49 protein-coding genes and 3 tRNA genes (2 of these 52 only partly in view) are annotated in these 57,325 nt (G+C 62.8%); 30 read left to right on the top strand and 22 right to left on the bottom strand.

Annotation, left to right across the window (positions count from 1 at the left end; translation table 11 throughout):
- The 4 genes from PVE35_RS12515 to PVE35_RS12500 all read right to left on the bottom strand — a co-directional run.
- On the bottom strand, positions 1-304 hold the 5' portion of the coding sequence (locus tag PVE35_RS12515; protein WP_268183741.1) for an organic hydroperoxide resistance protein. 122 nt of this gene lie to the left of the window's left edge; the window shows 304 of its 426 coding nt (coding positions 1-304); the start codon lies at positions 302-304; the stop codon falls past the left edge of the window.
- Between the two features lie 267 nt (positions 305-571).
- On the bottom strand, positions 572-1,024 hold the full coding sequence (locus PVE35_RS12510) for a MarR family transcriptional regulator (protein ID WP_277374824.1): 453 nt from the start codon (positions 1,022-1,024) through the stop codon (positions 572-574).
- Positions 1,025-1,118: 94 nt separating this feature from the next.
- Positions 1,119-1,409: an I78 family peptidase inhibitor gene (locus PVE35_RS12505; protein ID WP_268184283.1), complete on the bottom strand. Its 291-nt coding sequence runs from the start codon at positions 1,407-1,409 to the stop codon at positions 1,119-1,121.
- A 43-nt stretch (positions 1,410-1,452) separates the two neighbouring features.
- Complete coding sequence (locus PVE35_RS12500) at positions 1,453-2,103, bottom strand: DUF480 domain-containing protein (protein WP_277374823.1); 651 nt, start codon at positions 2,101-2,103, stop codon at positions 1,453-1,455.
- A 171-nt stretch (positions 2,104-2,274) separates the two neighbouring features.
- Here PVE35_RS12500 and PVE35_RS12495 point away from each other — a divergent pair, with 171 nt between their 5' ends.
- Both PVE35_RS12495 and PVE35_RS12490 read left to right on the top strand, forming a co-directional pair.
- Complete coding sequence (locus PVE35_RS12495) at positions 2,275-2,868, top strand: 2-hydroxychromene-2-carboxylate isomerase (RefSeq protein WP_277374822.1); 594 nt, start codon at positions 2,275-2,277, stop codon at positions 2,866-2,868.
- 46 nt (positions 2,869-2,914) lie between these two features.
- Entirely contained in the window at positions 2,915-3,130 is a 216-nt protein-coding gene (locus PVE35_RS12490) for a DUF3820 family protein (protein WP_268183748.1), read from the top strand.
- A gap of 143 nt (positions 3,131-3,273) precedes the next feature.
- Here PVE35_RS12490 and PVE35_RS12485 read toward each other — a convergent pair whose 3' ends face one another.
- Both PVE35_RS12485 and acnB read right to left on the bottom strand, forming a co-directional pair.
- Positions 3,274-3,522, bottom strand: coding sequence for a hypothetical protein (locus PVE35_RS12485; protein ID WP_268183750.1), 249 nt, complete (start codon positions 3,520-3,522; stop codon positions 3,274-3,276).
- A 478-nt stretch (positions 3,523-4,000) separates the two neighbouring features.
- A complete protein-coding gene (acnB, locus tag PVE35_RS12480) occupies positions 4,001-6,601 on the bottom strand; it encodes a bifunctional aconitate hydratase 2/2-methylisocitrate dehydratase (RefSeq protein ID WP_277374882.1) in 2,601 nt (866 codons plus the stop codon).
- Positions 6,602-7,006: 405 nt separating this feature from the next.
- On the opposite strand from acnB, the gene PVE35_RS12475 reads away from it, so the two are divergent.
- Positions 7,007-7,483 carry a DUF1289 domain-containing protein gene (locus tag PVE35_RS12475; RefSeq protein WP_268183755.1) on the top strand — a complete coding sequence of 159 codons (477 nt, stop codon included), beginning with the start codon at positions 7,007-7,009 and terminating at the stop codon, positions 7,481-7,483.
- Positions 7,484-7,593: 110 nt separating this feature from the next.
- Here the strand turns inward: PVE35_RS12475 and PVE35_RS12470 are convergent, their stop codons facing one another.
- Positions 7,594-8,457, bottom strand: a complete 864-nt coding sequence (locus tag PVE35_RS12470; protein WP_268183756.1) for a universal stress protein — start codon at positions 8,455-8,457, stop codon at positions 7,594-7,596.
- A gap of 157 nt (positions 8,458-8,614) precedes the next feature.
- On the opposite strand from PVE35_RS12470, the gene PVE35_RS12465 reads away from it, so the two are divergent.
- Positions 8,615-9,268 (top strand): tRNA-(ms[2]io[6]A)-hydroxylase, encoded by a 654-nt coding sequence (locus tag PVE35_RS12465; RefSeq protein WP_277374821.1) that lies wholly within the window; start codon positions 8,615-8,617, stop codon positions 9,266-9,268.
- Positions 9,269-9,276: 8 nt separating this feature from the next.
- Here PVE35_RS12465 and PVE35_RS12460 read toward each other — a convergent pair whose 3' ends face one another.
- On the bottom strand, positions 9,277-10,473 hold the full coding sequence (locus PVE35_RS12460; protein WP_277374820.1) for an MFS transporter: 1,197 nt from the start codon (positions 10,471-10,473) through the stop codon (positions 9,277-9,279).
- Positions 10,474-10,606: 133 nt separating this feature from the next.
- Between PVE35_RS12460 and PVE35_RS12455 the strand changes: the two genes are divergently transcribed.
- Entirely contained in the window at positions 10,607-11,464 is an 858-nt protein-coding gene (locus PVE35_RS12455; protein ID WP_277374819.1) for a LysR substrate-binding domain-containing protein, read from the top strand.
- Here PVE35_RS12455 and lpxH read toward each other — a convergent pair whose 3' ends face one another.
- Complete coding sequence (gene lpxH, locus PVE35_RS12450; RefSeq protein ID WP_277374818.1) at positions 11,465-12,187, bottom strand: UDP-2,3-diacylglucosamine diphosphatase; 723 nt, start codon at positions 12,185-12,187, stop codon at positions 11,465-11,467.
- 149 nt (positions 12,188-12,336) lie between these two features.
- Positions 12,337-12,828, bottom strand: coding sequence for a peptidylprolyl isomerase (locus PVE35_RS12445; RefSeq protein WP_161865408.1), 492 nt, complete (start codon positions 12,826-12,828; stop codon positions 12,337-12,339).
- Positions 12,829-12,986: 158 nt separating this feature from the next.
- On the opposite strand from PVE35_RS12445, the gene PVE35_RS12440 reads away from it, so the two are divergent.
- A complete protein-coding gene (locus PVE35_RS12440; protein WP_277374817.1) occupies positions 12,987-14,651 on the top strand; it encodes a glutamine--tRNA ligase/YqeY domain fusion protein in 1,665 nt (554 codons plus the stop codon).
- Positions 14,651-16,036 carry a cysteine--tRNA ligase gene (gene cysS / locus PVE35_RS12435; protein WP_277374816.1) on the top strand — a complete coding sequence of 462 codons (1,386 nt, stop codon included), beginning with the start codon at positions 14,651-14,653 and terminating at the stop codon, positions 16,034-16,036. The genes PVE35_RS12440 and cysS overlap by 1 nt, the downstream gene beginning before the upstream one ends.
- Positions 16,037-16,527: 491 nt before the next feature.
- Here the strand turns inward: cysS and blaPRC are convergent, their stop codons facing one another.
- Both blaPRC and PVE35_RS12425 read right to left on the bottom strand, forming a co-directional pair.
- The gene (blaPRC, locus tag PVE35_RS12430) at positions 16,528-17,667 is read right to left on the bottom strand and encodes a PRC family class C beta-lactamase (protein ID WP_277374815.1); all 1,140 of its coding nucleotides are present in this window, start codon (positions 17,665-17,667) and stop codon (positions 16,528-16,530) included.
- 93 nt (positions 17,668-17,760) lie between these two features.
- Positions 17,761-19,596, bottom strand: coding sequence for a sigma-54-dependent Fis family transcriptional regulator (locus PVE35_RS12425; protein WP_277374814.1), 1,836 nt, complete (start codon positions 19,594-19,596; stop codon positions 17,761-17,763).
- A gap of 260 nt (positions 19,597-19,856) precedes the next feature.
- Between PVE35_RS12425 and PVE35_RS12420 the strand changes: the two genes are divergently transcribed.
- The 6 genes from PVE35_RS12420 to PVE35_RS12395 are packed head-to-tail and all read left to right on the top strand — an operon-like array spanning position 19,857 to position 25,796.
- Positions 19,857-20,951 carry an ABC transporter ATP-binding protein gene (locus PVE35_RS12420; protein WP_277374813.1) on the top strand — a complete coding sequence of 365 codons (1,095 nt, stop codon included), beginning with the start codon at positions 19,857-19,859 and terminating at the stop codon, positions 20,949-20,951.
- Entirely contained in the window at positions 20,951-22,048 is a 1,098-nt protein-coding gene (locus PVE35_RS12415; RefSeq protein ID WP_277374812.1) for an ABC transporter ATP-binding protein, read from the top strand. The genes PVE35_RS12420 and PVE35_RS12415 overlap by 1 nt, the downstream gene beginning before the upstream one ends.
- On the top strand, positions 22,045-22,908 hold the full coding sequence (locus PVE35_RS12410; RefSeq protein ID WP_268183774.1) for a sugar ABC transporter permease: 864 nt from the start codon (positions 22,045-22,047) through the stop codon (positions 22,906-22,908). The genes PVE35_RS12415 and PVE35_RS12410 overlap by 4 nt, the downstream gene beginning before the upstream one ends.
- Positions 22,909-22,916: 8 nt before the next feature.
- Positions 22,917-23,717, top strand: coding sequence for a carbohydrate ABC transporter permease (locus tag PVE35_RS12405; protein WP_268183775.1), 801 nt, complete (start codon positions 22,917-22,919; stop codon positions 23,715-23,717).
- 12 nt (positions 23,718-23,729) lie between these two features.
- Entirely contained in the window at positions 23,730-24,002 is a 273-nt protein-coding gene (locus PVE35_RS12400; protein WP_268183777.1) for a DUF2160 domain-containing protein, read from the top strand.
- A gap of 51 nt (positions 24,003-24,053) precedes the next feature.
- Positions 24,054-25,796 (top strand): ABC transporter substrate-binding protein, encoded by a 1,743-nt coding sequence (locus PVE35_RS12395; protein WP_268183779.1) that lies wholly within the window; start codon positions 24,054-24,056, stop codon positions 25,794-25,796.
- Between the two features lie 60 nt (positions 25,797-25,856).
- Here the strand turns inward: PVE35_RS12395 and folD are convergent, their stop codons facing one another.
- The gene (gene folD / locus PVE35_RS12390) at positions 25,857-26,711 is read right to left on the bottom strand and encodes a bifunctional methylenetetrahydrofolate dehydrogenase/methenyltetrahydrofolate cyclohydrolase FolD (RefSeq protein ID WP_268183781.1); all 855 of its coding nucleotides are present in this window, start codon (positions 26,709-26,711) and stop codon (positions 25,857-25,859) included.
- Between the two features lie 270 nt (positions 26,712-26,981).
- Between folD and PVE35_RS12385 the strand changes: the two genes are divergently transcribed.
- From PVE35_RS12385 to PVE35_RS12345, 9 genes are all read left to right on the top strand, one after another.
- Positions 26,982-27,058 (top strand) — tRNA-Arg (locus tag PVE35_RS12385).
- Positions 27,059-27,095: 37 nt separating this feature from the next.
- A tRNA-His gene (locus PVE35_RS12380) sits at positions 27,096-27,171 on the top strand.
- A gap of 55 nt (positions 27,172-27,226) precedes the next feature.
- Positions 27,227-27,311 (top strand) — tRNA-Leu (locus PVE35_RS12375).
- A gap of 125 nt (positions 27,312-27,436) precedes the next feature.
- Entirely contained in the window at positions 27,437-28,747 is a 1,311-nt protein-coding gene (tig, locus tag PVE35_RS12370) for a trigger factor (RefSeq protein ID WP_277374811.1), read from the top strand.
- Positions 28,748-28,841: 94 nt separating this feature from the next.
- Positions 28,842-29,483, top strand: coding sequence for an ATP-dependent Clp endopeptidase proteolytic subunit ClpP (gene clpP, locus PVE35_RS12365; protein ID WP_268183785.1), 642 nt, complete (start codon positions 28,842-28,844; stop codon positions 29,481-29,483).
- A 107-nt stretch (positions 29,484-29,590) separates the two neighbouring features.
- Positions 29,591-30,871: an ATP-dependent Clp protease ATP-binding subunit ClpX gene (clpX, locus tag PVE35_RS12360; RefSeq protein ID WP_268183787.1), complete on the top strand. Its 1,281-nt coding sequence runs from the start codon at positions 29,591-29,593 to the stop codon at positions 30,869-30,871.
- Between the two features lie 150 nt (positions 30,872-31,021).
- On the top strand, positions 31,022-33,418 hold the full coding sequence (lon, locus tag PVE35_RS12355; protein ID WP_268183789.1) for an endopeptidase La: 2,397 nt from the start codon (positions 31,022-31,024) through the stop codon (positions 33,416-33,418).
- A 135-nt stretch (positions 33,419-33,553) separates the two neighbouring features.
- Positions 33,554-33,826: a nucleoid-associated protein HU-beta gene (gene hupB, locus PVE35_RS12350; protein ID WP_003282502.1), complete on the top strand. Its 273-nt coding sequence runs from the start codon at positions 33,554-33,556 to the stop codon at positions 33,824-33,826.
- Between the two features lie 188 nt (positions 33,827-34,014).
- On the top strand, positions 34,015-35,862 hold the full coding sequence (locus tag PVE35_RS12345) for a SurA N-terminal domain-containing protein (protein WP_268183791.1): 1,848 nt from the start codon (positions 34,015-34,017) through the stop codon (positions 35,860-35,862).
- Between the two features lie 97 nt (positions 35,863-35,959).
- Here PVE35_RS12345 and fabI read toward each other — a convergent pair whose 3' ends face one another.
- The 6 genes from fabI to PVE35_RS12315 are packed head-to-tail and all read right to left on the bottom strand — an operon-like array spanning position 35,960 to position 44,471.
- The gene (gene fabI, locus PVE35_RS12340; RefSeq protein ID WP_277374810.1) at positions 35,960-36,754 is read right to left on the bottom strand and encodes an enoyl-ACP reductase FabI; all 795 of its coding nucleotides are present in this window, start codon (positions 36,752-36,754) and stop codon (positions 35,960-35,962) included.
- Positions 36,755-36,782: 28 nt separating this feature from the next.
- A complete protein-coding gene (locus PVE35_RS12335; RefSeq protein WP_268183794.1) occupies positions 36,783-38,396 on the bottom strand; it encodes an ABC transporter ATP-binding protein in 1,614 nt (537 codons plus the stop codon).
- A 1-nt stretch (position 38,397) separates the two neighbouring features.
- Positions 38,398-39,417: an ABC transporter permease gene (locus PVE35_RS12330; protein ID WP_268183796.1), complete on the bottom strand. Its 1,020-nt coding sequence runs from the start codon at positions 39,415-39,417 to the stop codon at positions 38,398-38,400.
- 2 nt (positions 39,418-39,419) lie between these two features.
- Positions 39,420-40,505, bottom strand: a complete 1,086-nt coding sequence (locus PVE35_RS12325) for a microcin C ABC transporter permease YejB (protein WP_277374809.1) — start codon at positions 40,503-40,505, stop codon at positions 39,420-39,422.
- A gap of 1 nt (position 40,506) precedes the next feature.
- Entirely contained in the window at positions 40,507-42,645 is a 2,139-nt protein-coding gene (locus PVE35_RS12320) for an ABC transporter substrate-binding protein (RefSeq protein WP_268183798.1), read from the bottom strand.
- Positions 42,642-44,471: an extracellular solute-binding protein gene (locus PVE35_RS12315; RefSeq protein WP_277374808.1), complete on the bottom strand. Its 1,830-nt coding sequence runs from the start codon at positions 44,469-44,471 to the stop codon at positions 42,642-42,644. The genes PVE35_RS12320 and PVE35_RS12315 overlap by 4 nt, the downstream gene beginning before the upstream one ends.
- A gap of 174 nt (positions 44,472-44,645) precedes the next feature.
- Between PVE35_RS12315 and PVE35_RS12310 the strand changes: the two genes are divergently transcribed.
- Positions 44,646-46,088: an HDOD domain-containing protein gene (locus PVE35_RS12310; protein ID WP_268183801.1), complete on the top strand. Its 1,443-nt coding sequence runs from the start codon at positions 44,646-44,648 to the stop codon at positions 46,086-46,088.
- A gap of 3 nt (positions 46,089-46,091) precedes the next feature.
- On the opposite strand, the gene PVE35_RS12305 is transcribed toward PVE35_RS12310, so the two are convergent.
- Positions 46,092-47,684, bottom strand: a complete 1,593-nt coding sequence (locus PVE35_RS12305) for a lytic transglycosylase domain-containing protein (RefSeq protein ID WP_277374807.1) — start codon at positions 47,682-47,684, stop codon at positions 46,092-46,094.
- 369 nt (positions 47,685-48,053) lie between these two features.
- Positions 48,054-48,827, bottom strand: coding sequence for a hydroxyacylglutathione hydrolase (gene gloB, locus PVE35_RS12300; RefSeq protein ID WP_277374881.1), 774 nt, complete (start codon positions 48,825-48,827; stop codon positions 48,054-48,056).
- 106 nt (positions 48,828-48,933) lie between these two features.
- On the opposite strand from gloB, the gene PVE35_RS12295 reads away from it, so the two are divergent.
- The 7 genes from PVE35_RS12295 to nudC all read left to right on the top strand — a co-directional run bounded on the left by PVE35_RS12295 (position 48,934) and on the right by nudC (position 57,016).
- Positions 48,934-49,692 (top strand): methyltransferase domain-containing protein, encoded by a 759-nt coding sequence (locus PVE35_RS12295; protein WP_268183805.1) that lies wholly within the window; start codon positions 48,934-48,936, stop codon positions 49,690-49,692.
- Positions 49,693-49,734: 42 nt separating this feature from the next.
- Positions 49,735-50,184, top strand: a complete 450-nt coding sequence (gene rnhA, locus PVE35_RS12290) for a ribonuclease HI (RefSeq protein ID WP_268183808.1) — start codon at positions 49,735-49,737, stop codon at positions 50,182-50,184.
- Between the two features lie 100 nt (positions 50,185-50,284).
- On the top strand, positions 50,285-51,016 hold the full coding sequence (gene dnaQ / locus PVE35_RS12285; protein WP_268184287.1) for a DNA polymerase III subunit epsilon: 732 nt from the start codon (positions 50,285-50,287) through the stop codon (positions 51,014-51,016).
- Positions 51,017-51,205: 189 nt separating this feature from the next.
- Entirely contained in the window at positions 51,206-53,449 is a 2,244-nt protein-coding gene (locus tag PVE35_RS12280; RefSeq protein ID WP_268183810.1) for an Orn/Lys/Arg decarboxylase N-terminal domain-containing protein, read from the top strand.
- A 202-nt stretch (positions 53,450-53,651) separates the two neighbouring features.
- A complete protein-coding gene (locus PVE35_RS12275) occupies positions 53,652-54,464 on the top strand; it encodes a crotonase/enoyl-CoA hydratase family protein (RefSeq protein ID WP_268183812.1) in 813 nt (270 codons plus the stop codon).
- A 46-nt stretch (positions 54,465-54,510) separates the two neighbouring features.
- Positions 54,511-56,190: a ferrous iron transporter B gene (locus tag PVE35_RS12270; protein ID WP_277374806.1), complete on the top strand. Its 1,680-nt coding sequence runs from the start codon at positions 54,511-54,513 to the stop codon at positions 56,188-56,190.
- Between the two features lies 1 nt (position 56,191).
- Entirely contained in the window at positions 56,192-57,016 is an 825-nt protein-coding gene (nudC, locus tag PVE35_RS12265; RefSeq protein ID WP_277374805.1) for an NAD(+) diphosphatase, read from the top strand.
- Between the two features lie 30 nt (positions 57,017-57,046).
- On the opposite strand, the gene PVE35_RS12260 is transcribed toward nudC, so the two are convergent.
- Positions 57,047-57,325: the final stretch of a TSUP family transporter gene (locus PVE35_RS12260; RefSeq protein WP_268183817.1), read on the bottom strand. 501 nt of this gene lie beyond the right edge of the window; the window shows 279 of its 780 coding nt (coding positions 502-780); its start codon lies off the right edge, out of view; its stop codon occupies positions 57,047-57,049.

Below are 57,325 nucleotides of genomic sequence, written 5' to 3'. Positions count from 1 at the left end.
GCAGTTCCACTTCGATGCCGAAACCGGTGGGGATGGCGCCGATGCCCACGGTGCCTTCGATGAAGGTGTCCGCCGGAATGCTCAGCTTGTCGCGAGCGGCGACGAATTTCAGTGCGCCAAGGAAGCAGGCGGAGTAGCCGGCAGCGAACAGTTGTTCCGGGTTGGTGCCGTTGCCGCCTGCGCCGCCGAGTTCTTTCGGGGTGGTCAGGGCGATGTCGAGGACACCGTCGGAGGAGACGGCGCGGCCTTCACGGCCACCAAAGGCTTCAGCGGTGGCACGGTAGAGAACGTTTTCGATGGTCATGGCGATATTCCTCATCAGGGTTGGTAGTTGATGGATTGGTTCGCTAATTGTTTGCGCGCTAACCGTATCCATGGGGTGAACTCTAATGCGCAAATATTTAGCGCGCAATATAAATCCATGGAGCATTTAGCTATATGTGGTCGGTGTGAATGGAATAAGCAGATGGGGCGCGGCTTGCAGCGCAGTTCTAGGCGGGAATGGTGTGTAGCAGAGCGTAGGGGGCGCTAGGCGCACCCGGAAAGATTCGTCTCACGTTCATCTCTGCAATCAGAGGGCGTCTTGCAGGTTGCTGCGCAGTGCGACCAGGTCATCACGCAGCTCGCCGAGCTGTTGCAGGTTCAGGCCGGTGGCCCTGAGAATGCAGGCCGGCACAGCCTTGGCCTGCTCATGCAGGGCGCGGCCTTGGTCGGTTAGGTATAGCTGCACCACGCGTTCGTCTTCGCTGCTGCGTCGGCGTTGCAGCAGGCCCTCGCTCTCCAGGCGTTTGAGCAATGGGGTGAGCGAGCCCGGGTCGGTGAGCATGCGCGCGCTGATCTCGCTGACGGTGATGCCGTCGTTTTCCCACAGCACCAGCATGGCCAGGTATTGCGGGTAGGTGAGACCGAGCGCCTGCAACAAGGGCTTGTAGGTCTTGGTCATCATCAGCGAGGTGGAATAGAGGGCGAAGCAGAGCTGGTTGTCCAGCATCAACTCGGTGCAGGGTTCCACGGGCGATTTCATGGCAGAGGTCTGTGAGATGAAGGAATGCTTACGTTAGCGCGCTAATCATCGTTGCGCCAGAGGTTGGTGCGGGCAAGCCCGCACCGGGTAAGGCTCAGCCGCAGGACACTCGGGTGATGACGCCCTGTTCATCGACATTCAGATTCAGGCGCTGGCCGTTGTATTCCAGGGTCACCACGCTGCGTGGTGTGAGGATACGTGCGCTGCTGGCACCGGCCTCCTGGCGGGCCTGTTCGAGCAGCTCCGGGCTGGCGCTCTGGCCCTTGAAGTGTTCGGCGGCGGATGAGGTGCAACTGTCATGTGTGGAGCCGCTCGGGGCAGCGGCAGAAGCCGGTTTTTCAGCGGTGCTGCTGCAACCAGAGGCGAGCAGGGTGGCGGTGAGCATGAGGCAGAGGCGGGTGGTGAGGTTCAATGCGAGGCTCCTTGGTTTACTGCGCGCCCTCCAGGCGCGCCAGACGTTCTTCGAGTGCGGCGATACGCGCTTCCAGTTCGACCAGCCGATCCTCATTAGGTGCCGAGGCTTCGCTGCGAGTACTGGCGCGGCTGGCCAGCAGGCTTTCCAGATCGGTGGGCTCGCCCAGCAGGTGCATGTAGCGATCCTCGCGCTGCCCGCTCTGGCGTGGCAGCAGCACGGCCAGGCCACGGCCGACCAATCGTTCCAACTGGTGCTGGATCTCTTCCACGTCATCGAAGTCGTGCATGCGGTTGCTGCGGGTCAGCAGCTCGTTGAGGGTCTGCGGGCCGCGTAACAGCAGCAGGCCGAGCAGCGCGGTCTGCGGCTTGACCAGCTCCAGTTGCCTGTCGCAGCGCTGTTCCCAGCGGTCGGCGCGGCTGCCCATCACCAGATGCACCAGCTTGCGGCCTTCCAGGCTGCGCAGGTAGCGCCCGACTTCGCCGGTCTCCAGGGTCATCAGCGGTTCGCGGCTGGTCTTCTGGTTGCAGGCCAGTTGCACGGCATTGAGGGTCAGCGGGTAGCTTTCCGGGGTAGTCAGTTGCTTTTCGATCAGGCAGCCGAGAATGCGTACTTCGATGGCGTGCAGCGGGGTTTCGCCGACCAGCGTGGAGGGGGAGTAGGGCATGGCTCGATCCTGAGGCAGAAAAGATCTGCGTAGCCTAACGGCATCCGCGCTCAGCCGACAGACTGTAATCTGTATGCGAGCATGTCGAAGGATATGAGGCAGGCGCCTACACTGGCCATCATGTTGCCCTGATGAGCGCCAAGCATATCTCCATTGCAAACAGAGGTGGTCATGAGCAAGACCGTGGAATTCTTCTTCGACCTGGGCAGCCCGGCCTCCTACCTGGCGCATACCCAGTTGCCGGCCCTGTGCCGTGAAGCAGGTGCCGAGTTGCTGTATCGACCGATGTTGCTCGGCGCCGTGTTCCAGGCCACCGGCAACGCCTCGCCGGTACTGATTCCGGCCAAGGGCCGATACCTGATGCGCGACCTGGCCCGCTGTGCCGAGCGCTTTGCCGTGCCGCTGCGCTTCAACCCGCATTTCCCCATCAACACCCTGGCCCTGATGCGCTTGCTGGTGGCGGTGCAAATGCATCAGCCGGCACGCCTCTACGATGCCGTGCATGGGCTGTTCGAGGCCATCTGGGTGGGCGGGGCGAATCTCGCCGACCCTGCCTGCGTGAGCGAGGTATTGGTTGGCGCAGGCTTCGACGCAGCCGTGTTGCAGGCGCAGAGCGTCGAGCCGGAAGTGAAGGCAGCGCTCAAGGCCAGCACCGAAGAGGCCGTTGCCCGTGGCGTGTTCGGCGCGCCGACCTGCTTCGTCGAAGGCGAAATGTTCTTCGGTCAGGATCGGCTGGATTTCGTTCATGACGCACTTTGCCGCTGAGGCCCTGGCACAATGGCAGGCCTTTTTTCTGGCTGCGGAGCCCATCATGAATCCCGAAGCGCTGAAACTCCTGGTGACCCGCCGCATGCCCTATGGCAAGTACAAGGATCGGTTGATCGCCGACCTGCCAGGCCATTACCTCAACTGGTTCGCCCGTGAGGGCTTTCCCAAGGGCGAGCTGGGCCAGTTGTTGGCGTTGATGCAGGAAATCGACCACAACGGCCTCAAACCGTTGCTCGATCCCTTGCGCGAACGCTCGTAGAGAGCATGCGTAGCCCGGATGCAATCCGGGAGGCGTTTCCGCTTCCCCGCGGAGTTCATCCAGGCGCCAGTTACACCCGTAGGGTGCGCCGTGCGCACCGACCATGCACATGCAAAAATCGCGGTGCCACAGCGCACCCTACCTCAATGCCAGTTGCGACCGTGGTCCAACTTCTGATCCACCAACCATTTGCCATGGGCGATGGAAGCGCGCTGGGCCTTTTCCAGGTCGGTCATGAAGGCGTAGTCCACCGGCAGGGTCAGACGTTTGCTGGTTTTGCCGTCAGGTTCGGTGATCTGGCAGCCACCGGCCCATGGGGTGGGCAGGCCGGGGTGTTCCATGACCGTAGCGCGGATGGTGTGGTCGCGGTGGGTGCAGGTGAGTGCGCTCATGGGTGTGGCCTCCTCGAGCGAGGCGCCGCCCTCGGTGTCGACGCTACACCGAGGTTCCAGCCGGGGCCAGTGGCGGCGGCGCGTGAATGAGTGTGCGTCTGCCCTTAACCTTAGCGCAGATATGAACCTGCCGAGCCTGAGCCGATAAACGCGCAAGGTTGCGAGTGGGTGTGATTGTGCGGTGGTTTTCGGTGTTGTCGGGCTGCTTGTCGCGTTCTACTGATGGCTTCCGTTTCGCCCTCCGGGGAGTCACTTTTGCTTGCCTTTCTTTGCTCTGAGCAGCGCTTCGATTTCAACGAAAAGTGAGTCGCCCGAGGATGCGGCGAACCTTGGAGCTTCTGAATGCACTGCAGCGACGTCCAGAGCGACAGGCAGGCAAAATGCCGATCCAGCAAGCAGCAAGCAGCTTCCACAACATACAGAGAAGCAAACGAAAGAGCCCCGCACTAGGCGGGGCTCTTTTTCTACAACGTTGGGATCAGGCCTGAACGACCGGGATCTTGGCGTTGGCCGCCGCTTCACGGAAGTCGGCGATCTGGTCGAAGCTCAGGTAGCGGTAGATGTCGCCAGCCATGCTGTCGATATCCTTCGCGTAGGCCATGTACTCCTCGACGGTCGGCAGCTTGCCGAGAATCGAGGCGACCGCTGCCAGTTCGGCAGAGGCCAGGTACACGTTGGCGCCATCGCCCAGACGGTTCGGGAAGTTACGGGTAGAGGTCGAGACCACGGTGGAGTTGGCAGCCACACGTGCCTGGTTACCCATGCACAGCGAGCAGCCCGGCATCTCCATGCGTGCACCGGCCTTGCCGTAGATGCCGTAGTAGCCTTCCTCGGTCGGCTGGTGAGCATCCATCTTGGTCGGCGGCGACAGCCACAGACGGGTCGGGATACCACCCTTGACCTTGTCCAGCAGCTTGCCGGCAGCGCGGAAGTGACCAATGTTGGTCATGCACGAACCGATGAACACTTCGTCGATCTTGTCGCCGGCCACGCTGGACAGCAGACGGGCGTCGTCCGGGTCGTTCGGGGCGCAGAGCACCGGCTCCTTGAGCTGGGCCAGATCGATTTCGATGACTTCGGCGTACTCGGCGTCCTTGTCGGCCTCCATCAGTACCGGGTTGGCCAGCCAGGCTTCCATCGCCTGAGCACGACGCTCCAGGGTACGGGCATCGCCGTAGCCTTCGCTGATCATCCAGCGCAGCAGGGTGATGTTGGACTGCAGGTATTCGGCGATGGCCGCTTCCGGCAGCTTGATGGTGCAGCCGGCAGCCGAACGCTCGGCGGAGGCGTCGGACAGCTCGAACGCCTGCTCGACGGTCAGGTTGTCCAGGCCTTCGATCTCGAGGATGCGGCCGGAGAAGATGTTCTTCTTGCCTTTCTTCTCGACGGTCAGCAGGCCTTTCTGGATGGCGTAGTAGGGGATGGCGTGGACCAGGTCACGCAGGGTGATGCCCGGTTGCATCTTGCCCTTGAAACGCACCAGAACCGATTCCGGCATGTCCAGCGGCATCACGCCGGTGGCGGCGGCGAAGGCCACCAGGCCGGAGCCAGCCGGGAAGGAAATGCCGATCGGGAAGCGGGTGTGCGAGTCGCCACCGGTGCCGACGGTGTCCGGCAGCAGCATGCGGTTCAGCCAGCTATGGATGATGCCGTCGCCCGGACGCAGGGACACGCCGCCACGGGTGCGGATGAAATCCGGCAGGGTGTGGTGGGTGGTGACGTCGATCGGCTTCGGATAGGCGGCGGTGTGGCAGAAGGACTGCATCACCAGGTCAGCCGAGAAGCCCAGGCACGCCAGGTCTTTCAGCTCGTCGCGGGTCATCGGGCCGGTGGTGTCCTGGGAACCGACGGTGGTCATCTTCGGTTCGCAGTAGGTTCCCGGACGTACGCCTTCGACGCCGCAGGCCTTGCCGACCATCTTCTGCGCCAGGGTGAAGCCCTTGCCGCTGTCAGCCGGTTGCTCCGGCTTCTTGAACAGGTCGGAGGAGCCCAGGCCCAGTTCGGCACGCGCCTTCTCGGTCAGGCCACGGCCGACGATCAGCGGGATACGGCCGCCAGCGCGGACTTCGTCGAGCAGCACAGGGGTCTTCAGCTCGAAGGTGGTGATGACTTCGTCGGTGCCGTGCTTGCAGACCTTGCCCGCATAGGGGTAGACGTCGATCACGTCGCCCATGTTGATGTTCGACACGTCGAACTCGATGGGCAGGGCGCCAGCGTCTTCCATGGTGTTGTAGAAGATCGGGGCGATCTTGGTACCGAAGCAGAAGCCGCCAGCGCGCTTGTTCGGCACGTACGGAATGTCGTCGCCGAAGAACCACAGCACCGAGTTGGTGGCGGACTTACGGGAAGAACCGGTACCGACCACGTCACCGACGTAGGCGACCGGGAAGCCCTTGGCCTTGATCTCTTCGATCTGCTTCAGCGGGCCGATGGCGCCTTGCTGCTCAGGGACGATGCCGTCGCGAGCCATTTTCAGCATGGCCAGGGCGTGCAGCGGGATGTCGGGGCGCGACCAGGCGTCCGGGGCAGGGGACAGGTCGTCGGTGTTGGTTTCGCCCGGCACCTTGAACACGGCCAGGCTGTATTTCTCGGCGATGGCCGGCTTGTTGGTGAACCACTCGCCATCGGCCCAGGACTGCAGCACGGCTTTGGCGTTGGCGTTGCCGGCCTTGGCTTTCTCGGCGACGTCGTGGAAGGCGTCGAACATCAGCAGGGTGTGCTTGAGTTGCTCGGCGGCCACGGCGCCCAGGGCAGCGTCATCCAGCATTTCGACCAGGGTGGCGATGTTGTAGCCACCTTGCATGGTACCCAGCAGCTCGACTGCGCGCTGTTTGCTGATCAGGGGGGAAGTGGCTTCGCCCTTGGCAACGGCAGAGAGGAAACCGGCCTTGACGTAGGCCGCTTCGTCCACGCCCGGCGGTACACGGTTGGTGATCAGGTCTACGAGGAATTCTTCTTCGCCAGCCGGCGGGTTTTTCAGCAGCTCGACCAGGCCTGCGGTTTGTTCGGCGTTCAGCGGCTGGGGCACGATACCCTGAGCGGCACGCTCTGCTACGTGTTTGCGATAGGCTTCAAGCACAGTTATTACCCTCATCAGTGGTCCCAAAGGGTTGTCCGGGACGCGATCCAGATACCCACGAACCAGGCGCTTTTCGCCTTTATGAGCCGATCAGCCGAGGTTTCATGGGTCTCTTGTAGAAGCTGCTTTCAAAGTTTTACGCCGGCAGGACGGTTTCTGATGAGGGCTGACGCAGGCGCTCGGGGGGACTCCAAGTGGCTGCGTCGCCATCGTACCTGCAGGATCGACTGTGCTCGTGACGCTTTGAAAACAGCTTCCAACGGACATTGGTGCCTTTACAAGGCGGGGCGATTCTAATGGAAAGCGCGAAAGAAGTTAAGCCAATGTCCCCGTGTCGGCAGGGGTGAACTGAATTAGACAAAGGGCTAAGATGCCAGGCCGTTCGTCTTTAGCTGTCATCTCGTCATGTCCAATCAGCGCATCAAGACCCCTTGCGTGGGGTTGTGTTCAACCGTTTACGGCGACGTCGTGTGCCGGGGTTGCAAGCGCTTTCACCATGAGGTGATCAACTGGAACAGCTATGGCGAGGACGAGAAACGCGCCGTCTGGACGCGCCTGGAAGTGTTGCTGGTACAGGTGATGACGGCCAAGCTGGAAGTCTTCGATGAGCAACGCCTGCGTGCTCAGCTAGAGCAGCGGCAGATTCGCTTCGTGCCGCAGCAGTCGCCTTATTGCTGGGCCTATCAATTGATCGCGCGCGGCGCGCGGATGATCAATCAGCTCGACGCTTACGGCATGGTGTTGCTCCCCGAGTTCCGCAACTGGACGCTGCCTGAACTGCGCGATGCCATCGACCGTGAGTTCTTCCTGCTCTCCGAAGCGCATTACGAGCGCTATATCGCGCCGAAGTTCTTGCGCGAGGGGCTGGAAGTCCGGGTGTGAGAGGCTATGTCCCGTAGGGTGTCGCGGAGCCGCCTAGGTTGCGCGCACCGCTTCCGGGATTGGCTTCAGTACCTCGTCAAACTACTGGTGCGCACGGCGCACCCTACGTCCTAGCGTTGGGCGACGAGTTCTTCGAGGTGGGCGATGACTTCGTCCGGCTTGAGCACCAGCACGTCGCTTTCCAGCGCGTCGAGTATGACTTCGGCGGTATTGCCGATCAGCGCGCCGGACAGCCCCGTGCGTGCCACCGTACCGATCACCGTGACGGCGGCATCGAGCTGGTGGGCGACCTGCGGAATCACCACGTCGGCAGGGCCTTCGAGCACGTGCAGGTGCTCGTCGTTGATGTCGTACTCGGCCTGGAAGCTGCGGCACTGTTCGCGGTAGCGCGCTTCGATGGTTTCCTTGAGCTGAAAGGTGGGGTCGGCCGCCGACAGCATCGGCGTCGGATGAGCGGTGGTCACGTGCAGGTTGCCCTTGGCCAGGCCGGCAATATCGTAGCCATGGCTGATGATGCCAGCGTGCAGGGTGCGGTGTTCGCTGTCGGCATTGCCCACGTCCACGGCGGCGAGGATGTTGCCGCCGGTCCAGGGGCGTTCGGTCTTGACCATCAGCACCGGGCCGGGGCAGTAGCGCAGCAGCTTCCAGTCCTCGGGGGTGAGGATGGCCTTTTTCAAAGGGTTGTCCGGCAGGTGCTGCTTGATCACCAGACCACAGCCCTCGGCCTGCTGCACGGCGATGATGGTCTGGTGCGGGTTGTCCTCCCAGGCCTGCTGGGTGGTAACGTTGAATCCCTCCTGGGCCAGGTTGCTTTGCAGGTCTGCAAGCAGCGCACCGTGATCGCCTTTCTTGTCGCAGACCAGCAGATGCAGGTGTGACTGGGTGACTCCAGCTATCAGTTTTGCCCGCTTCAGTGCGAGGCCTTCGGGGTGTTGAGGATCCACCACCACCAGAATGCTACGGATCGCTTGCATGGTCGTCTCCCTGAGAATGAACGCCGTTCGTTCAACTATAGGTGCGTCGTTACCAGCGGCTCCTTGACCTGTATCAACGGTGTGCTGGTCGCCTGCTCTGTCACTCGTATAATGGCCCGCCATTTTCAACCTCGCCAGTACCGAGAGCGCTTCAATCATGATGTCAAATGCCCAGCATGTTCCGAGTAATACCGAGGAACCTGTGACGATCCTGCAGGAAATTCTCGAGTTCCTCGGCGGCGTCGCTACCCCGGATGCCTGGCTGGACGAAGCCCTGCGCCAGCAGGAGATCCTCCTGCTCGATCACCGCAACCTCGAGTACAAGGCGGCGCAGACTGCGCTGAGTTTGATGGGGCGCTACCTGACCAAGACCGAACTAACCGCAAGAATGTCGCGTCTGGCCCGTGAAGAGCTGGTGCACTTCGAGCAGGTGAGCAAGATCATCCGTGGCCGTGGCATCGAGGTTCGCCATGTTTCGGCGTCGCGTTACGCCGCTGGTCTGCGTGCATTGCTGCGTGGTGGTGAAGTGGAGCGGTTGGTGGACGTGCTGGTAGTCGGCGCCTTCATCGAGGCGCGCTCCTGCGAGCGCTTCGCCGCCCTGGTGCCGCGCCTGGACGCCGAGCTGGCCAAGTTCTACGCCGGTTTGCTGGAGAGTGAGGGGCGCCACTACCGCGGCTATCTCAAGCTGGCTTATCTGTATGGTGACGCCGCTGACGTGGATGCACGTATCGAGGTGGTGCGCGCGGTGGAGCAGGAGCTGATCACCTCGCCGGATGAGCAGTTTCGTTTCCACAGTGGCATACCCCTTTAGCGCTGTATTCAACAGGCACCAGCCGCTGTCGGCGGCGCCAGCGAGGCCTTGTCTCCGCGCAGGATGAGCAGCGCCAGTACGACCAGCAGCAAGGACATGCCGGCCAGGGTGAAGAACACGCTTTCCAGTGAGCCGGTGGTTTCACGTACATAGCCGGTCAGCAGATTGCCCAGTGCTCCGCCCAGGCCGAAAGCGACCATGCAGATGCCACTGATCTGCATGGTGGCTGTGGACGAGTAGCGGCGATTGACCCAGCCGGCGACTATGCCCCACATCGGGAAATACATCAGGCCATAGCCAAAACCCGCCGCCAGTGCCCAGCGCCCTGGATCCTGGGCAAAGGCCCACAGGCCCAGGGCGAAGCCGCTGAAGATCACCAGCAACGCCATACCGTGACCTTTGCGGTCGGCCAGCCTGCCGATGAGCAGACCGGCGAGCATGCCGGTGCCGCCGACCATCGCCCAGGTGTAACCGCCCAGCGTGGCCGGCAGGCCGAGTTCATCCAGATAGGTGTTGAGCCAGTAGGAAAACGGCATGGTGGTGAACCCCACCAGCAGGCAGATCAGGCAGGCGATCAGGGCGGTGCGCTCACCGAGGATGACGGCCAGCAGGCGCCGGGGCGCAAGCATCGCCTCGTGATTGTTCTGCTGCGCTACTGGCATCTTCGGTAGCTGCCGCAGCAGGTGCCAGGTCAGGCATACCACCAGCGCGCCGAACAGCGAGGCGAGCTGCCAGCTCATCTGCCAGCCGAGCGCCGGCACCACCAGCAGTATCAGCAGGCCGTTGATGGCATAGCCCCAGGCCGTGCCGCTGGAGGCGCAGGAGAGGTAGGTGGCGCGATCCTCGGGGCGGGCGCAGCGGCTCAGAATCTCGACGATGCAGCCCCAACTGATCGCGGCGCTGGCCGCCAGGCAGGTCAGCACCAGGCTGATGACTAGGGGGGCGCGCAACTGCGACATCATGAACAGCAGGCAACTGCTGAGGATGCCGGTCAGCAGGGCCAGGCGGCTGGTGCCCAGGCGATGGCCAAGTGTGCCCAGCAGCAGCGCGCCGCCCAGATAGGCCAACTGGGTCAGGGCGCCGATGGTCGCCAGTTGCCAGGCACTGAAGCCGATCGATGCCCCCATGAAGGGGAGCACGGCAGCGAACAGGAACATGCCGAATCCATGGCTGACGATCTGGTTCAAGGCGAACGTAATGGGCATCCGCATGGATTCGGGCTCCGAGAAGGTTGGCTGGGCGTCCGCAGGCAGCGGATGACGCCTAACATAGAGGCTTGCCAGAATTCGCGGAAACGATAAATATTGATCATCACCTTCAATAAAGCTGAATTCTGCGATGCGCGACCTGCCTATAGCCCTGCTGCGCACCTTCGTGGTGGTCGCCGAGACGCTCAACCTGACCAGCGCAGCGCTGCGCCTGCATCGCGCACCATCGACCATCAGCATGCAGCTCAACCGCCTGGAGGCCCTGGTGGCGACCGAGCTGCTGCAGCGTGGGCAGTATGGTGTGCGGCTGACCTATGCCGGGGAACAGTTGAAAACCCATGCCCAGCAATTGCTCAACCTGCATGATCGCGTGTTGGGGAGTTTTCGCCATGCCGAGGTGGGTGGGCGGGTGCGCCTGGGTACTCATGACCAATACGCCACGCGTACGCTCACGCCGCTGCTGGAGGCGTTCTTGCTGAGTTATCCCGAGGCCAGTCTGGAGGTGCTCTGTGACCATCGCCCCGAATACCTGGCGGCATGCGTGGCGGAAGGCCGGTTGGATCTGGCCCTGGCGGAGATGCCTGTGGCGTCCGGCGGCGGTAGCCGGCTGTTTCGCGATCAACTGATCTGGGTACGTACCGAGATGCATGCGCCGCACCAGCGCGCGCCCTTGCCGTTGGCCGTATTCGTCGAGGGCTGTTTGCACCGTGACTCGGCCTGTGCGGCGCTTGCCGCCGCCGGCATTCCTTACCGAATCGCCTTCGCCAGCCAGAGCCGCGCCGGCGTGCTGGCCGCCGTGCGTGCCGGGATCGGCGTGGGCATCATTCCGCGTTCGACGCTGGAGCCTGATCTCAGCGTGATCGAGGAGGGCCTGCCGGGTTTGCCCGCCACGGATATCACCCTGTTCGTCGCCGATCAGGTCAACGAGGCGACCCGGCGCCTGGCCCAGACCATCCAGGAAAGCCCGCAGTACCGCTTGGCAGGCTGATCAGGCAAGCGGGAAGGGCGCCTGCTGCCAGTCCGTGCCGTCTATCTGCAATGCCCAGCCCTGGCGATCCCAGTCCCCCAGCACGATGCGCCGCGCCGCTTGGCCGTTCACTTCCAGCTCATGCACTGCCGGCCTGTGGGTGTGGCCGTGGATCAGCGTACGCACGCCGTGCGCGGCCATCACCTTGACCACTTCCTCCGGCGTGACGTCGACAATCTCGCTGGCTTTCATTCGCGTCTGTGCGCGGCTTTCGTTGCGCAGCTTGCGCGCCAGCTTCTGTCGCGTGCTCAGTGGCAGGTTGCGCAGGATCAGCAGCGACAGCGGATTGCGCAGCCAGCGGCGCAGCTTCATATAGCCGACATCCAGGGTGCACAGTCTGTCGCCGTGCATCAGCAGCACGGGTTCGCCATTCATCTGCACCTTATGCGGATCGCTCAGCAAAGTGCAGCCGGTCTCGCGGCAGAAGCGCTTGCCGATCAGAAAGTCGCGATTGCCGTGCATCAGGTAGATGCGCGTGCCGGTGTCGCTAAGCTCGCGCAAGGCGCGGGCGATCTCGTGCTGGAAGGGCGTCATGCCGTCGTCGCCGATCCAGACCTCGAAGAAGTCGCCGAGGATGTACAGCGCCTCGGCCTGGCGCGCGCGGGTGGCGAGAAAATGCAGAAACGCCCGGGTGATGTCCGGGCGTTTCTCTTCGAGGTGCAGATCGGAGATCAGCAGGATCATTTCGTTCAACAGGCCGATGAAAAAGGTAGCGAGCGACGGCTAGGCTAGGCGCGGATGGCCGAGGATGCGGAGTTTACGAGCTGTAAATGAGCAGTCCGAGGCCGGCCGCAACGACGCATAGCCTAGCGCAGTAGTTTTTCGTCGGTCTGTCAGACGATTTCGGCCTTCTCGATGACTACATCATCCACCGGTACGTCCTGGTGGCCGGCTTTCATGGTGGTGGCGACACCCTTGATCTTCTCGACCACGTCCATGCCTTCGACCACTTCGCCGAATACAGCGTAGCCCCAGCCCTGAACGGTCGGCGCGCTGTGGTTGAGGAAGCTGTTATCTGCGACGTTGATGAAGAACTGCGCGCTGGCCGAGTGCGGCTCCATGGTGCGGGCCATGGCGATGGTGCCGACCTTGTTGGCCACACCGTTGTTGGCCTCGTTCTTGATCGGTGCGCGGGTCGGCTTCTGCTTCATGCCCGGCTCGAAACCGCCGCCCTGGATCATGAAGTTGCCGATCACGCGGTGGAAGATGGTGCCGTCGTAATGGCCTTCCTTCACGTATTGCTCGAAGTTGGCCACGGTTTCCGGGGCCTTGTCGGCGAACAGGTTCAGGGTGATGACGCCGTGGTTGGTGTGCAGTTTGATCATGATCGTATCCGTGATGAGGCAGATTCGAGCCAGTGGCCCGGGGTGAACAGCCCTGACAGGTTGGCATGCACCCTGTCAGGGGCTTGACAGGTTGGTTATGATACGGACTTTGCCCGATGCGGCCTACCCTGCGCCGCGCCAGTATTGTTAAGGACACCATGAGCAAGCCCACCGTCGAAAAAGCTGCCAATTTCCTGCGCCCCATCGTCCAGGCTGATCTGGACAGCGGCAAGCACGCCAAGATCGTGACCCGCTTCCCGCCGGAGCCCAACGGCTACCTGCATATCGGCCATGCCAAGAGCATCTGCCTGAACTTCGGCCTGGCCGAAGAGTTCGGCGGCCAGTGCAACCTGCGTTTCGACGACACCAACCCGGCCAAGGAAGACCAGGAATACATCGACGCAATCAAGGCCGACGTCGAATGGCTGGGCTTCAAGTGGGCCGGCGAGGAGCGCTACGCCTCCAACTATTTCGACCAGCTACATGCCTGGGCCATCGAGCTGATCAAGGCCGGCAAGGCCTTCGTCTGCGACCTCAATGCCGAAGAGATGCGCGAATACCGTGGCAGCCTGAACGAGCCCGGCAAGAACAGCCCGTTCCGCGAGCGCAGCGTCGAGGAAAACCTCGACCTGTTCGCCCGCATGAAGGCCGGTGAGTTCCCCGATGGTGCTCGTTCGCTGCGTGCCAAGATCGACATGGCCTCGCCGAACATCAACCTGCGCGACCCGATCCTCTACCGCATCCGCCATGCCCACCATCACCAGACCGGCGACAAATGGTGCATCTACCCGAGCTACGACTTTACCCATGGTCAGTCCGATGCCATCGAAGGCGTGACCCACTCGATCTGCACCCTGGAGTTCGAGGATCATCGCCCGCTGTACGAGTGGTTCCTGGAGAACCTCTCGGTGCCGGCGCAGCCGCGTCAGTACGAATTCGCCCGCTTGAACCTGAACTACACCATCACCAGCAAGCGCAAGCTCAAGCAGCTAGTGGACGAAGGTCACGTCAAGGGTTGGGACGACCCGCGCATGTCGACGCTGTCCGGCTACCGTCGTCGTGGCTACACCCCGGCGTCGATCCGTGCCTTCTGCGACATGATCGGCGTCAACCGCGCCGGTGGTCTGGTGGACATCGGCATGCTCGAGTTCGCCATTCGTGACGATCTGGACGCCAACGCCGCGCGCGCCATGTGCGTGCTCAAGCCGCTCAAGGTGGTGATCACCAACTACCCCGAGGGTAAGGTCGAGAACCTTGAACTGCCGCGCCATCCCAAGCAGGACATGGGTGTACGCGTGCTGCCGTTCTCCCGTGAGATCTACATCGACGCCAGCGACTTCGAGGAAACTCCGCCGGACGGCTACAAGCGCCTGATCCCAGGTGGCGAAGTGCGTCTGCGTGGCAGCTACGTGATCCGCGCTGACGAAGCGATCAAGGATGCCGCCGGCAATATCGTCGAGCTGCGCTGCAGCTACGACGAGAACACCCTGGGCAAGAACCCGGAAGGCCGCAAGGTCAAGGGCGTGATCCACTGGGTGCCGGCGGCCGAAAGCGTCGCGTGCGAAGTGCGCCTGTACGACCGTCTGTTCAAGTCGCCCAATCCGGAGAAGAGCGAAGAGGGCGGCAGCTTCCTCGACAACATCAACCCTGAATCGCTGGTAGTGCTCACCGGCTGCCGCGCCGAGCCGTCGCTGGCCAGGGCCACTGCCGATGACCGCTTCCAGTTCGAGCGTGAAGGCTACTTCTGCCTGGACAAGGATTCGACCTCCGATGCCTTGGTGTTCAACCGCACCGTGACGCTGCGCGATTCCTGGGGGCAGTAATGGCACTGTCGATCTACAACACGCTGAGCAAGGTCAAGGAACCGTTCAAGCCGCTGGTCGATAACCAGGTGCGCATGTACGTGTGCGGCATGACCGTGTACGACTTCTGCCACATCGGCCATGCCCGGGTGATGGTCGCCTTCGACGTGGTCACCCGCTGGATGCGCCAGCGCGGCTATGACGTGACCTACGTGCGTAACATCACCGACATCGACGACAAGATCATCAAGCGCGCCAATGAGAACGGCGAGCCATTCGAGGCGCTGGTCGAGCGCATGATCGCCGCGATGCACGAGGACGAGGCGCGGCTGAACGTGCTGCGCCCGGATATCGAGCCGCGCGCCACCGGCCATATCGCTGGCATGCACCAGATGATCCAGACCCTGATCGACAAGGGCTATGCCTATGCCCCGGGCAACGGCGACGTGTACTACCGCGTCACCAGATTCGAGACCTACGGCAAGCTCTCAAGGCGCAAGATCGACGAGTTGAAGATCGGCGCGCGCATTGAAGTCGACGAGATCAAGGAAGACCCGCTGGACTTCGTGCTGTGGAAAGGCGCCAAGCCGGGCGAGCCGAGCTGGGATTCGCCCTGGGGCAAGGGCCGTCCGGGCTGGCATATCGAGTGCTCGGTGATGTCCACCTGCTGCCTCGGCGAGACCTTCGACATCCACGGTGGTGGCCCGGATCTGGTGTTCCCGCACCACGAGAACGAGATCGCCCAGAGCGAGGCGGCCACCGGCAAGCAATATGCCAATGCCTGGATGCACGCCGGTGCGGTGCGTGTGGACGGCGAGAAGATGTCCAAGAGCCTGGGCAACTTCTTCACCATCCGCGAGGTGCTGGAGAAGTATCACCCGGAGGTGGTGCGCTACCTGCTGGTGTCCAGCCACTACCGCAGCCCGATCAACTATTCCGAAGAGAGTCTCAAGGAAGCCAAGGGCGCCCTGGAGCGTTTCTACAATGGCCTCAAAGGTCTGCCGGACGCGGCGCCTGCCGGTGGCGAGGGGTATGTGGAGCGCTTCGGTGCTGCGATGGACGACGATTTCAACTCGCCGGAAGCCTGCGCCGTGCTGTTCGAGATGATCCGCGAAGTCAACCGCTTGCGTGAGTCGGACGTGCAGGTTGCTGCCGGCCTGGCCGCCCAGCTCAAGCAGTTGGCCAGCGTGCTCGGCGTGCTGCAACTCGAGCCTGAGGCGTTCCTCCAGACCGGTGCTGCCGGCAAGGTGGATGCCGCCGAAGTGGAGGCCCTGATCGCGGCGCGCCTGCAGGCGCGTGCCGAGAAGAACTGGGCAGAGTCAGATCGCATCCGCGACCAGCTCACCGCCATGGGCGTGGTGCTGGAAGACGGCAAGGGTGGCACCACCTGGCGCCTGGCCGAGTAAGCTCCATGCCCAACGACAAAGGCCGCTTATCAGCGGCCTTTGTCGTTTCTAGGGATGTGCTGCACGTAGGGTGCGCCGTGCGCACCAATATGCCTGACGGAGCGTAGCCCGGATGCAATCCGGGAACCATGGTGGACTCCAAACCTCCCCGGATTTCATCCGGGCTACTGGTGCGCACAGCGCACCCTACAGTTACGGCTCGATTGCCCCGAGCACGTAGGGTGCGCCGTGCGCACCAATATGCCTGACGGAGCGTAGCCCGGATGCAATCCGGGAACCATGGCGGACTCCAAACCTCCCCGGGTTGCATCCGGGCTACTGGTGCGCACAGCGCACCCTACGGTTACGACTCGATTGCCCCGAGCAGCAGGTAGGGTGCGTCGTGCGCACCAATACGCCTGATGGAGCGTAGCCCGGATGCAATCCGGGAACCATGGCGGACTCCAATCCTCCCCGGATTTCATCCGGGCTACTGGTGCGCACAGCGCACCCTACGGTTCGATCGCGTCGAGCAACTGCAAGGCCAGGCGCACACGCTCGGCATTGGGGTAGTTGCGGTTGGCGAGGATCACCAACCCGGTGTCGCGCGCCGGTAGCAGCAGGATGTAGGCACCGAAGCCGTTGGTCGAGCCGGTCTTGTTCAGCAGCAGGTCTCCCTCGGCTGGTTTGGGTACGCTGAAACGCTCCACTGGCTGCGGTTGCAGCGCCATTTCGGCGGAATTGCCGGCCTGTAGTTGTTCCAGACTGATGGGGTAGGCGTAGCGCTCCCAGCCCAGGGCCTGGGTCATGTCGCCAATCTGGTAATAGCCACGATGAGTGGAGCTGATGGCCTGGCGCAACGGGGCAGGTAGTCTGTTCGGGTGCAGGTTGGCGTCGATGAAGCGCAGCATGTCCGTGCTAGTGGATTTCACCCCGTAGGCTTCGGCATCCAGGGCGCCAGGGCTGACCCGCACGGGCTTGTCGTCACGGTAACCCCAGGCGTATTGCTTCATGCTGGCCTGGGGAATTTGCACATGGCTTTCTCGCATACCCAGTTGCGGCAGCAGATCCTTTTCCATCAACTGCTGAAAGGGCTCGGCCAGGCTGGTCGCCGCCAGGTGGCCGAACAGGCCGATGCTGGGGTTGGAATACAGTCGCTGCGTGCCCGGCGGATACACCGCCTGCCAGTTGCGGTAGTAATCGAGGGCTTGGCGCTCGTCTTCGACCGCATCCGGGAACTGCAGCGGCAGCCCTCCGGCCGTGTAGGTGGCCAGATCCAGCAGGCTGATGTGATCGAAGGCGCTGCCTTGCAGCTCCGGTAGGTATTGGCTGGCATTGTCGCTGAGGTTCAGGGTGCCACGGGCTTCGGCATAGGCGCCGAGGGTGGCGGTAAACAGCTTGCTGATCGAGCCCAGCTCGAACAGGGTATGACGATCCACCGCTTGGCCGCTTTCACGGGATGCGACGCCGTACTCGAAGAAATGCTGCTGGCCCTTGTGGCTGATGGCGATGGCGATGCCAGGGATGGCATAGGTCTGCATCATCGACTTTGCGGCGGCGTCCACCTGTTTTTCCAATGAAGGCGATGCCGGCGCCTGGCTGGCGGCCAGCAGAGCCAGGGCGGCGAACAGTGGGCGGTACAGGTGGTGCATGCTGAGTTCCTTTCGTGGCTGGGCGATGCCGGCCCGCTCGGCGTTCGGGCAGTAGGCAAATGTATGGCTTGGGCCGACTCTCCGAGCAAAGGTTCAGGGCCGCACGCCCTGTTCGCGCAGGCGCTTGTACAGGGTGTTGCGGCTCAGGCCGAGGTGGCGGGCCAGGTAGGAGATGTTACCGCCGCAGGCCTGGTACTGGCTGGCAAGGTCGACATTATCCGGTTCGGGATGCGCTGGCAGGCTGGTGTCGGTTGGCAGGTCGAGAAAAAAGTCGTCCGGCAGGTGCTCGGCGCGGATGGGCTGATCATCGGCCATGGCCAGCGCCACCCGCAGCACGCTGCTGAGCTGACGCAGATTGCCGGGCCAGGGGTGGCGCTGGAACAGTTCCAGCACTTCGTGGCTGATGCCCGCGCGCTGCCGGGGTTCGCGGTGCTGCTCCCACAGTTTCTGGAACAGCGCCAACCTGTCGCTGCGCTCGCGCAGTGGTGGCAGCTCCAGGTTCAGGCCGCTGATGCGGTAGTAGAGATCGGCGCGGAACTGGCCGCTGTCGACGTCCTGGCGCAGCGGACGGTTGGTCGCGGAGACCAGGCGCACGTCGACCGGATGCAGTTCGCTGCTGCCCAGTGGTTGCACGCAGCGCTCCTGCAGCACCCGCAGCAGGCGGGCCTGCACGCGCAATGGCATGTCGCCGATCTCGTCGAGAAACAGCGTGCCCTGGTGCGCCTTGCGGATCAGGCCGACATGGCCCTTGTGGCTGGCGCCGGTAAAGGCGCCTTTTTCATAGCCGAACAGCTCCGATTCCACCAGCTCTGCCGGAATGGCGGCGCAGTTGACCGCGATGAAGGGCTGGCTGGCGCGCGAGCTGGCCTGGTGCAGGGCCTTGACGAAGACTTCCTTGCCGGCACCGGTTTCCCCCTGCACCAGGATCGGGATGTCCTTTTCCAGCAGGCGTTCGGCCTGGCGAATAGCCTTGTCCATGCGCGCATCACCCAGGCTCAGCGCATGCAGATGCGGTGCCTGGGGGCTGCTCGTGGCAGTTGGCGGACGAAAATCCCGAGCCTGGATCGGCGCCGGCCGAGCAGGGCGACGTACTCGCGCGTGAAAGCGGAACTGACCAGTGGTGCGCAGGTTGAATGGCTGGCCATCCGGCTGGTTGAGCAACTGCTGTAGCGGCAGGTCGAAGAGCTGCTCGATGGCACCGTAGGTCAGCGGCTGGCCGAGCAGGTTGTCGGCGCGGCGGTTGGCCGACACCACGTGCCCTTGCTCGTCGAACACCACCAGGCCGGCCCAGGGGCTGTCGAGGTTGTCCAGACTGGTATTGAAGCTGAGCAGGTGGTAGCGGTCGGCGAACAGCTTGAGGATCAGGCGGTTCTCCACCGACTGGCTCATCATCTTGACCATGCCGAGTGTGTGCGCCGGTGGCAGGTAGCTGTCGCTGGACACATCGAGCACGGCGATCATGCGCCGCTGTTCGTCGAAGATCGGTGAGGCCGAGCCGGTCATGAAGCGGTTGGCCTTGAGGAAATGCTCATCGTGCTGGATGTGCACGGCCTGGCCACAACTGAGTGCGGTGCCGATGGCATTGGTACCGGTGTAGCGCTCCAGCCAGCTAGCGCCGGCGACGAAACCGGCGGCTTGGCGTGGCTCGATGAAGCGCTGGTCGCCCCAGGAGTGCAGCAGCCGGCCCTGGTCGTCGGCGAGCATGATCAGGCAGTTGGAGTTGGCCAGGATGGTGCCGTAGTAGGGCAGCACCTCCTGATGCGTGGTCTGCACCAGAGCCTGGCGGCTCTCCAGCAGGACGGACAGCTCGCCGGGCGCAGGCGGGTCGAAGCGTGGGGGGCTCTGGTGGGTCAGGCCATAGTCGCGGCAGCGCGACCAGGACTCCTGGATAAGGGTGTCGTGCGCCGGGGTGCGGGCAGCTTCGTTCATGACGTGATCTCTTCTTGTGGCCTCGCGATCTTTGCCGCGATCGGTTCAGTTTCGTTCAAGACTGTTCAAAGTCAACGATCAAAGTGTTCAGTTGTTCACTTTCGACTGTTCAAAAGTGTTCAGTCACATACCGCTTCGCTGTCGCTGGTCTGGAAATGTTTTCTTTTAAATCAGACTGATAGGTCGATTTGTGAGGCCTTGGCACGCTTGTCGCTGTAGAGGTTCGTAATCGAATGGCACGACAAGAAAAAGGACAGGCCATGTCGCTCAAGCTCGAACACGTCACCCGTATCGTCGACGGCCAGGTGCATATCGACGATGCCTGCCTGAGTTTTGAACCGGGCTCCTTCAACGTGCTGCTCGGTCGTACCCTGGCCGGCAAGACCAGCCTGATGCGCCTGATGGCCGGGCTGGATCGGCCCAGCAGCGGCCGCGTGCTGATGAACGGCGCCGACGTGACCGGCGTGCCGGTACGCCAGCGTAATGTGTCGATGGTCTATCAGCAGTTCATCAACTACCCGACCCTGACGGTGTTCGAGAACATCGCCTCGCCACTGCGCCAGGCCGGTATGGCCAAGGCGCAGATCGTCGAGAAGGTCGAGGCCACGGCGCGCATGTTGCGCATCGACAAGCTGCTGTCGCGCTACCCGCTGGAGCTGTCCGGCGGCCAGCAGCAGCGCACCGCCATGGCGCGGGCGCTGGTCAAGGACGCCTCGCTGATTCTCTTCGACGAACCGTTGGTCAATCTCGACTACAAGCTGCGTGAAGAACTGCGCCAGGAAATGCGCGAGCTGTTCCAGGCGCGCCACACCATTGCCGTCTATGCCACCACCGAGCCCAACGAGGCGCTGGCCCTGGGCGGCACCACCACCATCCTGCATGAAGGCCGGGTGGTGCAGAGCGGCAAGACTGCCGAGGTCTACCACCGTCCGCAGCAGATGCTGGCCGCCGAGCTGTTCTCGGAGCCGGCGATCAACCTGCTACCTGGACGCATCAGTGGCACTGAGGTGAGTTTCGCCGATTGCGTGCATTTTCCGCTCAACCCCGATCTGCGCGGCATCGACGAGGGTGAATATCGCTTCGGTGTGCGCCCCAGCCATATCGGCCTGGTGCCATCCAATGACGATGATCTGGAGCTGGCGGTAACCGTGGAGCTGGCCGAGATCAGCGGCTCGGAAACCTTCCTGCATGTACGCAACGAGCAGTTCGTGCTGGTGCTGCACCTGCCAGGGGTGCACGAGTACGCGGTGGATACGCCGATCCTGATCTACATCCCCACCCACAAACTGTTCGTCTTCGCCGCCGATGGGCAATTGGTGCAGGCGCCCAGTCGCCGTCAGGGGAGGGCTGCCTGATGGCCGAGATTCGTTTGCACAACCTGGCGCACAGCTACAGCGGCACGCCGAAAGCGCCGGAAGACTACGCGATCCGCGAGATGAACCACGTCTGGCAGCAGGGCGGCGCCTACGCGCTGCTGGGGCCGTCGGGCTGCGGCAAGTCGACGTTGCTCAACATCATCTCCGGCCTGCTCAGCCCGTCGCAGGGCGAGGTGCAGTTCGACGGCAAGGCGGTCAATACGCTGTCGCCCCAAGAGCGCAATATCGCCCAGGTTTTCCAGTTCCCGGTGGTCTACGACACCATGACGGTGTTCGACAACCTGGCCTTTCCGCTGCGCAATCAGGGCATGGACGAAGCGCGGGTGATGAGCAAGGTGCACGAGATCGCCGAGGTGCTGGAGTTGCACCCGCTGCTGCACAAGAAGGCGCGCAACCTCACTGCCGACGAGAAGCAGAAGGTCTCCATGGGCCGCGGCCTGGTGCGCGACGACGTGTCGGCGATTCTCTTCGACGAGCCGCTGACGGTGATCGACCCGCACCTGAAGTGGAAACTGCGGCGCAAGCTCAAGCAGATCCACGAGCAGTTCAACATCACCATGGTCTACGTCACCCACGACCAGCTGGAGGCCTCCACCTTCGCCGACAAGATCGCGGTGATGTACGGCGGGCAGATCGTTCAGTTCGGCACCCCGCGCGAGCTGTTCGAGCGCCCCGGGCACACCTTCGTCGGCTACTTCATCGGCAGCCCGGGGATGAACCTGATCGATGTGCAGCGCTGCGAGGGCGGGGTGCGTTTCGCTGATACCGTGCTGCCGCTTTCCGACGCGCTCAACCAGCGCCTCGCCGAACTGGACGGCAAGCGCCTGCAGGTGGGCATTCGGCCCGAGTTCGTGCACGTCTGGGACGGCGCCTATGACGATGCGTTGTGTGGCCGGGTGCTGCACGTCGAGGATCTCGGCACCTACAAGATTCTCACCTTCGACCTCGATGGTCAGGTGCTCAAGGCGCGCCTGCAGGAGGATCAGCCCGTGCCGCGCGAGCAGGTGTACCTGAGCTTTCCGGCGCAGTGGCTGATGCTCTACGCCGACGACTATCTGGTGGAGGTGGCGCCATGAAGGTACAGAACAACAAGGCCTGGTGGCTGGTGCTGCCGGTGTTCCTGCTGGTGGCCTTCAGCGCCATCGTGCCGATGATGACGGTGGTCAACTACTCGGTGCAGGACATCTTCGACCCGGCCACCCGCTACTTCGTCGGCGTCGACTGGTATCGCCAGGTGCTGCAGGACCCGCGCCTGCACGACTCGCTGCTGCGTCAGTTCATCTTCTCCGCCTGCGTGCTGCTGATCGAGATTCCACTGGGCATCGCCATCGCCCTGTGCATGCCGACGCGCGGGCGCTGGGCCTCGCTGTGCCTGATCCTGATGGCCATTCCGCTGCTGATCCCGTGGAACGTGGTGGGCACCATCTGGCAGATATTCGGCCGCGCCGACATCGGCCTGATGGGCTGGGCGTTGAACGCGCTGGGCTTCGACTACAACTACGCCGCCAACACCATGGATGCCTGGGTGACGGTGCTGGTCATGGATGTCTGGCACTGGACGTCGCTGGTGGCGCTGCTGTGCTACTCCGGGCTGCGCGCCATTCCCGACGTCTATTATCAGGCGGCGCGCATCGACCGTGCCTCGAACTGGGCGGTGTTCCGCCATATCCAGCTACCCAAGCTGAAAAGCGTGCTGCTGATCGCGGTGATGCTGCGCTTCATGGACAGCTTCATGATCTACACCGAGCCCTTCGTGCTGACCGGCGGCGGGCCTGGCAACGCCACCACCTTCCTCAGCCAGACCCTGACTCAAATGGCCATCGGCCAGTTCGACCTGGGCCCGGCGGCGGCGTTCTCGCTGGTGTACTTCCTCATCATCCTGCTGGTGTCCTGGCTGTTCTACACCGCCATGACCCACGACGACAAAACCCGCTGAGGCCGACCATGATGCTGCGCAAACGTCTGGCACTGCTGATCTACTTCCTGTTCATGCTGGTGCCCATCTACTGGCTGCTGAACATGTCGTTCAAGAGCAACACCGAGATTCTCGGTGGGCTCAGCCTGTGGCCGCAGAGTTTCACTCTGGACAACTACCGGGTGATCTTCACCGACCGCAGCTGGTACGAGGGCTACCTCAACTCGCTGTACTACGTCAGCCTCAACACCCTGATCTCGCTCAGCGTGGCGCTGCCGGCAGCCTATGCCTTCTCGCGCTATCGCTTTCTCGGCGACAAGCACCTGTTCTTCTGGCTGCTGACCAACCGCATGGCGCCGCCAGCGGTGTTCCTGCTGCCGTTCTTCCAGTTGTATTCGTCCATCGGCCTGTTCGACACCCATATCGCCGTGGCGCTGGCGCACTGCCTGTTCAACGTGCCGCTGGCGGTGTGGATCCTGGAGGGCTTCATGTCCAGCGTGCCCAAGGAAATCGACGAGACGGCCTATATCGACGGCTACAGCTTCCCGAAATTCTTCGTGAAGATCTTCATTCCGCTGATCCGTTCCGGCATCGGCGTCACGGCTTTCTTCTGCTTCATGTTCTCCTGGGTGGAGCTGCTGCTGGCGCGCACCCTGACCTCGGTGGAGGCCAAGCCCATCGCCGCGGTGATGACCCGTACCGTGTCCGCCTCGGGCATCGACTGGGGCGTGCTGGCTGCCGCTGGGGTACTCACCATCCTGCCGGGGATGCTGGTGATCTGGTTCGTTCGCAACCATGTGGCCAAGGGCTTCGCCCTCGGCCGCGTGTAAGGGAGGTACATCATGAGCTGGATGGCCTGGACTCTACCGACCGCACTGTTCTTCGTCGGCATCGCCGTGCTGCTGGCCGGCATGACGCTGGTGGAATTGCGCTGGCCCTGCGTCGAGCGCAAGGGTTTTCTGCCGATCACCACCACCCCGGGTGATCGGTTGTTCATCGGTCTGCTCGGTAGCGCCTATCTGCACTTGCTGGTGATAGGCGTGACCGACTGGAGCGTGTGGATAGCCTCGCTGCTATCGCTGTTGTGGTTGTGCGCAGTCATGCGCTGGGGCTGAGCCGGGCTGTTGCCGGTGTGCCTCTCCCCAAATCCCGAGATGGAGGTCTCTATGTTCGACAATAACAACAAGACCCGACATAGCATGGCGTTGGCCGCCTTGCTGGCGTTGTCCGGTTTGAGCGGTGCGGCCTGGGCGGATGCCTATGAAGAGGCCGCGAAGAAATGGATCGCCGAGGAATTCAACCCCTCGACCCTGACGCCCGAGCAGCAGCTCGAAGAACTGAAGTGGTTCATCAAGGCCGCCGAGCCGTTCCGCGGCATGGATATCAGTGTGGTGTCGGAAACCATCACCACCCACGAGTACGAGTCCAAGGTGCTGGCCAAGGCCTTCAGCGAGATCACCGGCATCAAGCTCAAGCACGACCTGCTGCAGGAAGGTGATGTGGTGGAGAAGCTGCAGACGCAGATGCAGTCGGATCGCAACATCTACGACGGCTGGGTCAACGACTCCGACCTGATCGGCACCCATGCGCGCTACGGCAAGGCCATGGCCATCAGTGACATGATCAAGGGTGAGGCCAAGGACTTCACTTCACCGACCCTGGATCTCGAAGACTTCATCGGCATTTCCTTCACCACCGGGCCGGACGGCAAGCTCTATCAACTGCCCGACCAGCAGTTCGCCAATCTCTACTGGTTCCGCGCCGACTGGTTCGAGCGCCCGGAACTCAAGGCCAAGTTCAAGGAAATCTACGGCTACGAGCTGGGCGTGCCGGTCAACTGGTCGGCCTACGAGGACATCGCCGAGTTCTTCTCCAAACACGTCAAGGAGATCGACGGCCAGCGCGTCTATGGCCACATGGATTATGGCAAGAAGGATCCGTCGCTGGGCTGGCGCTTCACCGATGCCTGGTTCTCTATGGCTGGTGGCGGCGACAAGGGCCTGCCCAACGGCCTGCCGGTGGACGAGTGGGGCATCCGCGTCGAAGGCTGCCGCCCGGTGGGTTCCAGTGTCGCCCGCGGTGGTGATACCAACGGGCCGGCGGCCGTGTTCGCCACGCAGAAATACGTTGACTGGATGCGCCAGTACGCACCGCCGGAGGCGCAGGGCATGACCTTCTCCGAAGCGGGGCCAGTGCCGGCGCAGGGCGCCATCGCCCAACAGATCTTCTGGTACACCGCCTTCACCGCCGACATGACCAAGCCAGGGCTGCCGGTGGTCAACGAGGACGGTACGCCCAAGTGGCGCATGGCGCCGTCGCCCAAGGGGCCGTACTGGGAGGAGGGCATGAAGCTGGGTTATCAGGACACCGGTTCCTGGACCTTCCTCAAGTCCACCCCGGAGAAGCAGCGCCTGGCCGCCTGGCTCTACGCGCAGTTCGTCACCTCCAAGACCGTGTCGCTGAAGAAGACCCTGGTGGGCCTGACGCCGATCCGCGAGTCGGACATCAACTCCCAGGCCATGACCGACGTGGCGCCCAAGCTCGGCGGTCTGGTGGAGTTCTACCGCAGCCCGGCGCGCGTGCAGTGGACGCCGACCGGCACCAACGTGCCGGACTACCCGCGTCTGGCCCAGCTCTGGTGGCAGTTCATTGCCGAGGCCGCCAGTGGCGACAAGACCCCGCAACAGGCGCTCGATGGCCTGGCTGCCGCGCAGGACACCATGCTCGGCCGTCTGGAGCGTTCCGGCGTATTGGGCGAGTGCGGGCCGAAGCTGAACGAGCCGCGTGACCCGCAGTACTGGTTCGACCAGCCGGGTGCGCCCAAGCCCAAGCTGGCCAATGAGAAGCCCAAGGGCGAGACCATCGCCTACGACGAATTGCTCAAGTCCTGGGAGCAGGCGCGCAAGTAATCGATCAGGCAGAAACGACAACGGCACCCTCGGGTGCCGTTGTTCGTTGTGCATCTCTGCTTATTGATGCAGGTGCTCGGCCGCGTGCAGGGTATTTTCCAAGAGGCCGGCGCGGGTCATCGGGCCGACACCGCCCGGCACTGGAGTGATCCAGCCAGCGCGGGGCAGGGCGGCATCAAAGGTCACGTCGCCCACCAGCTTGCCATCCTCCTGGCGGCTGATGCCGACATCGATGACGATGGCGCCTTCCTTGATCCACTCGCCCTTGACCAGGCCAGGCTTGCCCACGGCCACGACGACTATGTCGGCCTGGCTGACATGCTGGGCTAGATCCTTGGTGAAGCGATGGGTGACGGTCACGGTGCAACCGGCCAGCAGCAGTTCCAAGGCCATCGGACGGCCGACGATATTCGAGGCACCCACCACCACGGCATGCAGGCCATAGAGATCGACGCCGGTGCTGTGCAGCAGGGTCATGATGCCCTTGGGCGTGCAGGGGCGCAGCAGCGGCATGCGCTGGGCCAGGCGGCCGATGTTGTAGGGGTGGAAGCCGTCCACGTCCTTGTCCGGGCGGATGCGTTCGAGCAGCGGCGAGGCGTCCAGGTGTTCGGGCAGCGGCAGTTGCACCAGAATGCCGTCGATGGTCGGGTCTTCATTGAGCTCGTCGATCAGCGCGAGCAGGTCGGCCTGGCTGGTCTGAGCCGGCAGGTCGTAGGCACGGGAGAGGAAGCCGACTTCTTCGCAATCCTTGCGTTTATGTGACACATAGACCTGGGAGGCAGGATCGGTACCGACCAGGATCACGGCCAGGCCTGGCGCGCGAAGGCCTTGCTGGCGGCGTTCGGCGACACGTTGGGCAATCTGCTGGCGGAGGCTGGCGGCGATCGCCTTGCCGTCGATCAGTTGTGCGGTCATTGCGCTGGTTAACCATTAATTAGGGATGAAAAAAGGACGCGCATTCTCGCATGGGCGCTCACTGGGGCAAAGGCGCCTGCCATGGTTTTCGCGTAACTCCTTTATATAGCTGAACTTTTTTGAAAATTTCTGTTGACGAGGGTGGGGGGCGTCTATAACATTCGCCCCGCTTCTCAGGAACAGCCACTCGCTGGGTGAGACGGCAAGCGCCAAGCCCTCGTGGCAAGGTGCTAGTCGAAAGCTTCTAAGTCTGCGCTAGCGGATGGATAAGCGCCCGTAGCTCAGCTGGATAGAGCATCCGCCTTCTAAGCGGATGGTCGCAGGTTCGAGTCCTGCCGGGTGCGCCATTGGCGTTCGGGCAATTTGAGCAAGCAATGCAATATGGTGGGCGTAGCTCAGTTGGTAGAGCACAGGATTGTGGCTCCTGGTGTCGTGGGTTCGATTCCCATCGTCCACCCCATATTCCAAAGCGCCAGGCCCAAAGCCTGGCGTTTTTGTTTTAAGCTGCAAACCGCGCGGACGTGGTGAAATTGGTAGACACACCAGATTTAGGTTCTGGCGCCGCAAGGTGTGAGAGTTCGAGTCTCTCCGTCCGCACCATCTTACAAATCCCCCCGATTGCCGCCTGCTTCTAGGGTGACTTCTTCATATCGACCCTCTAGAATGCTTGGCCTTGAATCGGGGCCGGCCTGAGCCGGCTTGTGTCTGTGCAACGAGGAATATCCATGCAAGTTTCTGTTGAAAGCACTTCTGCTCTTGAGCGCCGGATGACCGTCGGCGTACCCGTCGAGCGCATCGAGACCGAAGTCAACAAGCGTCTGCAACAGACTGCCCGTCGCGTAAAGGTTCCTGGCTTCCGCCCCGGCAAGGTGCCGATGAGCGTGATCCGCCAGCGTTACGAAGATGCCGCGCGTCAGGAAGCTCTGGGCGACCTGATCCAGGCCACCTTCTATGAGGCCGTGGTCGAGCAGAAGCTGAACCCGGCTGGTGCCCCGGCCGTCGAGCCGAAGTCCTTCGAGAAGGGCAAGGATCTGGAATACGTCGCTACCTTCGAGGTGTTCCCGGAATTCCAGGTGACAGGCCTCGACAGCATCGCCATCGAGCGCCTGCAGGCCGAAGTGGTCGACAGCGACGTCGACAACATGCTGGACATCCTGCGCAAGCAAAACACCCATTTCGAGAGCGTCGAGCGTGCTGCCGAGAATGGCGACCAACTGAACATCGATTTCGTTGGCAAGATCGACGGCGAAGCCTTCGCGGGTGGCAGCGCCAAGGGTACTCAACTGGTGCTGGGTTCCGGTCGCATGATCCCTGGCTTCGAGGATGCCCTGGTCGGCGCCAAGGCTGGTGAAGAGCGCGTGATCAACCCGACCTTCCCCGAGGACTACCAGAACCTCGATCTGGCCGGCAAGACCGCCGAGTTCACCGTCACCGTGAACAGTGTGTCCGCTCCGCAACTGCCTGAGCTGAACGACGAGTTCTTCGCCCTGTTCGGCATCAAGGAAGGCGGTCTGGAAGGCTTCCGTGCCGAAGTTCGCAAGAACATGGAGCGCGAGCTGCGTCAGGCCATCAAGTCCAAGGTCAAGAACCAGGTAATGGACGGCCTGCTGGCTGCCAACCCGGTGGAAGTGCCGAAAGCGCTGATCAGCAACGAAGTGGATCGTCTGCGCGTACAGGCCGTTCAGCAGTTCGGCGGCAACATCAAGCCCGACCAACTGCCTGCCGAGCTGTTCGAGGAGCAGGCCAAGCGTCGCGTCGTGCTGGGCCTGATCGTCGCCGAAGTGGTCAAGCAGTTCGAGCTCAAGCCGGACGAGGCTCGCGTGCGTGAGCTGATCGAGGAAATGGCCTCGGCCTACCAGGAGCCTGAGCAAGTGGTGGCTTGGTACTACAAGAACGACCAGCAGATGAACGAAGTGCGTTCGGTTGTACTGGAAGAGCAAGTTGTAGATACTGTTCTGCAGAAGGCCAACGTGACCGACAAAGCGGTTTCCTACGAAGATGCAGTCAAGCCGGCGGAAGCCCCGAAAGCCGACTGATCGCGTCACCTCGTTCGAGTACACCACCATAAGCCAGCCTCCGTGCTGGCTTATGCGTATTTGAGACATGACTATTAGGGAGTGAGCGCAAGACATGTCCCGCAATCCTTTTATGCAAAACATGCCTGAAATCCAGGCCGCTGGCGGCCTGGTGCCAATGGTCATCGAGCAATCCGCTCGTGGCGAGCGTGCCTACGACATCTATTCCCGCCTGCTCAAGGAGCGGGTGATCTTCATGGTCGGCCAGGTCGAGGACTACATGGCCAACCTGATCTGCGCCCAGTTGCTGTTTCTGGAGGCAGAGAACCCGGACAAGGACATCCACCTGTACATCAACTCACCAGGTGGCTCGGTGACCGCTGGCATGGCCATCTACGACACCATGCAGTTCATCAAGGCGGACGTGTCCACCACCTGCATCGGTCAGGCCTGCAGCATGGGCGCCTTCCTGCTGGCGGGTGGCGCCAAGGGCAAGCGCTTCTGTCTACCGAACTCGCGCGTGATGATCCACCAGCCGTTGGGTGGCTTCCAGGGCCAGGCCTCGGACATCGAGATCCACGCCAAGGAAATCCTCTTCATTCGTGAGCGCTTGAACCAGTTGCTGGCCCACCACACCGGCCAGAGCCTGGAAACCATCGAGCGTGACACCAACCGCGACAATTTCATGAGCGCCTCGCGCGCCATGGAGTACGGTATCGTTGACGCTGTGCATGAAAAGCGTCAAATGCCTGTCTAGATGAGGCATCGGCAGCGGGCATCCGCCATTGGCGCCACCGGCGCCCTTGAAAATGCCCGCATTTGCCTTCATCTTGTGTTTCAAGCCTACCGTATTGGATTGATCGAATGACTGATACTCGTAACGGTGAGGACAACGGCAAACTGCTTTATTGCTCCTTCTGCGGCAAAAGCCAGCACGAAGTGCGCAAGTTGATCGCCGGTCCCTCCGTCTTCATCTGCGACGAATGCGTCGACCTGTGCAACGACATCATCCGCGAGGAGGTGCAGGAAGCGCAGGCCGAGAGCAACGCGCACAAACTTCCGGCACCCAAGGAAATCAGCGGCATCCTGGATCAGTACGTGATCGGTCAGGAGCGTGCGAAGAAGGTGCTGTCGGTAGCGGTGTACAACCACTACAAGCGCCTCAACCAGCGCGACAAGAAAGACGACGTCGAGCTGGGCAAGAGCAACATCCTGCTGATCGGCCCGACCGGCTCGGGCAAGACGCTCTTGGCCGAAACCCTGGCGCGCCTGCTCAATGTGCCATTCACCATCGCTGATGCCACCACTCTGACCGAAGCCGGTTACGTGGGTGAGGACGTCGAGAACATCATTCAGAAGTTGCTGCAGAAGTGCGACTACGATGTCGAGAAGGCCCAGATGGGTATCGTCTACATCGACGAGATCGACAAGATCTCGCGCAAGTCGGACAACCCGTCGATCACCCGTGACGTATCGGGTGAGGGTGTGCAGCAGGCGCTGCTCAAGCTGATCGAGGGCACCGTGGCCTCGGTTCCGCCGCAGGGCGGGCGCAAGCATCCGCAGCAGGAATTCCTGCAGGTGGACACGCGCAACATCCTGTTCATTTGCGGCGGCGCCTTCGCTGGCCTGGAAAAGGTCATTCAGGCCCGTTCCACCAAGGGCGGCATCGGCTTCGGCGCGGAAGTGCGCAGCAAGCAGGAAGGCAAGAAGATCGGCGAGTCTCTGCGTGAAGTGGAGCCGGACGATCTGGTCAAATTCGGTCTTATCCCTGAGTTCGTCGGTCGTCTGCCGGTGATCGCCACTCTGGAAGAGCTGGACGAAGCGGCCCTGGTGCAGATTCTCACCGAGCCGAAGAACGCGCTGACCAAGCAGTACGCCAAGCTGTTCGAGATGGAAGGCGTGGATCTGGAGTTCCGCTCCGATGCGCTCAAGTCCGTGGCGCAGAAGGCGCTGGAGCGCAAGACTGGTGCCCGTGGCCTGCGTTCGATCCTCGAAGGCATTCTGCTCGACACCATGTACGAGATCCCGTCCCAGCAGGACGTGAGCAAGGTGGTGATCGATGAGAGCGTCATCGACGGCAGCTCCAAGCCGCTGCTGATCTACGAGAGCAGCGAGCCCCAGGCCAAGGCTGCGCCGGACGCCTGATCGCGTTGTTACCCGATGCAAAGAAGGGGCCTCAGGGCCCCTTCGCTTTTCTGGACATTGTGCTTGTTTTTTACGGGAGCTACCCCCATCTTAAAAGCCAAGGGTAATCCCGCCTGTTTACGGCCCTTGGGCCGCTGCTGAGCCGAAATCATGAAGACAACCATCGAATTGCCTCTCCTGCCATTGCGCGATGTAGTGGTCTATCCGCACATGGTCATCCCGCTTTTCGTCGGGCGCGAGAAATCCATCGAAGCCCTGGAGGCAGCGATGACGGGCGACAAGCAGATTCTGCTGGTGGCCCAGAAGAATCCGGCGGTCGATGATCCGGGTGACGAGGATCTCTATCGTGTCGGCACCGTGGCCACTGTTCTGCAGTTGCTCAAGCTGCCCGACGGTACCGTCAAGGTGTTGGTCGAGGGGGAGCAGCGCGGCGTCATCGAGCGCATCTTCGAGTGCGAAGAGCACTGCCGTGCCGAAGTGCAACTGATCGAGGAAAGCGACACCGCCGAGCGCGAGTCGGAAGTGTTCACTCGCAGCCTGCTGAGCCAGTTCGAGCAGTACGTGCAGTTGGGCAAGAAGGTGCCGGCCGAGGTGCTGTCTTCGCTCAACAGCATCGATGAGCCCAGCCGCCTGGTCGATACCATGGCCGCGCACATGGCGCTGAAGATCGAGCAGAAGCAGGAAATCCTCGAGATCACCTCGCTGTCGGCGCGCGTCGAGCACGTGCTGGCCTTGCTGGATGCCGAGATCGACCTGCTGCAGGTGGAAAAACGCATCCGTGGCCGCGTGAAGAAGCAGATGGAGCGCAGCCAGCGCGAGTACTACCTGAATGAGCAGATGAAGGCCATTCAGAAGGAGCTGGGCGACATCGACGAGGGCCACAACGAACTCGACGAGCTGCGCAAGCGCATCGACAACGCCGGCCTGTCCAAGGAGGCGCTGACCAAGGCCAATGCCGAGCTGAACAAGCTCAAGCAGATGTCGCCGATGTCTGCCGAGGCCACCGTGGTGCGCTCCTACATCGACTGGCTGGTGAACGTGCCGTGGAAGGCCGAGAGCAAGGTACGCCTGGATCTGGCCCGTGCCGAGAGCATCCTCGATGCCGACCACTACGGTCTGGAAGAGGTCAAGGAGCGCATCCTCGAGTATCTCGCCGTGCAGAAGCGGGTGAAGAAGCTCAAGGGCCCGGTGCTGTGCCTGGTCGGCCCGCCCGGTGTGGGCAAGACCTCGCTGGCCGAGTCCATCGCCAGCGCCACCAACCGCAAGTTCGTGCGCATGGCCCTGGGCGGCGTGCGTGACGAGGCCGAGATTCGCGGCCACCGCCGTACCTACATCGGTTCCATGCCCGGCCGCCTGATCCAGAAGATGACCAAGGTGGGCGTGCGCAACCCGCTGTTCCTGCTCGACGAAATCGACAAGATGGGCCAGGACATGCGCGGCGACCCTGCCTCCGCGCTGCTCGAGGTGCTCGACCCGGAGCAGAATCACAACTTCAACGATCACTACCTGGAGGTCGATTACGACCTGTCGGACGTGATGTTCCTCTGCACCGCCAACTCGATGAACATTCCCGGCCCGCTGCTGGACCGTATGGAAATCATCCGTCTGCCGGGCTACACAGAGGACGAGAAGGTCAACATCGCCATCAAGTACCTGGCGCCCAAGCAGATCAAGGCCAATGGCCTGAAGAAGGGCGAGCTGGAGTTCGAGGAGGCGGCGATTCGCGACATCATTCGCTACTACACCCGTGAAGCCGGTGTGCGCAGCCTGGAACGGCAGATCGCCAAGGTGTGCCGCAAGGCGGTGAAGGAGCATGCCAAGGAGAAACGCTTCCAGGTGATGGTCACGGCCGATTCCCTGGAGCATTTCCTCGGCGTGCGCAAGCACCGCTATGGCCTGGCCGAGCAGCAGGATCAGATCGGTCAGGTGACCGGCCTGGCCTGGACGCAGGTGGGTGGCGAGCTGCTCACCATCGAGACGGCCGTGGTGCCGGGCAAGGGCAATCTGATCAAGACTGGCTCGCTGGGGGATGTCATGGCCGAGTCCATGACGGCCGCCATGACGGTGGTACGCAGCCGGGCGCAAAGCCTGGGGATCGCCGCCGATTTCAACGAGAAGCGCGACGTTCACATCCATATGCCGGAAGGCGCCACGCCCAAGGATGGCCCCAGCGCGGGCATCGGCTTGTGCACCGCGTTGGTGTCGGCGCTGACGCAGATTCCGGTGCGGGCTGATGTGGCCATGACCGGTGAGATCACCCTGCGCGGTCAGGTGCTGGCCATCGGTGGGCTCAAGGAAAAACTTCTCGCGGCGCATCGCGGGGGGATCAAAACTGTGATCATCCCGGAAGAAAACGTGCGCGATTTGAAGGAAATTCCGGAAAATATTAAACAAGATCTGCAGATTAAACCCGTTAAATGGATTGACGAGGTCCTGCAAATTGCGCTGCAATACGCGCCGGAGCCCTTGCCCGATGCGGCTCCCGAGATGGTTGCAACGGATGACAAACGCGAGTCTGATTCCAAGGAGCGAATCAGCACGCATTAGTGGGGTGGCTTCCTTGACACATTTTTTGAGCCCTTGTTATAAAGCGGCTCTTATTGCGTCAGCAGGCTATCCAGCGCCCGCTTTGCTTACATTAAAAATCAAGAAACAAACTAAACAGAAATAAGGGGACTTAGAGTGAACAAGTCGGAACTGATCGATGCTATCGCTGCATCTGCTGATATCCCGAAAGCTGTTGCTGGCCGCGCGCTGGATGCAGTGATTGAATCCGTCACTGGCGCTCTGAAAGCTGGTGATTCCGTCGTACTGGTTGGTTTCGGTACCTTCGCTGTCAAAGAGCGTGCTGCTCGCACCGGCCGTAACCCGCAGACCGGCAAGCCGATCAACATCGCTGCTGCCAAGATCCCGGGCTTCAAGGCTGGCAAGGCCCTGAAAGACGCCGTCAACTAAGCGTCTTCCGGGTTTGCCTCGCCGCAGGGTTCGCCCTGTGGTCAGTCGGGAGGCAGGGCAAGGCAGTCGCTGACTCCTTTCACCCGACACGTTACGAGAAGGCGCATCCACAGGATGCGCCTTTCTTCTATCTGGACATTACCCACACTGCGCGACTGGTGACTCTGTACGGTCGTTCTGGGGGAAGCATGCTGCAAAACATCAGGGACAATTCACGCGGTTGGATTGCCAAAGTCATCATCGGCCTCATCGTGATCTTGATGGCCTTCACCGGCTTCGAGGCCATCGTCACCGGCACCAGCAACCGCAACAACGCGGCAGAGGTGAATGGCGACACCATCACCCTCAATGAACTCAATCAGGCTGTCGAGATGCAGCGCCGGCAGCTACTGCAGCAGCTCGGCCGTGATTTCGACCCTTCGCTGCTCGATGACAAGCTGCTGCGCGAAGCCGCGCTGAAAGGCCTGATCGACCGCAAACTGCTGCTGCAGGGCGCCAAGGACGCGGGCTTTGCCTTCTCGCAGCCGGCGCTGGATCAGGTCATCCTGCAGACGCCGGAATTCCAGACTGATGGCCGTTTCGATTCCGCACGTTTCGACCAGGTGATCCGGCAGATGGGCTACACCCGCCTGCAATTTCGCCAGATGCTGGAAGAGGAAATGCTCATCGGCCAACTGCGCGCCGGTATCGGCGCCAGCAGTTTCGTCACCGAAGACCAGGCCCGCGCCTATGCCAGCCTCGAGCGTCAGACCCGCGATTTCGCCAGCTTCACGGTCAAGGCCGATCCGGCCGCGATCAAGGTTGCCGATGATGAGGTGAAAGCCTACTACGATGAGCATGCCAGCGAGTTCATGAGCCCCGAGCAGGTGGTGCTGGAATACGTGCAACTGGACAAGGAGCGCCTGTTCGATCAGGTCAAGGTCACCGACGAAGAGCTGCAACCGCTTTACCAGAGCGAGATCGCCAACCTGGCCGAGCAGCGTGACGCGGCGCATATCCTGATCGAGGGTGACGACGACGCAGCGAAGCAGAAGATCGAAGAGATCAAGGCACGGATCGATGCTGGCGAAGACTTCGCCGCATTGGCCAAGGAGTTCTCCCAGGATCCAGGGTCGGCCGCCAACGGTGGTGACCTGGGTTATGCCGGGCCGGGTGTGTATGACCCGGCCTTCGAGCAGGCGCTCTATGCGCTCAAGCAGGGCGAAGTGTCGGCGCCGGTGAAGAGCCCGTTCGGCTGGCACCTGATCAAGCTGCTGGGCGTGCAGTCGCCGGAAGTGCCGAGCTTCGCCAGTATCCGGGACAAGCTGGCCCGCGATTACAAGGAGCAGCAGGTCGAGAAGCGCTTCGTCGAGCTGAGCAAGGAGCTGGAAGATTCGGCATTCGAGTCAGCCGATCTGACCCAGCCTGCCCAGGAGCTGGGCCTCGAGGTGAAGGTCACCGAACCCTTCGGACGCGAGGGTGGTAGCAGTGGTATCACGGCCAATCGCCAGGTGCTGCAGGCTGCATTCAGCCCCGAAGTGCTGGAGGATGGTGCCAACAGCTCGACCATCGAGCTCGACCCGAGCAATGTCGTGGTGGTTCGCCTCAAGCAGCATCTCAAGCCTGAGCAACTGCCGTTGGAGCAGGTGGCCGAAAGCATTCGCAGCCATCTGGCGCAGGAGCGTGCCACGGCTGCTGCCAAGACCGAAGGCGAGCGGCTGCTGGCGGCGGTCAAGGCCGGTGACGAGAAGGCCCAGGCCTGGGCACTCCAGGAAGCGGTTACCCGCAGTCAGGAGGGTGTCGAGCCCAAGGTGCTGCAGGCGCTGTTCCGCATGGCCAAGCCTGAATCCAAGGATGCCCCCAGCTACGCAGGCGTGGTGCTGAACAACGGCGACTACGTGGTGTTGCGTCTGGATGGCGTGAGCGTGCCGGAGGGCGCTCTGAGCGAGCAGGAACTGGCGATGTATCGCAACTTCCTCGCCTCGCGTGAAGGCCAGCAAGATTTCGCGGCCTACCGCAAGCAGTTGCAGGACAAGGCCGATATCGAGCGCTTCTGAGCCCATGCGGCGCCTCGTCGAGGCGCCGCATCTGCCTCGAGCGGCAGACAATAAAAAACCCGCACCAGGTGCGGGTTTTTTTATGGCTTCTAGAAGATCACTCTTCCATAGGCCCCATCGCGGTGGTGTTGAAACCGCCGTCGACGTAGAGGATCTCACCGCTGATGCCCGACGCCAGGTCGGAGCAGAGGAAGGCGCCGGCATTGCCGACTTCTTCGATGGTGACGTTGCGGCGCAGCGGGGTCTGGCGCTCGTTGGCGGCCAGCATCTTGCGGAAGCTGGCGATACCGCTGGCGGCCAGGGTACGAATCGGGCCGGCGGAGATGGCGTTGACGCGAGTACCTTCCGGGCCGAGGCTGCCGGCCAGGTAGCGCACACCGGCCTCCAGGCTGGCCTTGGCCATGCCCATGACGTTGTAGTTGGGCATGGTGCGCTCGGCGCCCAGGTAGGAGAGGGTGAGCAGGCTGCCGTTGCGGCCCTTCATCATCTCGCGACCGGCCTTGGCCAGGGCCACGAAGCTGTAGGCGCTGATGTCGTGGGCGATCTTGAAGCCTTCACGGGTGGTGACTTCGGTGAAGTCGCCGTTGAGCTGGTCGCCCGGGGCGAAGCCGACCGAGTGGACGATGCAGTCCAGACCGTCCCATTTCTTGCTCAGGGCCTCGAATACGGCCGCGATGTCTTCATCGTTGGCGACATCGCAAGGGAAGCACAGCTCGGCATTGGAGCCCCAGCCAGCGGCGAATTCCTCGACGCGGCCCTTGAGCTTGTCATTCTGGTAGGTGAAGGCCAGCTCGGCACCTTCGCGGTGCATGGCGGCGGCGATACCCGAGGCGATGGACAGTTTGCTGGCGACGCCAACGATGAGTACACGCTTGCCGGTTAGAAAACCCATTGTGCTATTCCTCTTCCTGTTTCAAGGATCAGTGAGCGGTTGCCGGAGCCATGAAGGCGGCTTCCAGCAATTGCTGCGTATAAGGGTGTTGCGGTGACCTGAAGATCGCGTCCGCCGAACCTTGTTCGACCACCTGGCCCTGCTTGATCACCATCAACTGGTGACTCAGCGCTCTGACCACCGCCAGATCATGGCTGATGAACAGATAGGTCAGGTTGTACTTGGCCTGCAGGCCGCGCAACAGTTCCACCACCTGACGCTGAACCGTCCGGTCGAGCGCCGAGGTGGGCTCGTCCAGCAGGATCAGCGCCGGCTTCAACACCAGTGCCCGGGCAATGGCAATCCGCTGCCGTTGCCCGCCTGAAAACTCATGGGGGTAGCGGTGCCGCGTCTGCGGATCCAGCCCTACCTCCAGAAGTGCGTCGATGATCGCCTGTTCCTGCTCCGCCTCGCTCCCGATGCCATGGATACGCAGGCCTTCGCCGACGATCTGGCCCACCGACATGCGTGGGCTGAGGCTGCCGAACGGATCCTGGAACACCACCTGCATCTGCCGTCGCAGCGGCCGCACCTCTTTCTGCGACAGCCCCTGCAACTGCTGGCCCTGGAACTGGATGCCGCCCTGGCTGCCGAGCAGCTTGAGGATGGCCATGCCCAGGGTGGACTTGCCGGAACCACTTTCACCGACTATGCCCAGGGTCTGGCCCTGGGGCAGGGTGAAGTTGATGCCGTCCACGGCTTTCACATGGTCGACGGTCTTGCGCAGCAGGCCCTTCTTGATCGGGAACCAGACACGCAGATCGTCGACCGCCAGCATGGTATCGCCGGCGGGGTTGGCCGCTGGCTCGCCGCTGGGTTCGGCGCCGAGCAGTTCCTGGGTATAAGGATGCTGGGGAGCCAGGAACAATTGTTCACACGACGCCTGTTCGACGATGCGACCGCGCTGCATGACACATACCCGATGCGCAATTCTGCGTACCAGGTTGAGATCGTGGCTGATCAGTAGCAACGACATGCCCAGGCGCGCCTGCAGATCCTTGAGCAATTCGAGGATTTTTAGCTGTACGGTGACGTCCAGCGCCGTGGTTGGCTCGTCGGCGATCAGCAGCTCGGGCTCGTTGGCCAGCGCCATGGCGATCATCACGCGCTGGCGTTGCCCGCCGGAGAGTTCGTGGGGGTAGGCTTTCAGGCGCTTGTGCGGTTCGGGAATGCCCACCAGCTCCAGCAGCTCCAGGGTGCGCGCGCTGGCGGCCTTGCCGCGCAGGCCCTTATGCAGGGCGAGCACTTCGTTGATCTGCTTCTCGATGCTGTGCAGCGGGTTGAGCGAGGTCATCGGTTCCTGGAAGACCATGGCGATGCGGTTGCCACGAATACCGCGCAGGCGCCCTTCGCTGAGCTTGAGCAGATCCTCGCCGGCATAGTGGATGCTACCGGCCGGGTGGCGTGCCAGCGGGTAGGGTAGCAGGCGCAGGATGGAATGCGCGGTGACCGATTTTCCCGAGCCGCTTTCGCCCACCAGGGCCAGGGTTTCACCCTTGCGGATGTCGAAGCTGACGTTCTCCACCACGCGCTGGCATTGTTCGCCGGAAGTGAACTCGACGGCCAGGTTGTGCACTTGCAGCAGGATGTCGGACTGGCTCATGTCATTTCCTCGGGTCGAAGGCATCGCGCGCGGCTTCGCCGATGAACACCAGCAGGCTGAGCATGATCGCCAGCACGGCGAAGGCGCTGATGCCCAGCCAGGGCGCCTGCAGGTTGTTCTTGCCCTGAGCCACCAGTTCGCCCAGCGACGGCGCCCCCGGTGGCAGGCCGAAACCGAGGAAGTCCAGGGCGGTGAGGGTGCCGATGGCACCCGTAAGGATGAAGGGCATGAAGGTCATGGTGGAGACCATGGCGTTGGGCAGGATGTGGCGGAACATGATGGCGCCATTACTCATGCCCAGAGCGCGGGCGGCGCGCACGTATTCCAGGTTGCGGCCACGCAGGAACTCGGCGCGCACCACGTCCACCAGGCTCATCCAGGAGAACAGCAGCATGATGCCCAGCAGCCACCAGAAGTTCGGTTGCACGAAGCTGGCCAGGATGATCAGCAGGTAGAGCACCGGCAAGCCCGACCAGATTTCCAGGAAACGCTGGCCGAGCAGGTCGACCCAGCCGCCATAGAAGCCTTGCAGGGCGCCGGCGGTGACGCCGATCACCGAGCTGGCCAGGGTCAGGGTCAGGGCGAACAGCACCGAGATGCGAAAGCCGTAGATGACCCGTGCCAGCACGTCGCGGCCCTGGTCGTCGGTGCCCAGCCAGTTCTGCGCCGAGGGCGGCGCCGGGGCGGGCACTGCCAGGTCATAGTTGATGCTCGAATAGCTGAAGGGGATCGGTGGCCAGATCATCCAGCCATCCTTGTCCGCGATCAGCTCCTGGATATAGGGGCTCTTGTAGTTGGCCTGCAGCGGGAACTCGCCGCCGAACACGGTTTCTGGGTAGCGCTTGAAAACCGGGAAATACCACTCGCCGTCGTAACGCACCGCCAGCGGCTTGTCGTTGGCGATCAGTTCGGCGCCGAGGCTGAGGCCGAACAGAATGAGGAACAACCACAGCGACCACCAGCCGCGTTTGTGGGCCTTGAAGCGCTCGAAGCGGCGCTGGTTGAGCGGGGACAGTTTCATGCTCAACCCTCCCGGCTCTCGAAGTCGATACGCGGATCGACCAGGGTGTAGGTGATGTCGCCGATCAGTTTCACGACCAGTCCCAGCAAGGTGAAGATGAACAGGGTGCCGAACACCACCGGATAGTCGCGGTTGATCGCCGCCTCGAAGCTCATCAGGCCCAGGCCGTCGAGGGAGAAGATCACTTCGATCAGCAGGGATCCGGTGAAGAAAATGCCGATGAAGGCCGCCGGGAAGCCGGCGATGATCAGCAGCATGGCGTTACGGAACACGTGTCCGTAGAGCACGCGGCGGTTGTTCAGGCCCTTGGCGCGGGCGGTGGTCACGTACTGCTTGCCGATTTCGTCGAGGAAGCTGTTCTTGGTCAGCAGGGTGAGCGTAGCGAAGTTGCCGATGACCAGGGCGGTGACCGGCAGCACCAGATGCCAGAAGTAGTCGAGTATCTTGCCGCCGAGGCTGAGTTCGTCGAAGTTGTTCGAGGTCAGCCCACGCAAGGGGAACCAGTCCCAGTAGCTGCCGCCAGCGAACAGCACGATGAGCAGGATGGCGAAGAGGAAGGCCGGGATGGCGTAGCCGATGATGATGGCCGAACTGGTCCAGACATCGAAGGCGCTGCCATGCCGGGTGGCCTTGGCGATGCCCAGCGGGATCGACACCAGGTACATGATCAGGGTGCTCCACAGCCCCAGGGAGATGGACACCGGCATCTTCTCGACGATCAGGTCGATGACCTTGGCATCACGGAAGAAGCTGGAGCCGAAATCCAGGTGGGCGTAGTTCTTGAGCATGATCCAGAAGCGCTCCGGGGCCGACTTGTCGAAGCCGTACATCTTCTCGATCTCTTCGATCAGCTTGGGATCCAGGCCCTGGGCGCCACGGTAGTTGGAGCCGGCTACCGAGACCTCGGCACCGCCACCGGCGATACGGCTGGTGGCGCCGCCGCTGGCTGCGTCGAAGCCTTCGAGCTTGGCGATCATCTGCTCGACCGGGCCACCGGGAGCGGCCTGGATGATGATGAAGTTGATCACCAGGATGCCGAACAGGGTCGGGATGATCAGCAGCAGACGGCGCAGGATATAGGCCAGCATCTTATTGCGCCGCCTCTGCGTCGGCAGCGGGCAGGTCGGTGCGCTCCCACCAGGTATGCAGGCCGATATCGTAGAGCGGCGTCACCTTGGGATGCTCGAAGCGATTCCAGTAGGCCACGCGCCAGGTCTTGATGTGCCAGTTGGGGATCACGTAGTGGCCCCACAACAGCACTCGATCCAGCGCGCGAGTGTGGTTGATCAGATCCTGCCGCGAGTCGGCGTTGATCAGCTCCTCGACCAGCTTGTCGATGGCCGGATCCTTGAGGCCGATGAAGTTGCGGCTGCCGGGGTTGTCGGCGCTGGAGGAATGCCAGTACTCGCGCTGTTCGTTGCCGGGGGAGTTGGACTGGGCGAAACCGCCGACGATCATGTCGAAATCCCGCGAGCGCAGGCGATTGATGTACTGCGACACGTCCACCCGGCGGATGACCATGTCGATACCGAGATCGGCCAGGTTGCGCTTGAACGGCAGTAGCACGCGCTCGAACTCGGCCTGGGCCAGGAGGAACTCGAAGCTGACCGGCTTGCCCTGGGCATCGAGCATGCGGTCACCGTCGATACGCCAGCCGGCCTGTTGCAGCAGTTGATAGGCGCGGCGCTGCTGTTCGCGGATGATGCCGCTGCCGTCGGTTTGCGGTACGCGAAATTCCTCGCTGAACACCTCGGCGGGAATCTTGCCGCGCAGGGGCTCGAGAATGGCCAGCTCAGCCTCGCTGGGCAGGCCGCTGGAGCCCAGCTCGGAGTTGTCGAAGTAGCTGCGGGTGCGGGTGTAGGCGCCGTTGAACAGGCGCTTGTTGGCCCACTCGAAATCGAACAGCAGGCTCAGGGCTTCGCGCACGCGGCGATCCTGGAAGAGCGCACGGCGGGTGTTGAAGATGAAGCCCTGCATGCCCGTGGGATTGCGATTGAGGATTTCTTCCTTGATCAACTGACCATTGGCGACCGCCGGGGTGCTGTAGGCGGTGGCCCAGTTCTTCGCGCTCATCTCCAGCCAGTAGTCGAACTGCCCGGCCTTCAGGGCTTCCAGGGCGACGGTGTTGTCGCGGTAGTAATCGAACTGGATGGCGTCGAAGTTGTAGAAGCCGCGGCTGACCGGCAGATCCTTGGCCCACCAGTCCTTGACCCGCTCGTAGCGGATGCTGCGCCCGGCGCGAACCTCGCCGACCCGATAAGGGCCGCTGCCCAGCGGAGCGTCCAGGTTGCTCTTGCTGAAATCACGCTTGGGCGGCAGCAGCGGCAGTTGGCGCAGCGCTTCGAGCAGGTTGTCGTCGGCCGGCTGGCGCAGCTCCAGACGCAGGGTCTGGGGGGCGTCTTCGCTGACCTTGGCGATCGCGGCGAGCGCAGCCTCGCCCTGGCTGGCGAACTGCAGATTGCGCCGCAGTAGTTCTAGGCTCAGTGGCTGCTTGTCGTTCAGGCGCGCATCCTGGGGCAGGCTGAGGAGAATCGAGCGGTTATCCTCGGTGGTCTCCAGCTTCGCCTGAAGCGCCTCGTCACCGAGCCGGGGGGCTTGCTCGGACTGGCTGTTGTCCAGCTCGTTCCACCAGTGTTCGGGCAGCACCGGGAGCTGGCCGAGAATCAGCGGCAACTCGCGGTTGCCGGTGTGCTTGAAGATGAAGCGTACGCTGTGTGGCGATTCCACCTCGACCCGTTCTACGCCGGCATAGTAGCCGCGGTACATGGGTGAGCCCTTGCTCATCAGCGTATCGAAGGTGAATTTCACATCCTCGGCGGTGATGGGCATGCCGTCATGGAAGCGCGCGGCCTTGCGCAGGTGGAAGCGCACCCAGGCGTTGTCCGGAGCCTTCTCGATACTTTCCGCCACCAGGCCATAGGCGGTGAAGGGCTCGTCCAGGCTCTGCACCGTGAGGGTGTCATAGATCAGGCCGATATCGTCGGCCGGCACGCCCTTGCTGATGAAGGGGTTGAGGCTGTCGAAACCGCCGAAGCCGGCTTCACGCAGGGTGCCGCCCTTGGGCGCATCGGGGTTGGTGTAGTCGAAATGCTGGAAGTTGGCCGGGTACTTGGGTGGCTCGTCATAGAGGGTCACGGCGTGTTGCGCGGCGGCGAAGGTGAGGCCGGACAGGCCAAGCAGGATGAGGCTGCTGCCGTGAAGCAGGAAACTGCGCAGCGGGTTTGTCATCGAGCGTTCTCCGTGGGCTTCAGCCACCAGGTGCGCAGGCCCAGGGTATAGGGCGGCGTGGTGACGAAGGCGAACCGGTTGCGGTACGCCAGGCGGTGATAATTGATGTACCAGTTGGGGATGCTGTAGTGCTGCCACAGCAGGATGCGATCCAGTGCGCGCATGGCGGCGACCTGTTCGTCACGGGTTTTGGCCGACAGCAGCTTGTCGATCATGGCGTCGACCACTGGGTCGTTGATCCCTGCGTAGTTCTTGCCGCCGCGCACCTTGACCTGGCTGGAGTGGAAATACAACGACTGTTCCAGGCCTGGGCTCAGGGTCTGAGGCAGGGTCAGCAGGATCATGTCGTAGTCGTTCTGATCCAGGCGTTGCTTGTACTGGGCGCGGTCGACCGTGCGCAGGTTGGCCTGGATGCCGATACTGGCCAGGTTGGCGGCATAGGGCTGGAGAATGCGCTCGAGGCTGGGGTTGACCAGCATGATCTCGAACTCCAGGCGCTCGCCACGGGCGTTGCGCAACTGCTGGCCGATGGGCTTCCAGCCGGCCTCGGCGAGCAGGCCTAGCGCCCGCCGCAGGGTTTCGCGGGGAATGCCCCGACCAGCGGTAACCGGCATCTTGAACGGCTCGGTGAAGAGCTTCGCCGGCAACTGCTCGCGGTAGGGCGACAGCAGCAGCCATTCGGCGCCTTCCGGTTTGCCGGTGGCGGAGAACTCGCTATTGGGGAAATAACTGGCCGCGCGTATGTAGGCGTTGTTGAACAGGGTGCGGTTGGTCCACTCGAAATCGAACATCAACCCCAGGGCTTCGCGCACGCGGCGGTCGCTGAACAGCGCGCGGCGGGTATTCATGAACAGGGCCTGGGTCTGGGTGGGTATCTGGTGCGGGATCTCGGCGCGCACCACATCGCCACGAACCACGGCCGGAAAGCGATAGCCATTGCTCCAGTTCTTCGCCTGGTTCTCGATATAGAAGTCGAATTCACCGGCCTTGAACGCCTCGAAGGCGACGTTGCTGTCGCGGTAGAACTCCACCTCGACCCGGTCGAAGTTGTACTTGCCACGATTGACCGGCAGATCCTTGCCCCACCAGTTCTTGACCCGCTCGAACACCAGACGCCGACCCGGCACCACCTCGACGATGCGATAGGGGCCGCTGCCCAGCGCTGGCTCGAAGGTGGTCGCCTTGAAATCGCGGCCTTTCCAGTAGTGCTGAGGCAAGACTGGCAGCTCGCCGAGGCGCAGGATCAGCAGTGGATTGCCGGCGCGCTTGAAGACGAAGCGGATGCGGTGCCGGCCCAGAATGTCGACGCGCTTCACCTCCTGCAGGTTGGTGCGGTATTGCGGATGGCCCTCGTTGCGCAGCAGGCGATAGGAAAAGGCCACATCATACGCCGTGATGGGCTTGCCATCATGAAATCGGGCCTCGGGACGCAGGTTGAACACCACCCAGCTACGATCCTCGCTGTACTCGACACTCTTGGCGATCAGGCCATAGCTGGACGCCGGCTCGTCGCCGGAGGGGTCGTAAATGCCGGTGCCGACCATCAAGGGCTCGTTCAGCTCGTTGACGCCGTACTGCAGGAAATGCGCGGTGGCGATCGGGCTGGTGCCCTTGAGCGTGTAGGGATTGAGGGTGTCGAAGGTGCCTGACGCCATGAGGCGCAGCGTGCCGCCTTTGGGCGCATCCGGGTTGACCCAGTCGAAATGACTGAAGCTGGCGGGATACTTGAGGGTTCCGAACTGCGCGTAGCCGTGGCTTTCGCTGATGGCCGCAGAGGCGGGAAGGCTCAAGACCAGACTGAGAAACAGCGGGAAGAGGAAACGCATCGGGCGTGAAATTTCGATCCTGGGGCGGCGTTGGCGCTATTGCGTCGGTACAGTAACAGCTTGTCCGAACAGGAAAAAGAGCAGCGTTTGCAACGCCATGTACGGGTTGAACGCAGCAGGCAGGCAATGGCGGCACTTTGGCATACACTGTCAGAAAACAACGAGGGCTCGATCTTGGTCGAACGCAGTCATGGTACGCAGTCATGGATCGACCGCCTGAGTCAAACCGAATTGCCCGCACTGACCGCTGTGGTGCGCGACCTGCAACGCCTGGCGCAGCAGAACGACGCCTCGGTGCAGCAACTGGCCGATGTGCTGCTGCGTGATGCGAGCCTCACCTCCAAGGTGCTGCGCGTCGCCAACAGTGTCTATTACAACCCTTCGCAGGAAAGCATCCGCACCATTTCACGAGCCATCGTGCTGGTCGGCTTCGACAACGTGCGCCTGATCAGCCTGTCGGTCAGCCTCATCGATGGGCTGCTCACGCACAGACCGCGTCAACAGTTGCAGGAGCTATTGGCCAGTGCTTTCCACGCGGCGGTGCAGGCGCGCAACCTCAGCAGCTACGTGCTCAATGGTCATGAGGAGGAAGTATTCATCGCCGCGTTGCTGCATCAGCTAGGGGAGATGGCTTTCTGGAGCGCCGGTGGCGAGCAGGCCGATGAGCTGGCGCAGGCCCTGGAAGTGCCCGGTGCCGAGGCCGAGGAGGTGGTGCAGAGGGTGTTGGGCACCAGCTTCCGCCAGCTCTCCCAGGGCCTGGCGAAAAGCTGGGGCTTGGGTGAACTGGTCAGTCTGGCGCATGCCGGGGGTTCGCACACCCATCCGGCGGTCAAGGCGGTGCAGCTCGGCGTGCAGATCAGCAAGGCCGCGCTCGAGGGGTGGGGTTCACCGGCGATGGAGGCGTTGCTGAACAAGGTGGCGCCCTTTATCGGCCTGGGCCCGGAGGAAAGCCTGCAGCAGGTGCTGGCCAGTGCCGATGAGGCGGTCAAGGTCGCCTCCACCTTCGGCGCGAGCAGCCTGTGCCGGTTGATTCCGAGCACCGATCCGGCACAGATTTTCGATCAGCAGCAGGCGCGTCAGGCGCGCTTGCTGCAACCCGATCTGCTGTTCATGCAGCAGGCGTTGCAGGATCTGGGCTTGATGGCCAATCAACGCAGCGACGTCGAGCAGATCCTGTCCAGCGTGCTCGACGGCTTGCACCGTGGAGCAGGGCTGGAGCGGGTGATGCTCGCCGTGCTGGCCGATGGGCAGAGCCGTTTTCGCGCCAAGCGGGTGATCGGTGAGCAGACCGAAGTCTGGCTGAGGGATTTCGTCCTGCCTGCCGTGCAGGTGGAGCAGCCGCATATCTTCAGTTACGCGCTCAGGCATCGGGAGGCGATCTGGATGGGCGTTCCGGCCAGCTACAGTCTCAATGAGCTGGTGACTCTGCCCATCCGCCAGAGCCTTGGGGCTGGCATGTTCTTCATCGCACCCGTGTTGGCCAATGGTCGCGAGGTCGGCGTGCTGTATGCCGATTGCCATCTGTCGGGGCGCGCCTTGCGCCATGAGCAGTTCGTTGCCTTTCAGCGCTTCACGCTGCTGGCCGGCCGCTGTCTGGGGGCCTTGAGCAAGCGCTGAGGATCAGGGCAGGTAGAGAGTCAGCATCTGCCCCGGCTGCAGGGCATGGCTGGAAAGGCGATTCCAGTCCTGCAGGGTCTTGGTGTCGATATTGAAGCGTTTGGCGATGACGTACAGCGAGTCGCCTTTCTTCACTCGGTAATAGGTGGCCTTGTCGCGACTGCTGCTGGCCGCTCTCGTGCTGTTGCCGGCGCTGGCCAGCGCGGTGGTCGCTGTAGGTTGCAGGCGCAGGGTCTGGCCGATCTTGAGCTGATTGCCCTGCAGCTTGTTCCATTGTTGCAACTCGCGCACCGAAACCTGATGGTCACGGGCGATCTGCCAGAGGTTGTCACCATCCTTGACCCGATAGCTGCGCACGCTGCCGCTGGATGCGGCGAGCTGCGTACCACTGCGCTGGAAGATCGGTTCGCTGGGCTGGGTGCCGGGTTTGGCCGGGATGGTCAATTCCTGGCCGATGCTCAGGCGGTTGCCGGAAAGCTGGTTCACTTCCTTGAGCGTATTGACCGTCAGATGATAGCGGTTGGCGATGGCATGCAGGCTGTCGCCAGCGTGCACCCTGTAAGTCTGCCAGTCCACCAGCTCCTGCGGTTTCATCAAGGCCAGGTTGGCGCTGAACATCTCGGCCTTCTGCGCCGGTATCAGCAGGTGCTGGGGGCCGTCCATGGTGACGCCGCGTTTGTACGCCGGATTGAGCTGCAACAGCTCGGTCTCGTCGAGGTCGGCCAGTTGTGCCAGGCGCGACAGATCCATGTGCTGCTTGATCGCCACCTGCTCGAAGTAGGGTTCGTTGGCGATGGGGGCCAGGGTAACGCCATAGGCTTCCGGGGTGAAGATCACCTGGGACAGTGCCAACAGCTTGGGCACGTATTCCTCGGTTTCCTTGGGCAACGAGAGGTTCCAGTAATCGCTGGGCAGTCCCAGCTTCTCGTTGCGCTCTATGGCGCGGCTGACACGGCCTTCGCCCGCATTGTAGGCCGCCAGGGCGAGCAGCCAGTCACCATTGAACATCTCATGCAGGCGGCTGAGATAATCCAGTGCCGCGCGGGTAGAAGCGGTGACATCGCGTCGGCCGTCGTACCAGTTGGTCTGGCGCAGGTTGTAGACGCGCCCTGTGGAAGGGATGAACTGCCAGAGACCAACCGCCTGTGCCGGGGAGTAGGCCTGCGGGTCGTAGGCGCTCTCGATCACCGGCAGCAGTGCCAGTTCCATCGGCATGCCGCGTTCGGCCAGGCGCTCGACGATGTAATGAATGTAAGGGGCCGCGCGTTCGCTGACGGCTTCCACGTGCTGCGGGTTGCTGGCAAACCACAGGCGCTGGCGCTCGATGCGCGGGTTGGTGTCGATTTCATCCTGCAGTTTGAAACCGTCGCGCAGGCGCTCCCAGATATCGTGATAGTCACGGGTCTTGGCGTCGAGGCTCAGCCATTCGGGCTCACGCTCGAGGCCGATCGCGCGCTGGGTGGTCACGCTGTCGTCGGTAGCCGAAGGTGAGAAACTCTGGCAGCCAGCCAGGGTCACGCAGCAGAGCAGGGCGGACATTCGCACGCTCTGCGCCAACGCCTTTATTTTCAATGGCTTGCGCGTAGGTGACGGCATTGGCTGAGAGGGGTTCCCCGAAAAAAGTTCGGGCGATTCTAGAAACCGAAGCGGGGGTGGTCAAGTTTTCACCAGGCTTTTGTGACCTGTATCCCTCTCAAGCCGTCACAGGCCCCTCATATACGAGCCGCGCCCGTCGAGCCCTAGCAGGCTGTTGAAAAACTGCCTGCGCTGGCAATGCTGCGTTAAAAAACGCCTTCAAAATGCTCATTTACAACACGTAAACCCGAATGCGGGCCCAGTGCTTTTTGACTCACTGCGTTCGCCCTTCGGGCCAGCCTTCGGCTGTTACTCCCGCTGGTCGTTGCGGCTGTTTATGCGGGGCCGCGGATTGTCTTGCCTGCCTCGCCAACGTTTTTCAACGGCCTGCTAGAAGCGATCCTTCCACGCGCGCAAGCCGGCGAATACCGCCTGTGGGTCGGTGCTGCGCTGGCCATCGGCGCGGGCCAGGCTGTCGATCACCTCGGCTTCCTCTACGCGCAGGAAGGGGTTGGTCGCGCGCTCCAGCGCAATGCTGGACGGCAGGCTGATGCGTCCCTGTGCCCGCCACTGGCTGACCTGCTCGACGCGCGCCTGCAGCTCCGTGTTGCCCGGCTCCACCGCTTGTGCGAAGCGCAGGTTGCTCAGGGTGTACTCGTGGGTGCAGTACACCTGCGTGGCATCCGGCAGGGCGGCGAGGCGTTGCAGGGAGGCGTGCATCTGCGCCGGCGTGCCCTCGAACAGGCGGCCGCAGCCGGCGGCGAACAGGGTATCGCCGCACATCAGCAGGTGCTGCTCGGCCTGGTGATAGGCGATATGCCCAAGGGTATGACCGGGCACCGCGATGATCTGCCAGGGCAGGCCGAGCACCTCGATGGTCTCGCCGCCTGCCAGCGCGACATCGCGTGCCGGAATCTGCTCGCTGGCCGGGCCATACACGCGCGCGCCGGTAGCTTCCTTGAGTTCGGCGACGCCGCCGACATGGTCGAAATGATGGTGGGTGACCAGAATATCGCTCAACTGCCAATCGGGATGGGCCTCGAGCCAGGCGCGCACGGGGGCGGCGTCGCCCGGGTCGACCACCGCGCAGCGGCGCGTGCCGGCATCCTGGAGCAGCCAGAGGTAATTGTCGTTGAAGGCGGGCAGGGCATCGATCTGGATCATCATGGGTCGCTAAGCCGGTGATAAAGGTGCATCTTATAAGAGCAGCCACAGGCTGCAAGCGATCAGGGCGGTTCGTGCCGCCGGCAACCTTTAGGGAGGAGTCGTGATGAGCGATCAGGCATTCGCCCAGGCCGACCCCGAGTGGCTGAAACTCATCGGCGAGGCCCGTCAGTGGCTGGCCGGGCCGCTTGGCCAATTGCTGCTGGAAGAAGAGCGACGCTTGCTGGACGAAGAGCTGGCGCGTTTCTTCGGCGGTTATCTGGTGAGTTACGGCCCGGGCGCCGAAGGCCCGCCCCATGCCAGGCAGATTCAGCACAATGTGCGCCTGGGTGCGCCCATGCCGGGTGTGCAGATCGTCTGCGAGGAACAAGCCTGGCCGTTGGGAGAGCATGCCGCCGATGTGGTGGTACTGCAGCATGGCCTGGATTTCAGCCTGTCACCCCATGGCCTGCTGCGCGAGGCCGCGCGCAGCGTGCGGCCTGGCGGGCATCTGCTGATCCTTGGCATCCATCCCAGGAGCATTTGGGGCGCGCGCCGGCTGTTTGCCCGCGACGGCTTGCGCCAGGCACGTTGCATCGCCCCCAACCGGGTTGGCGACTGGCTGTCCTTGCTGGGCTTCGCGTTGGAGAAACGCCGCTTCGGATGCTATCGTCCGCCGCTTGCGTCGCTCGCCTGGCAAATGCGCCTGCGGCGACTGGAGCGTTGGGGGGAGGCCTGGCAACTGCCGGGGGCGGGTTTCTACCTGCTGGTGGCGCGCAAGCTGGTGGTGGGATTACGCCCCTTGCCACAGGTGCGCCGCGAGCCCATGGGCAAGCTGCTGCCGCTGCCGGTGGCCAAGCTCAGTCGGCGCGACGTCGAGCACTGACAGGGTGCCCCCCAGCCGAGCAATTTCCAACAGAGCCTGTGAATGTCTGAAACCGATGAAGTGGTGATCTACACCGATGGTGCCTGCAAGGGCAATCCCGGCCCAGGCGGCTGGGGCGCGTTGCTGGTCTACAAGGGGGCGGAGAAGGAGTTGTGGGGCGGTGACCCCAGTACCACCAACAACCGCATGGAACTGATGGGGGCCATCGCCGGGCTGGTCGCCCTGACCCGCCCCTGCAAGGTCAAGCTGGTCACCGATTCGCAATATGTGATGAAAGGTATTCAGGAGTGGTTGCCGAACTGGAAGAAGCGCGGTTGGAAGACGGCCGCGAAAGAGCCAGTGAAGAATGCCGACCTCTGGCGCAAGCTTGATGAAGAGGTCAACCGTCATCAGGTGAGCTGGCAGTGGGTACGTGGCCATACCGGTCATCCTGGTAACGAGCGGGCCGATCAGTTGGCCAACCGTGGCGTCGATGAGGTTCGTGGGCAGTGAGTCATTAGGGGCGCTTGTGCGGCTGCGGTAACATGCCGCCGTCGGCAGCGGCCCCCGAGTTTCAAGAGAGAGTGTGAGCGTGAGTACAGAAAACGGCGTCATCAGACGGGTCGTGCTGGATACCGAAACCACCGGTATGCCGGTGACCGACGGCCACCGCATCATCGAGATCGGCTGTGTGGAGGTGCTGGGCAGGCGTCTGACCGGCCGGCATTTTCATGTCTACCTGAACCCGGATCGCGAGATCGACGAGGGCGCGATCGCGGTTCACGGCATCACCAACGAGTACGTTGCCGACAAGCCGCGTTTCAAGGATGTGGCCGATGAGTTCTACGAATTCATCAAGGGCGCGCAGTTGATCATTCACAACGCGGCGTTCGACGTTGGCTTCATCAACAACGAATTCGCCCTGCTGGGGCAGAGCGAGCGCGCCGACGTCAGCGACTACTGCAGCGTGCTCGACACCCTGATGCTGGCGCGCGAGCGCCATCCGGGCCAGCGCAACAGCCTCGATGCGCTGTGCAAGCGCTATGGCGTCGACAACTCCAACCGCGAACTGCACGGCGCCTTGCTCGACTCGGAGATCCTCGCCGACGTCTACCTGGCGATGACTGGTGGGCAAACCCATCTGTCGCTGGCCGGTGAAGAGGGCGATGGCGACGGCAGCGGGCGTCAGCAGGCCACACCGATCCGCCGCCTCGACCCGAGCCGCGCCCGTACTCGAGTGATCCGCGCCAGCGCCGAGGAACTGGCCGCACACGCCGCCCGCCTGGCCGCCATCGAAAAATCCGCCGGCGGCCCGGCGCTGTGGGCGCAGTTGGAGGAGTCCTGAGCTGCAAGCCTCAAGCGACAAGCTGCAAGAGGGCGTTTGCTCTTACTTGAAGCTTGCCGCTTGCAGCTTGTAGCTGCTTCATTGCGACCTTTTCTTACAGCCTGATGCCCAGGGGGTTCCGCCCGTTCGGGGGAGCCTCTAACCTGAGTCGATAGGCAGGCCCTGCCTGCCACCGCTCAGGATGTCAGCATGTACAAAGACCTCAAGTTCCCCATTCTCATCGTCCATCGCGACATTAAGGCCGATACCGTGGCCGGTGATCGGGTGCGCGCCATCGCTCACGAGCTGGAGCTCGACGGTTTCAGCATCCTGCCCACGGCCAGCTCCACCGAGGGGCGTATCGTCGCCTCGACCCACCATGGGCTGGCCTGCATCCTGGTCGCTGGCGAAGGCGCTGGGGAGAACAGTCGGCTGCTGCAGGACATGGTCGAGCTGATTCGCGTGGCGCGGGTGCGCGCGCCGCAGTTGCCGATCTTCGCCCTCGGCGAGCAGGTGACCATCGAGAATGCGCCGGCCGAAGCCATGGCCGATCTGAACAGCCTGCGCGGCATTCTCTATCTCTACGAAGACACCGTGTCCTTTCTCGCCCGGCAGGTGGCGCGCGCTGCGCACAATTACCTCGAAGGCCTGCTGCCACCATTCTTCAAGGCCCTGGTGCAGCATACCGCGCAGTCCAACTACTCCTGGCACACGCCGGGGCACGGCGGTGGCGTGGCCTACCGCAAGAGCCCGGTGGGCCAGGCCTTCCACCAGTTCTTCGGCGAGAACACCCTGCGCTCGGATCTTTCCGTGTCGGTGCCAGAGCTGGGCTCGCTGCTCGATCACACCGGCCCGCTGGCCGAAGCCGAGGCCCGCGCGGCGCGCAACTTCGGCGCCGATCACACCTTCTTCGTGATCAACGGCACCTCCACGGCGAACAAGATCGTCTGGCATTCGATGGTCGGCCGTGACGACCTGGTGCTGGTGGATCGCAACTGCCACAAGTCGATCCTGCACTCGATCATCATGACCGGCGCCATCCCGTTGTACCTGACGCCGGAGCGCAACGAGCTGGGCATCATCGGGCCGATCCCGCTCTGCGAATTCAGCAAGGAATCGATCCAGGCCAAGATCGATGCCAGCCCGCTGGCACGGGGGCGTGCGCCCAAGGTCAAGCTGGCGGTGGTGACCAACTCCACCTATGACGGCCTGTGCTACAACGCCGAACTGATCAAGCGCACCCTGGGCGACAGCGTCGAGGTGCTGCATTTCGACGAGGCCTGGTACGCCTACGCGGCCTTCCACGAGTTCTATGCCGGGCGTTACGGCATGGGCACCGAAGGCGGCGAGCAGACGCCGCTGGTGTTCAGCACCCATTCGACCCACAAGCTGCTGGCCGCCTTCAGCCAGGCCTCGATGATCCACGTGCAGGACGGCGGGCAGCGGCAACTGGATCGCGACCGCTTCAACGAAGCCTTCATGATGCACATTTCCACCTCGCCGCAGTACGGCATCATCGCCTCGCTGGACGTGGCCTCGGCGATGATGGAAGGCCCGGCGGGGCGCTCGCTGATCCAGGAAACCTTCGACGAGGCGCTGAGTTTCCGCCGCGCCCTGGCCAACGTGCGGCGCAACCTGGCGGCGGACGACTGGTGGTTCAGCATCTGGCAGCCGACCCTGGGCGAGGGCAGCGAAGGGGTGGCCACCGCCGATTGGCTGCTTGAGCCCGACGCCGACTGGCACGGTTTCGGCGAGGTGGCCGAGGACTACGTCCTGCTCGACCCGATCAAGGTAACCCTGGTGATGCCGGGGCTCAATGCCGCTGGCCGCCTGGAGCAGCAGGGTATCCCGGCGGCGGTGGTCAGCAAGTTTCTCTGGGAGCGCGGGCTGGTGGTGGAAAAGACCGGCTTGTACTCCTTCCTCGTGCTGTTCTCCATGGGCATCACCAAGGGCAAGTGGAGCACCTTGCTGACCGAGCTGCTGGAATTCAAGCGCAGCTACGACGCCAACTTGCCCCTGGCGCAGGTGCTGCCTTCCATCGCTCAGGCCGGTGCAAGCCGCTATCAGGGCATGGGCCTGCGCGATCTGTGCGATGCGTTGCACGGCTGTTATCGCGATAACGCCACCGCCAGGGCGCTGAAGACCATGTACACGGCCTTGCCCGAGGTGGCGATCAAGCCGGCCGATGCCTATGACCGTCTGGTACGCGGCGAGGTGGAGGCGGTGCCGGTGGAGCGCCTTGAAGGGCGCATCGCAGCAGTGATGCTGGTGCCCTATCCGCCGGGTATTCCGTTGATCATGCCGGGCGAGCGTTTCACTGCGGCGACGCGCTCGATTCTCGACTACCTGAGCTTTGCACGGACTTTCGACCAGGCCTTCCCGGGCTTCGATATCGATGTCCACGGCCTGCAAGTGGAGGACGACCGCTATTGCGTGGATTGCCTGGTCGAGTAAGGCGAGGCGTTGTCGCGCCGAGCAAGAATCCAGCCAGATCAACCTCTTAATCGCCATAGTCAAAGTGGTTTTTAAAACCTTGGACGAGGCGTGCATCACAGTGTCGGCATCGACTTTTGCAGCGTGCTTGTTATAGTTGCGCGGCTATTAGTTCGCAAAAATAATGACTGCGCTGCCAAGTCAGCGGCTGAGGATGACCGTCATGCCCGAGTATCAAGCCTTCCGCGTCGAACTCGTGGACAAGATCGCCCATGTGCAGATCAATCGCCCGGAAAAGGTCAATGCGATGAACGCCGATTTCTGGCGGGAAATCATCGAGATCTTCCGCTGGGTCGACGACACCGACGCCGTGCGTGTGGTGGTGCTTTCCGGCGCTGGCAAGCATTTCTCCTCGGGCATCGATCTGATGCTGCTGGCCTCGGTCGCCGCCCAGCTCGGTAAGGACGTCGGGCGCAACGCCGACGCGCTGCGGCGCAAGATTCTCGAACTGCAAGCCTCGTTCAATGCCGTCGACCAGTGCCGCAAGCCGGTGCTGGCGGCTATCCAGGGCTATTGCCTGGGTGGCGCCATCGACCTGATCAGCGCCTGCGACATGCGCTACGCCACCGTCGATGCACAGTTTTCCATCAAGGAAATCGACATGGGCATGGCCGCCGATGTCGGCACCCTGCAGCGTCTGCCACGGATCATTGGCGACGGCATGATGCGCGAGCTGGCCTATACCGGGCGCAGCATCGATGGCCAGGAGGCGGCTCGTATCGGCCTGGTCAACCGTACCTATGACAACCAGGAGGCGCTGCTGGCGGGTGTCATGCAGCTTGCCGGCGAGATCGCCGGCAAGTCGCCGATCGCCCTGCGCGGCACCAAGCAGATGATTCGCTACATGCGCGACCACCGGGTCGATGACGGGCTCGACTACATTGCTACCTGGAATGCGGCCATGCTGCAATCCGAGGATCTGCGTCTGGCCATTGCCGCGCACATGAGCAAGCAGAAGCCGGAGTTCGCAGACTGATGCCATGTAGACCCTTGTGCGGCGCAACTTGCGAGGTGCCCAGCGTATGGTGAGCGGAGCGACATCCCTGAACCTGGTGCGTGATGAACTGTTCAACACCATGGAAGAGGCCGAGCGCAGTCTCGAGCAGTTCATCGTCGAGCGGCATAACGGCAGCCTGTTGCAACAGGCGGTGGAAAGCCTGCAACAGGTGCGCGGCACGCTCAACCTGATCGAGCTGGCCGGTGCCGAGCTGCTGGCGCAGGAAGTGCTCGATCAGGCCACCGACATTCCGGCTGGCGCCGGTGAAGAGCGCGACGTACAACTGGCGGCGCTGAGCAACGCCCTGCATGTGCTACGTCGCTACCTCGAGAGCCTCGACGTGCACCGCCAGGAAATGCCCGAACTGCTGTTGCCGGCGATCAACGACCTGCGTCAGGCCGGTAGCCAGCCGCCGTTGCCGGAAAGTTTCTTCTTCAGCCTGCGTCTCGATCAGGCGCGCCCGCAATCCTCGGCGCCGGCGGTCGATGAGGCCACCCGTCAGGTGCAGGCCAGGCGCCTGCGACATATGTATCAGGTGGGATTGCTGGGCTTCGTCCGTGAACAGAACACCCAGGCCAGCCTCAAGCTGATGGTGCGCGCCATGGCGCGGCTGGACAGCCTGTTCGCCAGCGAGGCGCGTGGGCGCATGTGCTGGATCGGCGCTGCGGCCATCGAGTCGCAGGCCGATGGCCAGTTGCTGCCGCGCAAATCGCGCAAGCAACTGTTCCTGCGCCTGGATCGCGAACTGAAACTGATGCTCGGCAACCCGCATTACGAAGCGCCGCGCAGCCTGCTCAAGGAGCTGCTGTATCTGGTAGCCCTGGCTGACAGCCATGGGCCGCTGGCCAGTGCCATGCGCGAGGTGTTCGGGCTTACGCCGCTGCCATTCACCGACCACCTGCTGGAAGAGGAATACCAGCGTCTGGCTGGGCCGGGGCAGGCGGTGATGCGCTCCTTGTCCACGGCCATTCGTGAGGAGCTGACCAGCGTCAAGGACATGCTCGATCTGCTCGAGCGCGGCACCTTGCAGGAGGATACCCTGGGTACCCTGCATGCGCTGCTGGGCAAGCTGGCGAAGACCCTGAGCATGGTGGGCCTGAGCTCCGCCGGCAATGCCTTGAGCGTCCAGCTCCCGCAGGTAGCCGCGTGGAACGACAGCGAGCCGCCGGCGCTGGAGCAATTGCACAAGCTGGCCGATGCCGTGCTCTATGTCGAAGGCATGGTGGCCAGTCTGGAAAGCGGTTCGCGGCGCGACGCGCAGCCGGTGCCGAGTGCGGCGCTGAGCGATGCCGAATCCTTCGCCCTGCACCAGCTCAACGAGGCGCGCATCGTCGTGGTCGGCGAGGCGCAGGCCGGTCTGGCTCTGGCCAAGCGCGCAATCACCGCCTACCTCGAATCCGCTGGTGACAAGATGCACCTGGCCAACGTGCCGTTCAGCCTGCAGGCAGTGCGCGGTGGTCTCTGGTTCCTCGAGCAGCGGCGCGCCGCCGCGCTGGTTGGCGCCTGCGCCGAGTACATCCAGACACGCATGCTCGACGCTGCGCAGATGCCGTCGGAGCAGATGCTGGAAACCCTCGCCGATGCCTTGAGCAGCCTGGAGTACTACCTCGAGGCGGGCGCCGTGCTGCGCCCCGAGACCCAGCCGAGTGTGCTCGACCTGGCCGAGGACAGCATCAGAGCGCTCGGCATGCCGGTGGCGGCCTGACATGGCCTGGCGGCACCGCTATATCGATCCGACCCAGCCAGGCGGCTGGGCCTTGCTGTACGACCGTCAGCACTTTCTCGCCGATAGCAACGGCGTGCTCTTTCCGCGTGACTGGATCAAGCGCCAGGAGCTGCCGATCCTCAGCGAACAAGGCATCGGGCATTTCGACGAGCAGCCGGTCTATCTGTTGCAACTCGACTCTGCCGCAGAGCTGCCGGGCTGTTCCTGGCAGAGCCTGCGTCAGTTCATGTTGCATGGTGAAGTCGAGACCTTCCGCATGCTGGCCTATGCCGCGCAGATCGGCACCTGGCAGCGTGAGCATCGTTTCTGTGGCAGTTGCGGTGCGGCCACGCGACAGGTGCCGGGCGAGTGGGCGATGCGCTGCGAGGCCTGCGAGTCGCAGCATTACCCGCGCCTGTCGCCGAGCATGATCGTGCTGGTGACCCGTGGCGATGAAATCCTGCTGGCGCGTTCGCCACGTTTCGTTACCGGCGTCTACAGCACCCTGGCCGGTTTCGTCGAGCCGGGTGAGTCGGTGGAGCACTGCGTGGCGCGCGAGGTGCACGAAGAAGTGGGCTTGCAGGTGCACAACCTGCAGTACATCGGCAGCCAGGGCTGGCCGTTCCCGCATTCGCTGATGCTGGGCTTTCATGCCGAGTACGCCGGTGGCGAGATCGTCATGCAGGAAGACGAGATCGAGGACGCGCGCTGGTTCCGGGTGGATGACCTGCCGCCGTTGCCCGCCTCGCGTTCCATCGCCCGCCATCTGATCGATCTGTACGTGGCACGCCGTCTGGGCCTGCCCGAGCCGCAACTGCCGCAATGAGCGTAGCCCGGATGCAATCCGGGATTCGTGTCAGCCGACCCAGTGCTGCCAGACCAGGCGTGCGGTCAGCGCCAGTACCACCAGAATGAATACCGGGCGGATGAACTTCGAGCCGCCCCTGATCGCCGTGCGGGCGCCGAGGAAGGCGCCGACCATCAAGGCCGCGCCCATGCTCAGGCCGAGCACCCAGGCCACCTGGCCAAAGGCGATGAATACCACCAATGCCGCCGCGTTGCTGACGAAGTTCATGGTGCGCGCCACGCCGCTGGCGCGCACCAGGTCGAGCGGGTACATGAGCAGGCTGCTGAC

It is taken from the genome of Pseudomonas sp. AA-38 (assembly GCF_029457475.1).
In the GTDB taxonomy this organism is placed as follows: domain Bacteria; phylum Pseudomonadota; class Gammaproteobacteria; order Pseudomonadales; family Pseudomonadaceae; genus Aquipseudomonas.
This window is presented reverse-complemented; position numbering and strand designations above follow the sequence as displayed.

Bases quoted from the DNA above. Each gene is read 5' to 3' on its own strand.
- PVE35_RS12510 (WP_277374824.1), bottom strand. From the start codon at position 1,024: ATGAAATCGCCCGTGGAACCCTGCACCGAGTTGATGCTGGACAACCAG.
- PVE35_RS12505 (WP_268184283.1), bottom strand. From the start codon at position 1,409: ATGCTCACCGCCACCCTGCTCGCCTCTGGTTGCAGCAGCACCGCTGAA.
- PVE35_RS12500 (WP_277374823.1), bottom strand. From the start codon at position 2,103: ATGCCCTACTCCCCCTCCACGCTGGTCGGCGAAACCCCGCTGCACGCC.
- PVE35_RS12495 (WP_277374822.1), top strand. From the start codon at position 2,275: ATGAGCAAGACCGTGGAATTCTTCTTCGACCTGGGCAGCCCGGCCTCC.
- PVE35_RS12490 (WP_268183748.1), top strand. From the start codon at position 2,915: ATGAATCCCGAAGCGCTGAAACTCCTGGTGACCCGCCGCATGCCCTAT.
- PVE35_RS12485 (WP_268183750.1), bottom strand. From the start codon at position 3,522: ATGAGCGCACTCACCTGCACCCACCGCGACCACACCATCCGCGCTACG.
- PVE35_RS12475 (WP_268183755.1), top strand. From the start codon at position 7,007: ATGTCCAATCAGCGCATCAAGACCCCTTGCGTGGGGTTGTGTTCAACC.
- PVE35_RS12470 (WP_268183756.1), bottom strand. From the start codon at position 8,457: ATGCAAGCGATCCGTAGCATTCTGGTGGTGGTGGATCCTCAACACCCC.
- PVE35_RS12465 (WP_277374821.1), top strand. From the start codon at position 8,615: ATGATGTCAAATGCCCAGCATGTTCCGAGTAATACCGAGGAACCTGTG.
- PVE35_RS12460 (WP_277374820.1), bottom strand. From the start codon at position 10,473: ATGCCCATTACGTTCGCCTTGAACCAGATCGTCAGCCATGGATTCGGC.
- PVE35_RS12455 (WP_277374819.1), top strand. From the start codon at position 10,607: ATGCGCGACCTGCCTATAGCCCTGCTGCGCACCTTCGTGGTGGTCGCC.
- lpxH (WP_277374818.1), bottom strand. From the start codon at position 12,187: ATGATCCTGCTGATCTCCGATCTGCACCTCGAAGAGAAACGCCCGGAC.
- PVE35_RS12445 (WP_161865408.1), bottom strand. From the start codon at position 12,828: ATGATCAAACTGCACACCAACCACGGCGTCATCACCCTGAACCTGTTC.
- PVE35_RS12440 (WP_277374817.1), top strand. From the start codon at position 12,987: ATGAGCAAGCCCACCGTCGAAAAAGCTGCCAATTTCCTGCGCCCCATC.
- cysS (WP_277374816.1), top strand. From the start codon at position 14,651: ATGGCACTGTCGATCTACAACACGCTGAGCAAGGTCAAGGAACCGTTC.
- blaPRC (WP_277374815.1), bottom strand. From the start codon at position 17,667: ATGCACCACCTGTACCGCCCACTGTTCGCCGCCCTGGCTCTGCTGGCC.
- PVE35_RS12425 (WP_277374814.1), bottom strand. From the start codon at position 19,596: ATGAACGAAGCTGCCCGCACCCCGGCGCACGACACCCTTATCCAGGAG.
- PVE35_RS12420 (WP_277374813.1), top strand. From the start codon at position 19,857: ATGTCGCTCAAGCTCGAACACGTCACCCGTATCGTCGACGGCCAGGTG.
- PVE35_RS12415 (WP_277374812.1), top strand. From the start codon at position 20,951: ATGGCCGAGATTCGTTTGCACAACCTGGCGCACAGCTACAGCGGCACG.
- PVE35_RS12410 (WP_268183774.1), top strand. From the start codon at position 22,045: ATGAAGGTACAGAACAACAAGGCCTGGTGGCTGGTGCTGCCGGTGTTC.
- PVE35_RS12405 (WP_268183775.1), top strand. From the start codon at position 22,917: ATGATGCTGCGCAAACGTCTGGCACTGCTGATCTACTTCCTGTTCATG.
- PVE35_RS12400 (WP_268183777.1), top strand. From the start codon at position 23,730: ATGAGCTGGATGGCCTGGACTCTACCGACCGCACTGTTCTTCGTCGGC.
- PVE35_RS12395 (WP_268183779.1), top strand. From the start codon at position 24,054: ATGTTCGACAATAACAACAAGACCCGACATAGCATGGCGTTGGCCGCC.
- folD (WP_268183781.1), bottom strand. From the start codon at position 26,711: ATGACCGCACAACTGATCGACGGCAAGGCGATCGCCGCCAGCCTCCGC.
- tig (WP_277374811.1), top strand. From the start codon at position 27,437: ATGCAAGTTTCTGTTGAAAGCACTTCTGCTCTTGAGCGCCGGATGACC.
- clpP (WP_268183785.1), top strand. From the start codon at position 28,842: ATGTCCCGCAATCCTTTTATGCAAAACATGCCTGAAATCCAGGCCGCT.
- clpX (WP_268183787.1), top strand. From the start codon at position 29,591: ATGACTGATACTCGTAACGGTGAGGACAACGGCAAACTGCTTTATTGC.
- lon (WP_268183789.1), top strand. From the start codon at position 31,022: ATGAAGACAACCATCGAATTGCCTCTCCTGCCATTGCGCGATGTAGTG.
- PVE35_RS12345 (WP_268183791.1), top strand. From the start codon at position 34,015: ATGCTGCAAAACATCAGGGACAATTCACGCGGTTGGATTGCCAAAGTC.
- fabI (WP_277374810.1), bottom strand. From the start codon at position 36,754: ATGGGTTTTCTAACCGGCAAGCGTGTACTCATCGTTGGCGTCGCCAGC.
- PVE35_RS12335 (WP_268183794.1), bottom strand. From the start codon at position 38,396: ATGAGCCAGTCCGACATCCTGCTGCAAGTGCACAACCTGGCCGTCGAG.
- PVE35_RS12330 (WP_268183796.1), bottom strand. From the start codon at position 39,417: ATGAAACTGTCCCCGCTCAACCAGCGCCGCTTCGAGCGCTTCAAGGCC.
- PVE35_RS12325 (WP_277374809.1), bottom strand. From the start codon at position 40,505: ATGCTGGCCTATATCCTGCGCCGTCTGCTGCTGATCATCCCGACCCTG.
- PVE35_RS12320 (WP_268183798.1), bottom strand. From the start codon at position 42,645: ATGACAAACCCGCTGCGCAGTTTCCTGCTTCACGGCAGCAGCCTCATC.
- PVE35_RS12315 (WP_277374808.1), bottom strand. From the start codon at position 44,471: ATGCGTTTCCTCTTCCCGCTGTTTCTCAGTCTGGTCTTGAGCCTTCCC.
- PVE35_RS12305 (WP_277374807.1), bottom strand. From the start codon at position 47,684: ATGCCGTCACCTACGCGCAAGCCATTGAAAATAAAGGCGTTGGCGCAG.
- gloB (WP_277374881.1), bottom strand. From the start codon at position 48,827: ATGATCCAGATCGATGCCCTGCCCGCCTTCAACGACAATTACCTCTGG.
- PVE35_RS12295 (WP_268183805.1), top strand. From the start codon at position 48,934: ATGAGCGATCAGGCATTCGCCCAGGCCGACCCCGAGTGGCTGAAACTC.
- rnhA (WP_268183808.1), top strand. From the start codon at position 49,735: ATGTCTGAAACCGATGAAGTGGTGATCTACACCGATGGTGCCTGCAAG.
- PVE35_RS12280 (WP_268183810.1), top strand. From the start codon at position 51,206: ATGTACAAAGACCTCAAGTTCCCCATTCTCATCGTCCATCGCGACATT.
- PVE35_RS12275 (WP_268183812.1), top strand. From the start codon at position 53,652: ATGCCCGAGTATCAAGCCTTCCGCGTCGAACTCGTGGACAAGATCGCC.
- PVE35_RS12270 (WP_277374806.1), top strand. From the start codon at position 54,511: ATGGTGAGCGGAGCGACATCCCTGAACCTGGTGCGTGATGAACTGTTC.
- nudC (WP_277374805.1), top strand. From the start codon at position 56,192: ATGGCCTGGCGGCACCGCTATATCGATCCGACCCAGCCAGGCGGCTGG.